General features: G+C 66.7%; 36 protein-coding genes. 23 read left to right on the top strand and 13 right to left on the bottom strand.

Going from position 1 to position 42069, the window contains the following annotated elements; translation table 11 throughout:
- The first annotated feature begins 118 nt into the window (after positions 1–118).
- Entirely contained in the window at positions 119–415 is a 297-nt protein-coding gene (locus VHB27_RS15295) for a hypothetical protein (protein WP_325601938.1), read from the top strand.
- 2 nt (positions 416–417) lie between these two features.
- Here VHB27_RS15295 and ureG read toward each other — a convergent pair whose 3' ends face one another.
- The 5 genes from ureG to VHB27_RS15270 are packed head-to-tail and all read right to left on the bottom strand — an operon-like array spanning position 418 to position 4168.
- On the bottom strand, positions 418–1041 hold the full coding sequence (ureG, locus tag VHB27_RS15290; protein WP_325601936.1) for an urease accessory protein UreG: 624 nt from the start codon (positions 1039–1041) through the stop codon (positions 418–420).
- Complete coding sequence (locus tag VHB27_RS15285; protein ID WP_325601934.1) at positions 1038–1703, bottom strand: urease accessory protein UreF; 666 nt, start codon at positions 1701–1703, stop codon at positions 1038–1040. The genes ureG and VHB27_RS15285 overlap by 4 nt, the downstream gene beginning before the upstream one ends.
- Positions 1684–2154 carry an urease accessory protein UreE gene (locus VHB27_RS15280; RefSeq protein ID WP_325601932.1) on the bottom strand — a complete coding sequence of 157 codons (471 nt, stop codon included), beginning with the start codon at positions 2152–2154 and terminating at the stop codon, positions 1684–1686. The genes VHB27_RS15285 and VHB27_RS15280 overlap by 20 nt, the downstream gene beginning before the upstream one ends.
- Positions 2154–3863, bottom strand: coding sequence for an urease subunit alpha (gene ureC / locus VHB27_RS15275; protein WP_325601931.1), 1710 nt, complete (start codon positions 3861–3863; stop codon positions 2154–2156). Before ureC ends, VHB27_RS15280 begins: the two co-directional genes overlap by 1 nt.
- Positions 3863–4168: an urease subunit beta gene (locus tag VHB27_RS15270; protein WP_325601929.1), complete on the bottom strand. Its 306-nt coding sequence runs from the start codon at positions 4166–4168 to the stop codon at positions 3863–3865. The genes ureC and VHB27_RS15270 overlap by 1 nt, the downstream gene beginning before the upstream one ends.
- A 150-nt stretch (positions 4169–4318) precedes the next feature.
- On the opposite strand from VHB27_RS15270, the gene VHB27_RS15265 reads away from it, so the two are divergent.
- Complete coding sequence (locus VHB27_RS15265) at positions 4319–4669, top strand: hypothetical protein (protein ID WP_325601927.1); 351 nt, start codon at positions 4319–4321, stop codon at positions 4667–4669.
- Between the two features lie 3 nt (positions 4670–4672).
- Here the strand turns inward: VHB27_RS15265 and VHB27_RS15260 are convergent, their stop codons facing one another.
- The gene (locus tag VHB27_RS15260) at positions 4673–5614 is read right to left on the bottom strand and encodes a LysR family transcriptional regulator (RefSeq protein WP_325601925.1); all 942 of its coding nucleotides are present in this window, start codon (positions 5612–5614) and stop codon (positions 4673–4675) included.
- Between the two features lie 62 nt (positions 5615–5676).
- Entirely contained in the window at positions 5677–6783 is a 1107-nt protein-coding gene (locus VHB27_RS15255; RefSeq protein WP_325601923.1) for a M20 family metallopeptidase, read from the bottom strand.
- Between the two features lie 94 nt (positions 6784–6877).
- Between VHB27_RS15255 and VHB27_RS15250 the strand changes: the two genes are divergently transcribed.
- From VHB27_RS15250 to VHB27_RS15200, 11 genes are all read left to right on the top strand, one after another.
- On the top strand, positions 6878–8011 hold the full coding sequence (locus VHB27_RS15250) for a threonine synthase (RefSeq protein ID WP_325601922.1): 1134 nt from the start codon (positions 6878–6880) through the stop codon (positions 8009–8011).
- A complete protein-coding gene (locus VHB27_RS15245) occupies positions 8008–9534 on the top strand; it encodes a M81 family metallopeptidase (protein ID WP_325601921.1) in 1527 nt (508 codons plus the stop codon). The genes VHB27_RS15250 and VHB27_RS15245 overlap by 4 nt, the downstream gene beginning before the upstream one ends.
- The gene (locus VHB27_RS15240) at positions 9531–10628 is read left to right on the top strand and encodes an alanine racemase (RefSeq protein WP_325601919.1); all 1098 of its coding nucleotides are present in this window, start codon (positions 9531–9533) and stop codon (positions 10626–10628) included. The genes VHB27_RS15245 and VHB27_RS15240 overlap by 4 nt, the downstream gene beginning before the upstream one ends.
- Positions 10629–10756: 128 nt before the next feature.
- The gene (locus VHB27_RS15235) at positions 10757–11200 is read left to right on the top strand and encodes a TspO/MBR family protein (RefSeq protein WP_325601917.1); all 444 of its coding nucleotides are present in this window, start codon (positions 10757–10759) and stop codon (positions 11198–11200) included.
- Between the two features lie 78 nt (positions 11201–11278).
- On the top strand, positions 11279–13654 hold the full coding sequence (locus tag VHB27_RS15230) for a phosphoketolase family protein (protein WP_325601914.1): 2376 nt from the start codon (positions 11279–11281) through the stop codon (positions 13652–13654).
- A gap of 324 nt (positions 13655–13978) precedes the next feature.
- Positions 13979–15766 (top strand): FAD-dependent oxidoreductase, encoded by a 1788-nt coding sequence (locus VHB27_RS15225; RefSeq protein WP_325601912.1) that lies wholly within the window; start codon positions 13979–13981, stop codon positions 15764–15766.
- Positions 15751–17607: a 2-oxoacid:acceptor oxidoreductase subunit alpha gene (locus VHB27_RS15220; protein ID WP_325601910.1), complete on the top strand. Its 1857-nt coding sequence runs from the start codon at positions 15751–15753 to the stop codon at positions 17605–17607. The genes VHB27_RS15225 and VHB27_RS15220 overlap by 16 nt, the downstream gene beginning before the upstream one ends.
- 3 nt (positions 17608–17610) lie before the next feature.
- Positions 17611–18666: a 2-oxoacid:ferredoxin oxidoreductase subunit beta gene (locus tag VHB27_RS15215; RefSeq protein ID WP_325601908.1), complete on the top strand. Its 1056-nt coding sequence runs from the start codon at positions 17611–17613 to the stop codon at positions 18664–18666.
- A gap of 95 nt (positions 18667–18761) precedes the next feature.
- Positions 18762–19433 carry a hypothetical protein gene (locus VHB27_RS15210; RefSeq protein ID WP_325601906.1) on the top strand — a complete coding sequence of 224 codons (672 nt, stop codon included), beginning with the start codon at positions 18762–18764 and terminating at the stop codon, positions 19431–19433.
- A 153-nt stretch (positions 19434–19586) separates the two neighbouring features.
- The gene (locus tag VHB27_RS15205; protein ID WP_325601904.1) at positions 19587–20900 is read left to right on the top strand and encodes an NtaA/DmoA family FMN-dependent monooxygenase; all 1314 of its coding nucleotides are present in this window, start codon (positions 19587–19589) and stop codon (positions 20898–20900) included.
- A 117-nt stretch (positions 20901–21017) separates the two neighbouring features.
- Positions 21018–22166, top strand: a complete 1149-nt coding sequence (locus VHB27_RS15200) for a mandelate racemase/muconate lactonizing enzyme family protein (RefSeq protein WP_325601902.1) — start codon at positions 21018–21020, stop codon at positions 22164–22166.
- 12 nt (positions 22167–22178) lie between these two features.
- Here VHB27_RS15200 and VHB27_RS15195 read toward each other — a convergent pair whose 3' ends face one another.
- Positions 22179–24554 (bottom strand): 1-deoxy-D-xylulose-5-phosphate synthase N-terminal domain-containing protein, encoded by a 2376-nt coding sequence (locus tag VHB27_RS15195; protein WP_325601900.1) that lies wholly within the window; start codon positions 24552–24554, stop codon positions 22179–22181.
- Between the two features lie 222 nt (positions 24555–24776).
- Here VHB27_RS15195 and VHB27_RS15190 point away from each other — a divergent pair, with 222 nt between their 5' ends.
- The 10 genes from VHB27_RS15190 to VHB27_RS15145 all read left to right on the top strand — a co-directional run bounded on the left by VHB27_RS15190 (position 24777) and on the right by VHB27_RS15145 (position 35544).
- Complete coding sequence (locus VHB27_RS15190; RefSeq protein ID WP_325601898.1) at positions 24777–25988, top strand: amino acid ABC transporter permease; 1212 nt, start codon at positions 24777–24779, stop codon at positions 25986–25988.
- Positions 25989–25991: 3 nt separating this feature from the next.
- Entirely contained in the window at positions 25992–27134 is a 1143-nt protein-coding gene (locus VHB27_RS15185) for an amino acid ABC transporter permease (RefSeq protein ID WP_325601896.1), read from the top strand.
- Between the two features lie 10 nt (positions 27135–27144).
- Complete coding sequence (locus tag VHB27_RS15180; RefSeq protein ID WP_325601893.1) at positions 27145–27888, top strand: amino acid ABC transporter ATP-binding protein; 744 nt, start codon at positions 27145–27147, stop codon at positions 27886–27888.
- Positions 27889–28161: 273 nt separating this feature from the next.
- Positions 28162–29163 (top strand): ABC transporter ATP-binding protein, encoded by a 1002-nt coding sequence (locus tag VHB27_RS15175; RefSeq protein WP_325601891.1) that lies wholly within the window; start codon positions 28162–28164, stop codon positions 29161–29163.
- Complete coding sequence (locus VHB27_RS15170) at positions 29160–30161, top strand: ABC transporter ATP-binding protein (protein ID WP_325601889.1); 1002 nt, start codon at positions 29160–29162, stop codon at positions 30159–30161. Before VHB27_RS15175 ends, VHB27_RS15170 begins: the two co-directional genes overlap by 4 nt.
- Before the next feature lie 41 nt (positions 30162–30202).
- Entirely contained in the window at positions 30203–31810 is a 1608-nt protein-coding gene (locus tag VHB27_RS15165; RefSeq protein ID WP_325601886.1) for an ABC transporter substrate-binding protein, read from the top strand.
- Positions 31811–32782 carry an ABC transporter permease gene (locus VHB27_RS15160; RefSeq protein WP_325601884.1) on the top strand — a complete coding sequence of 324 codons (972 nt, stop codon included), beginning with the start codon at positions 31811–31813 and terminating at the stop codon, positions 32780–32782.
- Between the two features lie 13 nt (positions 32783–32795).
- Positions 32796–33680, top strand: coding sequence for an ABC transporter permease (locus VHB27_RS15155; RefSeq protein ID WP_325601882.1), 885 nt, complete (start codon positions 32796–32798; stop codon positions 33678–33680).
- Between the two features lie 53 nt (positions 33681–33733).
- On the top strand, positions 33734–34678 hold the full coding sequence (locus VHB27_RS15150) for an LLM class F420-dependent oxidoreductase (protein ID WP_325601880.1): 945 nt from the start codon (positions 33734–33736) through the stop codon (positions 34676–34678).
- 101 nt (positions 34679–34779) lie between these two features.
- Entirely contained in the window at positions 34780–35544 is a 765-nt protein-coding gene (locus VHB27_RS15145; RefSeq protein ID WP_325601878.1) for an SDR family NAD(P)-dependent oxidoreductase, read from the top strand.
- Between the two features lie 20 nt (positions 35545–35564).
- On the opposite strand, the gene VHB27_RS15140 is transcribed toward VHB27_RS15145, so the two are convergent.
- From VHB27_RS15140 to VHB27_RS15120, 5 genes are all read right to left on the bottom strand, one after another.
- A complete protein-coding gene (locus tag VHB27_RS15140; protein WP_325601876.1) occupies positions 35565–36767 on the bottom strand; it encodes an alpha-hydroxy acid oxidase in 1203 nt (400 codons plus the stop codon).
- A gap of 82 nt (positions 36768–36849) precedes the next feature.
- Positions 36850–38493 (bottom strand): NAD(P)/FAD-dependent oxidoreductase, encoded by a 1644-nt coding sequence (locus VHB27_RS15135; RefSeq protein WP_325601874.1) that lies wholly within the window; start codon positions 38491–38493, stop codon positions 36850–36852.
- A gap of 81 nt (positions 38494–38574) precedes the next feature.
- A complete protein-coding gene (locus tag VHB27_RS15130) occupies positions 38575–39645 on the bottom strand; it encodes a branched-chain amino acid aminotransferase (RefSeq protein ID WP_325601872.1) in 1071 nt (356 codons plus the stop codon).
- 129 nt (positions 39646–39774) lie between these two features.
- Entirely contained in the window at positions 39775–40476 is a 702-nt protein-coding gene (locus tag VHB27_RS15125) for a metallophosphoesterase family protein (RefSeq protein WP_325601870.1), read from the bottom strand.
- Positions 40469–41737 carry an amidase gene (locus tag VHB27_RS15120; RefSeq protein ID WP_325601868.1) on the bottom strand — a complete coding sequence of 423 codons (1269 nt, stop codon included), beginning with the start codon at positions 41735–41737 and terminating at the stop codon, positions 40469–40471. Before VHB27_RS15120 ends, VHB27_RS15125 begins: the two co-directional genes overlap by 8 nt.
- Positions 41738–42069 lie beyond the last annotated feature (332 nt).

Here is a 42069-nt window from a genome sequence, read left to right as displayed (position 1 = left end):
CGCAGGTCTGCATCGCGCGATCAGACAGCTACCCGAAGCATGCCGCGTGAGCGAAAGCGTCGTCGTCATGCGGTTAGAGGCACGGCAACCAGGGGCGCCCGCGCGGCGTTGAGAGGCGATGCAGGGCAATTTACCGATCCTTGCCGCCGCGTTGACCGTCATCGCCTGTGCGGCACCGGCGGCGGCTCAATCCCCAAGCGGGACGCCACCGGGGGGAACGGCCACCGGCAGCCCCGCCGCTGGCCAGCGATCGGGAACGCCGGCGGGGGGCTTCATCGACCGGCCCGGTCCGACCCGGCAGAGCACCAGCGGCGATCCGACCGGCCAGCGCAAGACCGCGCCTTCGGGCAGTCCGGCAGCCGGTCGCCATATCCCCGGCGGCGGTTCGGGTCCCGTCGACAAGACCTCGATGTAGCCTCAACCTGCCCGTAGGCCGCCCTGTTTCTCGATGAACACCGCAACCTCCGCGACGCCCTGTCCCGCCCTGACGTTCGCAAAGACGAACGGCCGGTCCCCGCGCATCTTCCTGGCGTCGCGGTCCATGACCTCCAGGCTTGCGCCGACATGGGGGGCGAGATCGATCTTGTTGATCACCAGCAGGTCGCTGCGCATGATTCCCGGACCGCCCTTGCGGGGGATCTTGTCGCCCGCCGACACGTCGATGACATAGATCGTCAGATCCGCCAGTTCCGGGCTGAACGTCGCAGCCAGGTTGTCGCCGCCGGATTCGATCAGGATCAGGTCCAGGTTCGGGAACCGCCGACGCAAGTCGGCGACGCCGGCGAGGTTGATCGACGCGTCCTCCCGGATCGCCGTATGCGGACAGCCGCCGGTTTCGATCCCCATGATCCGTTCCACCGGCAACGATCCGGCGCGCGTCAGGAACTCCGCGTCTTCCTTGGTGTAGATGTCGTTGGTGATCGCGGCGATATCGTATTTTTCCCGGAACGTCTTGCACAGGGCATCCATCAGCGCCGTCTTGCCGGTGCCGACGGGTCCGCCGACGCCGACGCGCAGCGGGCCATGGAGGGATGTCGTCATGATCGAAACAACCTCGTGTATTGCGTTTCATGCCGCATGGCGGCGAGATCGGACCGGAAGGCGCAGCCGCCCAGGTCGTCCAGGGTAGCGCTCCGCGTCTCCGCCGCGAGCCGCACAATGACCGGCTCTAGCGCCGCCAGCACCAGCAGCCCGACGGACTGGCCCAGCGGCACCAGTCGCACGGCGGCGGAAATCAGGTTGGCGGCGAAGGCCTGCAGCCAGGCCAGGACGGCATCGTCCTCGGGGACGCCGCGGCGGCCGCAGGCGATGCCGACCGCGACCGGGTACGGCATCTCCTCCGGCCCGTCCAACCCACCCCAAGCCGCCATTCCCAGCGCGAAGGCTCGTCCCTGGTTCAGCGTCTCCTCCCGCCGCTCCCGCGCCGCGACGCTGGCAAGGCCCGTCTCGGCGACCACCACGAGGGCATCAAGGTCGTTGCAGGACCGGTATGCGGCGCGCAGCAGGATCGCATCCGTCCGACCCGATCCGTGCAGCAGCACATCCAACAGCCATTCCCGCAGCGTTGCGCCGTCCCGGATATCGCCGGCCTCGATGGCCCACTCCAGCCCATGCGAATAGGCGAAGCCGCCAACGGGGAACGCAGGGGACAGCCAGGCCAGCAGGCTCAGCAGCGACCGGGACTCAGTGGCGATGGTCGTCATCGTCGTCGTGATGATGCTGGTGGCCGCCGGCGTAGGCGCCGGCCTCGGGATCGAACGGGGCATCGACAAGGTCCACGTGCCCCCCCAACCCCTCCACCATGTCCCCGATGACGTGGTCCGCGCGGATGCGGATCCGCTCGCCCAGCAACTGCACCGGCAGATGCCGGTTGCCCAGGTGCCAGGCAATGCGCACCAGTTCCCCTTCGTCATGCGCATGGATCTCCATGCAGGGTTCGGGCTTCGCGCGGACACGGATGAAACCATCCCCTACCGCAAGGCCGTCCCCCTCGCGCAGCCGCACGGCCTGGGGCTGGTCGATCAGTATCTCCCGGCCCGACACCGTGGTCAGAAGGATACGGCGCCGGAACCGGCGGTCATAGTCGATCAGGACCTGGTCGATTTCCTTCGCAACATCCCACGCGCCGGCGGGGAAAACCTGGGCGGGGCGCATCAGAACAGGAAATAGCGCTGCGCCATCGGCAGCACCGTCGCCGGTTCGCAGGTCAGCAGGACGCCGTCGGCCCGCACCTCATAGGTCTCGGGATCGACTTCGATCACCGGCGTCGCATCGTTGTGGATCATCGATTTCTTGCCGATGCCGCCTCGGGTGTTGGATACGGCCGCAAGCGTACGTTGCAGGCCCAGCGCCTTGCCGATGTCCGCCTCCAACGCCGCCGCCGAGACGAAGGTCAGGCACGACGCCGCCAGCGCCCTGCCGAACGCGCCGAACATCGGCCGGTAATGCACCGGCTGCGGCGTCGGGATGGACGCGTTCGGGTCGCCCATCGGCGCGCAGGCGATCGAGCCACCCTTGATGACAAGGTCCGGCTTCACGCCGAAGAACGCCGGCGACCACAACACCAGGTCGGCCAGCTTGCCGACGGCGATCGACCCGATCTCGGCCGCGAAGCCATGCGCGACGGCGGGATTGATCGTGTATTTCGAAATGTACCGCTTGACCCGCGCATTGTCGTTGCGTTCGGAATCACCCGGCAGCGCGCCGCGCTGGGTCTTCATCTTGTGCGCCGTCTGCCAGGTGCGGATGATGACCTCGCCCACCCGTCCCATCGCCTGGCTGTCGGACGACATCATCGACAGCGCGCCCAGGTCGTGCAGGATGTCCTCGGCCGCGATCGTTTCCTTGCGGATGCGGCTTTCCGCGAAGGCCACGTCCTCGGGGATCGAGCTGTCCAAGTGATGGCACACCATCAGCATGTCCAGATGCTCGTCCAGCGTGTTTGCGGTATAGGGCCGCGTCGGGTTGGTGGAACTGGGCAGCACGTTGGCCAAGCCTGCGACCTTGATGATGTCCGGCGCATGGCCGCCGCCCGCGCCCTCGGTGTGGAAGGCGTGGATGGTGCGGCCCTTGAACGCCGCGATCGTGTCTTCGACGAAACCGGATTCGTTCAGCGTGTCGGTGTGGATCATCACCTGGACATCGAAACGGTCCGCCACCGACAGGCAGGTGTCGATCGCCGCCGGCGTGGTCCCCCAGTCCTCGTGCAGCTTCAGGCAGGACGCGCCGGCGCGCACCATCTCCTCGAGCGCGGCAGGACGGGACGCATTGCCCTTGCCGGCGAAGGCGAGGTTGACCGGCAGCGCCTCCGCCGCTTGCAGCATGCGCGCCATGTGCCACGGCCCCGGCGTGCAGGTGGTCGCCGCCGTCCCCGTGGCGGGGCCGGTGCCGCCACCGACCAGCGTGGTGATGCCCGCCGCGATCGCATCGTCCACCTGTTGCGGACAGATGAAATGGATATGCGAGTCGATGCCGCCTGCCGTCAGGATCTTGCCCTCACCGGCGATGACCTCGGTGCCCGGCCCGACGATGATGTCGACGCCGGGCTGGACATCGGGATTGCCCGCCTTGCCGATCCTGGCGATGCGGCCGTTGGTGATCGCGACATCCGCCTTCACGATGCCCCAATGGTCCACGATCAGCGCGTTGGTGATGACGGTGTCGACCGCGCCTTCGGCCTGGGAGGCTTGGGACTGCCCCATCCCGTCGCGAATGACCTTGCCGCCGCCGAACTTCACTTCTTCGCCGTAAAGGGTGAAGTCCTTCTCGACCTCGATGACAAGGTCGGTGTCGGCCAGGCGCACCCGGTCGCCCGTGGTAGGACCGAACATGTCCGCATAGGCGGACCGCGTGATGCGCGCCATCAGAGCGCCCCCATCACGTCACCGCGGAACCCGAAGACCCGCCGGGCGCCGCGATAGGGCACCAGCGTGACCTCTCGCGTCTGCCCCGGCTCGAACCGCACCGCGGTGCCGGCGGCGATGTCCAGCCGCTGGCCGTGCGCCGCCTTGCGGTCGAACGACAGGGCCGGGTTGGTTTCGGCGAAATGATAATGGCTGCCGACCTGGATCGGGCGGTCGCCGGTATTGGCCACCGTCAGCACCGTGCGCGCCAGCCCGGCGTTCAGTTCGATTTCGCCAGGTTCGGCAAGGATTTCACCGGGTATCATGCAGGCTTCCTGTCGGTCACGGGAGGTGGCGATGCTATTCAAACCCTATGCCAGCCGTCCCAAGAACACCACCAGGATAGAATACCCCCGGCCCTGGACGCGCCGCCCAAACCGGTCCTCAATACCGGCCAACAGGGAAGGGACCCAACCATGAAAATCCACAACATCTACGTCGACGACGCCGGCGAGACCCATTGGCGCGACATCGAGGTCGAATGGGTCGAGGAGCGCCGCGGTAGCAAGCTCTCCGCCCGCCTGCCCGCCAACGGCATCATCTTCCGGGAAACCAGCGGCGACTACGACCTGGACTGGCACCCGGCCCCGCGCCGCCAATACATCATCAACCTCGACGCCGGCGTAAAGATCACCGCCAGCGACGGGGAGGCACGGGACATCGGCGCCGGCGAGGTCATCCTGGTCGAGGATGTCCGCGGCAAGGGTCATCTTTCGAAGTCGATCGGCGGGAAGATGCGCCACTCGATCTTCGTGCCCGTCGAGTGACGGTCACACCAGCCAGGTCGCTTCGTTCTCCCCCCATTGCCGCCCGTCGCGCAGCCGGTCCTCCATCGCCTTGTAGCGCTGCACCAGGAAGTCGATGACCACGCGCGTCCGCTGCGGCAGGAATCGGCGGGAGGGATAGACCACGAACGCGGGACGCCGCCGCGCGGTGTATTCGGGCAGCAGCCGGTACAGCCGGCCGGAACGGATGTCGTTCATGATCAGCGCCTCGCTGAGCAGCCCGATCCCGTAACCGGCCAGCACGGCATGGCGCACCACCAGGCTGTTGTCCGACCGGAACGGCCCGGTCACCGAGACATCGATCTTGCCGTCCGGTCCCTCGAACACCCAATGCCCGCTATCCGGCCCCTGGTCCCACAGGACGCAGGCATGACCGGCAAGGTCCTCGGGATGCCGCGGCGCGCCATGCTCCTCCAGATATGGCCCGGCGGCTACGGGCGCCCACCCCACCATGGCCAGACCGCGTGACACCAGGGTCGTGTCCGACGGCGCACCAAGCCGGACCGCGAGGTCCAGACGGTCGGCGATCAGGTCCTCGACGTGTTCGCTGACCAGGATGTCGATCGACAGGCCGGGATGCTCGCGCAGCAACGGGCCGAAATCCGGGGTCAGCAGTATCGCGCTGCCGATCGACAGCCCGATGCGTACCAGGCCCGTCGCCGCCTTGGCGTCACGCCCGAACGTGTCCTCCAGGTCCTCCGCTTCTTCGATCAAATGCCGCGCTCGGGTCAGCAGCCCCTGCCCGTCTTCGGTCAGCGACAATTTACGCGTGGTCCGGTGCAGCAGCCTGACGCCGAAATGCGATTCCAGTTGGGCGATCTGGCGGGTTACCGCTGACTGGCTGGTGCCGGTTTCCCGAGCGACGGCGGAAAACGAGCCGGTTTCGGCGACGCGGACGAAGACGTTCAGTCCAGCAATCAGGTCCATGACGGATTGAGTGCCGAATTCCGGCGTTCAGGGCAACAGTCGGCCGTTACCAGGCGCCCCGATCATGCGAAGCGTCCGGCCAATGCCTGGAACAGCGGCACGGCACTGGCCAGTTCGCCGATCGAGACCGCCTCGTCCGGCTTGTGCGCCACCCCGATATCGCCCGGTCCCATGATCACGCAGGGGGCGATGGATTGCAGGATCGACGCGTCTGTGCCGAACGGCGCCGTGACCGGTGCCTGCCCCGCCACCTCCGTGCAGGCTGCGACGAACGGGTGGTCCGCCGGCAGTTCGGGTGGCGACCCTTCCTCGGCTTCCCGGACCGCGACGCCATGGGTCCGGCCGGCGGCGTGCACCGCCTCGCGGACATAGGTCGGGTCGATGCTGGCCGAATAACGGAACTTGATCACCGCCGTCGCCAGCGGCACCGTCACGTTCACCGCTGTCCCGTGATTGTCGATGATGACGTTGAAATCGCTGAACGGGGGGTCATAAGCGTCGTCCTGCAGCGTCCGGTCGGTCCGCAACCGGTCATAGATCGTCTTCATCTCCGCCAGGAACGGGATCAGCGTCCAGTTCGCGTTGCGACCCTTGCCGGTGGAGCTGTGCGCCTGCACGCCCTCGGCCGTGCAGGTGAACTGGATGTGGCTGCGATGGCCGCGTACCGGACGCAGGGAGGTCGGTTCGACCACCAGGATCCCCTTGGGCCTGATCCGCTTCACCAACTCCGATTTCTCCGCGATCGCGCGGGCGCCTCGCTTGGTGGTCTCCTCGTCGGTGGTGATCAGCAGCGTGACCGGTACGCGGTCGGGAAGCGACCGGGCGGCGACGATCGCAGCAGCGACGGGGCCTTTCATGTCGGTGCTGCCCAGCCCGTGCAGCACGCCGCCGTCGTCGACGCGCCCGGACCAGGGATCGGCCTGCCACCCTGTCTCCGGCACCGTGTCCATGTGGCCCGAAAAGGCGATCCCGCCTGGCCCGCCCCGGTTGGCCACCAACACCCGCTTCGCCACGCCGGCGGCGTCGGCGTAATCGACGCGCTCCACGTCGAAGCCCCTCAGTTCCGGTTCGATCCGGTCGGCCACGGGGATGTTGGAAACGGAACTCCGGCTGTCCAGCTTGACGAGGTCGCGGGTCAGGTCGGCGATAGTCGAAGCGATGGTATCCATCCGCCTTCGATAGACGCTCGAACGGCCCTTCCGCAACTGGAACGGCACCACGCACCCGCTTGAGCCGGCGCCGAAGCCCGCGCACAATCGCGTCATGTCAGCGACCTACATCGATCCTCGCAGCGGCGAGACATTCCCGTTGGCGGAGCCACGCTGGTGCGGTCCAGGCCAGGCGCCGCTGCTGATCACGCCGCTGCCCGGCCTGGACCGCGATGGAATAGACGCCACGACCCGCAGCCTATGGCGCTACCGCGCCGCCTTTCCCATGCAGGTCGACGACCCGATCACGCTGGGCGAGGGCATGACGCCCCTGATCCCCCGCGACGTCGCCGGCACGCGGGTCCTGGTCAAATGCGAGTGGTTCAACCCGACCTGCAGCTTCAAGGACCGCGGAGCGAGCGTGATGCTGTCGCTGCTGCGCGCCCAGGGCGTGGATGCGGTGCTGGAAGACAGTTCCGGCAACGGCGGCGCGGCGGTGTCCTGCTATGCCGCAGCCGGCGGCATGCGGGCGACGATCATGGCCCCTGCCTCCACCAGCCCCGCCAAGACGGTGCAGATGCGCGCTCATGGTGCCACGGTGGAGTTGATACCCGGTCCGCGGCAAGCTACCTCCGACGCCGCCGTGGCGCGGTCGTCGTCGATATTCTACGCCAGCCACAACTGGCACCCGTTCTTCCTGCACGGCACCAAGACCCTGGCCTATGAGCTGTGGGAGGATCTGGGCTTCCGCGCCCCCGACAATGTCATCATCCCCTGCGGCGCCGGCTCCAACGTGCTGGGATGCGAAATCGGGTTCTCCGAGCTGCTTCGCGCCGGGCAGATCGATGCCATGCCGCGTCTGTTCGCCGCGCAGCCGGCCAATTGCGCGCCCATCGCGGCGGCATTCCAGGCGGGGTCCGATACGCTGGCGCCGACCGAGATCAGCCCGACGATCGCCGAAGGCACCGCCATCGCGCAGCCGGTGCGGCTGCGGGAAGTCCTGGGCGCCCTGCGCTCTTCCCGTGGCGGTGCCGTGACCTCCACCGAGGACCAGATCGCTCGGGCCACGCTCGACCTCGCGAAGACCGGCATCTACGTGGAGCCGACCAGCGCGCAGGCCGCCTCCGCCTTCGCCAAGCTGCTCGCGGCCGGCACCATCACGGCCGATCAGACGACGGTGCTGGTGCTGACCGGATCGGGACAGAAAGCGACGCCGCGCATCGCAGAACTACTGGGGATTTCGATTTGACGCCGCGTATCGCCCTGCTGGGCTTCTCGATCGAGTGCAACCGCTTCGCCCCGATCGCAACCGAGACGGACTTCGTCACCCGCACCCTGATCGCCGGCGCCGAGATGGTGCGGGAGGCCCGGTCGCCCGCCCCGCGCATGCTGGGAGAGATGCCGGGCTTCATCGCCGCCATGGACGCGGCCGGCCCGTGGGAGCCGCTGCCCAGCGTGCTGGCGATGGCGGAGCCGAACGGCCCGGTCGAGCAAGGCTTCTTCGACCGCCTGATGGCACAATGGGAGGCGGACCTCACCGCCGCCGGCCGGATCGATGCGGTTTACGCCGTGCTGCACGGTGCCGGGCTGACGACCGACGATCATGACCCGGAAGGCACGCTGCTGCGGATGGTCCGGCGCGTCGTCGGTCCGTCCGTGCCGATCGTCGCGACCTATGACCTGCATGCCAACGTCGCCGACGCGGACGTGACGACGCTGAACGCCTTCATCGGCTACCGCACCAACCCGCATCTGGACATGCGCGAACGCGGTGCCGAGGCGGCGGCCATGGTCCGCCGCCTGCTGGACGGACAGAAGACCTATCTGGCGCATATCCGCCTGCCGATCGTGCCGCCGACCGTGACGCAACTGACCGGCAAGGACGCCACCAACCGGCCGTATGGGGAGTTGATCGACCTCGGGCAGCAGCGCATGCGCCAGCCGCCCTATGCGGGACGCGTGCTGAACGTCTCGGTCATGGGCGGCTTCGCTTTCGCCGACACGCCGTTCAATGGCCTGACGGTCGTGGTGACCGCCACCGACCAGGACGCGGCCGATGGTCTGGCGCGGGAGATCGCCGAGGCCGGATGGGCCCGCCGCGCGAAGTTCCGGCCGATGCTCACCAGCCTGGAGGACGCGGTGCGGCTGGCGCGCGATACGGCGTCGCCGCTGATCTTCGCCGACGTGGCCGATAATCCGGGCGGCGGCGGGCGCGGCAACACGATGGCGATCCTCCAGGCCTTCCACCAGGCGGGCGTGACCGGCGCACTGGTCGGCGTCATCCACGACCCGGCCCTGGCGCGGGAGGCCTTTGGGCTGGGCGTGGGCGCGGCGTTCACGGCGCGGTTCAACCGGGATGGCGGCGACGCGTTCTCCAAGCCCTTCTCCGCCCCGGCCGTGGTCAAATCCGTGCGCGACCAGCCGATCCGCGGCCGGCGCGGCATCTATGCCGACAACACGCTGGACACCGGCCCGTCGGCGGCCATCGCGCTGGACGGCATCACCGTCGTGGTCCTGTCCAACCGTTATCAATGCGCCGATCCGATGTTCTTCGAGGCCTTCGGGCTCGACATCGCCGCCGCCAGGGTCGTCGTCGTCAAGTCGCGCGGCCATTTCCGGGGCGGCTTCGACGAGTTCTTCCGCCATGAGCAGGTGATCGAGGTCGACGCGCCCGGCCTGACCAGCCCGATCCTCTCCCGCTTCGCGTGGCGGTACATGCCGCGTCCGGTCCTGCCGATCGACGATCACGCCGAATGGAATCCCGCCCGATGACCCTCGACGACCTTCCCACCCCCTGCCTCGTGCTGGACCGGACGATCCTGGAACGCAACCTGCGCGACATGGCCTCCGCCGTCGCCCGCCTGGGCGTGCCGCTGCGCCCGCATATGAAGACGGCCAAGTCGATCGACGTCGCCCGCATGGCGCTGGAAGGCCAGCCCGGCGGGATCACCGTCTCGACGCTGGCGGAAGCCGAGTATTTCCTCGGCCACGGCATCACCGACATGCTCTATGCCGTCGGCATCACGCCGCAGAAGCTGGACCGGGTGTTGGCGCTGAACCAGGCCGGGGCGCGGATCATCGTCATCACCGATGACCCGATGATGGCGGACACCATCGCCTGCCGCCCCATGCCGCCACGCACGCTGATCGAGATCGACAGCGGCGAGGAACGCGGGGGCGTCCGGCCCGACAGCGACAGGCTGCTGGAACTCGCCGCCCGCCTCGGCGGCGCGCTGGCCGGTGTCATGACGCATGCCGGACACTCCTATGCCGGACGCAGCGTGCCGGAGATGGAGCAGATCGCGGCGGGCGAACGCGATGCCATCGTCGGCGCCGCGACCCGGTTGCGAGAAGCCGGGCATCCGATTTCGATCGTGTCCGCAGGCAGTTCCCCCACGGCGCGCCATGCCGTGGATTTCGCCGGCGTCACCGAATTGCGGGCCGGCGTCTACATGTTCGGCGACCTGTTCCAGGCGGAGATCGAAACCCACGGCCTGGATTCCATCGCGCTGACGGTGCTGACCAGCGTGATCGGACATCGTCCCGGGAAAGTGCTGGTGGACGCAGGCGGGATCGCCTTGTCCAAGGACCGCAGCACCGAGGCGGTACCGCACGATTACGGGTTCGGCCTCGCCCTCGATGTCGCCGGCCGCGCGAGCTATGGCTACGCCGTGGTGCGCAAGGCGTACCAGGAGCACGGGGTGATCGAGTATGAACCCGAAACGCCGATCGACCTGCCGGTCGGCGCCAGGCTGCGCATCGCCCCCAATCACGTCTGCATGACCGCAGCGGCGCATGATCGTTATTTCGTGGTGGATGGAGACCAGGAAGTGAGTGCAATCTGGTATAGGGTGAACGGGTGGTAACCCGAACGGGTTAACCCAGATTGACGGTTTCCTCAGTTGCAAGGAGGCGTGTCTTCCAGCAGCCTGGACCCAATGACTGGGGGTCTTTCCCCAATTCTTCGGCGCCGATCTCCCCGGTTCTGGCGCTGGTGGGGTTTATCGGGCTGTGCCTTCTGGTCGGGTTGAGCGGAGCGACCATCACCACGTCCGCACTGCATGCTTGGTATCCGCATCTGAAGGCTCCGCCCCTGACGCCGCCGATCTGGGTGTTCCCGCTGGTCTGGACAGGATTTTACATCGCGATCGGCGTCGCCGGCTGGATGGTATGGCAACGCAACGGGGCGTCGCATCCCCTCCGCCTGTGGGGCTGGCAACTGGCGGCCAACGCGTTATGGGTGCCCTGCTTCTTCGGCCTCCGCAGCCCGCCGCTCGCCCTTGTCGACCTGCTGCTGATGCTCGGCCTGGTTGTGATGACGATCCGAGCGTTCAGGCGCGTTCGGCGGGTCGCGGCGTGGCTGATGGTGCCGTATTTGTTATGGGGCGTGTTCGCCTTTTACCTGAATGCCGGGTTTACGGTGCTGAACCCCGTTTGATCCCCATCATGGACCGGCAGCGCCGTGGCCCGTTCCCTCCGCCGCGCGTTCCGGTTGAACAGCGAGAGAAAGGCCGACATGTCCGAACACCGCGCCCTGAGCCAGCAGGAGATCGATCGCATGAACGCCTGGTGGCGAGCGGCGAACTACCTGTCTGTCGGCCAGATCTATCTGCTTGCGAACCCGTTGCTGCGCAAGCCGTTCAAACCCGAGGACGTCAAGCCGCGGCTGCTGGGCCATTGGGGCACCACGCCGGGGCTGAATTTCCTCTATCTGCACCTCAACCGGATCATCAACGACCGCGACCTGAGCATCCTGTTCATCGCCGGCCCCGGCCACGGCGCGCCCGGCGTCGTCGCCAGCACCTGGCTGGAAGGCACCTATAGCGAGACCTACCCGGATGTCAGCCAGGACGCCGACGGGATGGCGCGGCTGTTCCGCCAGTTCTCCTTCCCCGGCGGCATCCCCAGCCACGCGGCCCCGGACACGCCGGGCTCGATCCATGAAGGTGGGGAGTTGGGCTATTCGCTGTCGCATGCGTTCGGCGCGGTACTCGACAACCCCGACCTGATCGCCGCCTGCGTGGTGGGCGACGGGGAAGCCGAGACGGGACCACTGGCGACGTCATGGCACGGCAACAAGTTCCTCAACCCGGCCTCCGACGGGGCGGTACTGCCGATCCTGCACCTGAATGGCTACAAGATCGCCAACCCCACCGTGCTGGCGCGCATCCCGCGCGACGAACTGCACGCGTTGATGACCGGCTATGGGTATGAGCCGATCGAGGTCGCGGGCAGCGAGCCGGACGCCATGCACCAGGCGATGGCCGCCGCCATGGACTATGCCTTCGACCGCATCCGCGCCATCCAGCAAGCCGCTCGACAGGGCGGCGAGCGGGAGCGGCCGCGCTGGCCGATGATCATCCTGCGCAGTCCGAAGGGTTGGACCGGTCCCAAGACCGTCGACGGCGCGCCGGCCGAGGGCAACTGGCGCGCCCATCAGGTGCCGTTCACGATGAACCGGCCGGAGCATTTCGGGCTGCTGGAAGAATGGCTCAGAAGCTATCGTCCGGATGAACTGTTCGACGGGAACGGCACGCCCATCCCGGCGATCACCGGCCTGGCCCCGAAGGGGGATCGGCGCATGAGCGCCAATCCGCACGCCAATGGCGGCTTGCTGAAGCGCCCCTTGAAGCTGCCGGATTTCCGGGACTACGCCGTCGATGTTCCAAGCCCGGGGGCGACGGAGCATGAGTCGACGCGGGTGATGGGGGAATTCCTGCGCGACGTGATGAAGCGGAACATGGCGTCGGCGAACTTCCGGGTGTTCTCGCCCGACGAGAACAACTCCAACCGCCTGAACGCCGTCCTGGAGGCGACCGACCGGGCCTGGGACGCGGAACGGCGGGACGACGACGACCACCTGGCGCCGAACGGGCGGGTGATGGAGATCCTGAGCGAGCACACCTGCCAGGGCTGGCTGGAGGGCTACCTGCTGACCGGACGGCATGGTCTTTTCAGTTGTTACGAGGCGTTCATCCACATCGTCGATTCGATGGTGAACCAGCATGCGAAATGGCTGAAAAGCAGCCGAGACATCGCTTGGCGGCGACCGATCGCGTCGCTGAACTACCTGCTGACCAGCCACGTCTGGCGGCAAGACCATAACGGGTTCAGCCACCAGGACCCCGGCTTCATCGACCATGTGGTGAACAAGAAGGCCGATATCGCGCGGGTCTACCTGCCGCCGGACGCGAACACGCTGCTCTGGGTCACCGATCACTGCCTGCGAAGCTGGGACCGCATCAACGTGATCGTCGCCGGCAAGCAGCCCCAGCCGCAATGGCTGACGATGGACCAGGCGGTCGCGCATTGCACCCAAGGCGTCGGCATCTGGGAATGGGCTAGTTCGGACCACGACTCGGACCCGGATGTCGTACTGGCCTGTGCGGGCGATGTGCCGACGCTGGAGACGCTGGCGGCGGCCGACCTGCTGCGGACGATGCTGCCGGAGCTGAAGGTGCGGGTCGTCAACGTCGTCGACCTGATGACGCTGGAGCCGAAATCGCAGCACCCGCACGGCCTGACCGATCCCGATTTCGACGCCCTGTTCACCACGGACCGGCCGGTCGTTTTCGCCTATCACGGCTACCCGTCGCTGATCCATCGGCTGGTCTACCGCCGCAGGAACCACGCGAATTTCCACGTCCGGGGCTTCATGGAGGAAGGCACGACGACCACGCCCTTCGACATGGTCGTCCGCAACCAGCTCGACCGTTTCCATCTGGTGGCGGAGGTCGCCGCGCGGGTGCCGGCGGTAAGCGGGAAGGCGGCGTATGTGAAGCAGGCGATGCGCGACAAGCTGGTCGCGCACGAGCAGTACATCGTCCGGTACGGCAAGGACATGCCGGAGGTCGCGGATTGGAAATGGTCTGCGCCGCTTCACGGACGGTAAGGTGGGCGAGGCGCCGGCGGCGCCGCCCGCGGTCTTGAAGGGCCGATCATCCGCGACTTTTTCTCCACCTGCACCGCAGGTCGCGGATGGTCGGGCCGACCCCGGCCAAGACGGAACAGGCGCCGGTGCGGCACGGTCGCGCGGCCGAATGTGACCTATACCCTCACGTAACGGCTTCCATGCTTGATCGTTGCCCGTCGGCGTGCGATGGGTTGCGCTGTCATCAGAGGCGTCACGCTGCCCCTCCCGGCCGAGGCGCAACCGACTCGACCAAGGGTCCACCAAGCGACCCGGCCAGTGAGGTGGAGGAAACAGGAGCCATCGTTGCAGCCGACTGACATCAAGGATCCCGACTACTTCCACAAAGTGGTCGATTGCCAGTGGGCGTGCCCAGCCCATACGCCCGTTCCCGAATACATCCGTATGATCGCCAATGGCCGATACGCCGATGCGTATATGGTCAACTGGAAATCCAACGTTTTCCCCGGAATCCTGGGCCGCACCTGCGACCGCCCCTGCGAGCCGGCCTGCCGCCGCGGCCGGGTGGAGGAAGAGCCGGTCGCCATCTGCCGGCTCAAGCGGGTCGCGGCGGATTTCAAGGGCGACGTCTCGGCCCGGATGCCTCCCAGGCCGACATCGCGGAACGGCAAGCGCATCGCCCTGGTCGGCGCCGGCCCCGCCTCGCTGACCGTTGCCCGGGACCTCGCGCCGTTGGGCTACGACCTGGTGATCTTCGACCGCGACGACAGGGCGGGCGGGATGATCCGGAGCCAGATCCCCAAGTTCCGGCTGCCCGAGGAAGTGATCGACGAAGAGGTCGGCTATGTCGCCGACCTCGGGCCTGAGCTGCGCCTGGGTCAGGAGGTCGGCAGCCTGAAGGCGCTGCTGGACGAAGGCTACGACGCAGTGTTCGTCGGATCCGGCGCGCCGCGCGGCCGCGACCTGCCGATCCCGGGCCGGCAGGAAGCCGCGGCGAACATCCATATCGGCATCGACTGGCTGTCCTCGGTCTCCTTCGGCCATATCAGCAAGATCGGCAAGCGCGTGATCGTCCTGGGCGGCGGCAACACGGCGATGGATTGCTGCCGTTCCTCCCGCCGGCTGGGCGGCGAGGACGTCAAGGTCATCGTCCGCTCCGGTTTCGAGGAGATGAAGGCGTCGCCCTGGGAAAAAGAAGACGCGATGCATGAGGACATCCCGATCCTCAATTACCTCGTGCCCAAGGAGTTCAAGCACGACAACGGACGGCTGTACGGCATGACCTTCGAGAAGGTGAAGGCCGAATACGACGCCCGCGGCCGGCGCAAGCTGGTGCCGACCGGGGAGCCCGAACAGTTCTTCGAATGCGACGACGTGCTGGTCGCCGTCGGCCAGGAAAACGCCTTCCCCTGGATCGAGCGCGACATCGGCCTCGACTTCGACCAATGGGACATGCCCGTCGTCGACCAGGTCACGTTCCGGTCGACGCACCCGAAGGTCTTCTTCGGCGGCGACGCGGCGTTCGGGCCGAAGAACATCATCTGGGCCGTCGCCCACGGCCACCAGGCGGCGATCTCGATCCACCAGTTCTGCCAGGACCAGGACGTGAAGGACCGGCCGCCGCCGATGGTCACGCTGGTCAGCCAGAAGATGGGCATCCATGAGTGGAGCTACGACAACGCGATCTCGCTGGACCTGCGCTTCAAGGTGCCGCACCGCGACAAGCTGCAGGCATTGAAGGACATCAAATCCGAAGTCGAGCTCGGCTTCACGGCAGAACTCGGCTACGCCGAAGCGGAACGGTGCCTGAACTGCGACGTGCAGACCGTGTTCTCCGACAAGCTCTGCATCGAGTGCGACGCCTGTCTGGACATCTGTCCGGTCGACTGCATCAGTTTCACCGGCAACGACGATGAAGCCAAGCTGCGCACGCACCTGACGGCGCCGGCGCACAACGTGGAACAGGCGCTGTATGTCTCCGCACCGTTGAAGACCGGACGCATCATGGCGAAGGACGAGGATGTCTGCCTGCATTGCGGGCTTTGCGCCGAACGCTGCCCCACCGGCGCGTGGGACATGCAACGCTTCCTGATCGATGTCGCACAAGCGGAGAACGCATGCTGCAGTCACTAGACCGGGTCCAAGGACTCGTGCGGGTCAACGACTTCGTCGTGAAATTCGCCAACGTCAACGGATCGGGCTCCGCCAGCGCCAACGCGCTGTTCGCCAAGTCGATCCTGCGGATGGGCATCGCCGCCACGCCGCGCAACATCTTCCCGTCCAACATCCAGGGCCTGCCCACCTGGTATGAAGTCCGGATCTCGGAAGCCGGGCACCTCGCGGCGCGCGGCGGCGGGCCGGACCTGATGGTGGCGATGAACCCGCAGACCTGGGACCAGGACGTCAAGTCCATCACGCCGGGCGGCTACCTGTTCTACGACAACACGCGCCCCATCCCGCCCAGCAAGCTGCGCGACGATATCGTCATCCTAGGCGTCCCGCTGACGGAAATGACCAACAAGGCCTATTCCGAGGCGCGGCAGCGGCAGTTGTTCAAGAACATCGTCGGCCTCGGCGCACTATCGGCGCTGATGGACATCGATCCGGCGGTGATCGAGCAATTGCTGTCCGAACAGTTCAACGGGCGCGAAAAGCTGATCCAGGCGAACGTCCAGGCGCTGCATATGGGACGCGACTGGGTGCGCAACAACATGGACTGTCCGATCGGCCTGACGGTGCGCCACGCCGACAGCATCGGCGACCGTATCTTCATCGACGGCAACAGCGCCGCCGCGCTGGGCGCCGTCTATGGCGGGGCGACCGTCTGCGCCTGGTATCCGATCACGCCGTCGTCATCGCTGGCCGAAGCGTTCATCCGCTATTGCAGCCGGTTCCGGGTCGACAAGGAAACCGGGAAGCACAACTTCGCCATCGTGCAAGCCGAAGACGAATTGGCCTCGATCGGCATGGTCATCGGCGCCGCCTGGAACGGCGCGCGCGCCTTCACCGCGACGTCAGGCCCCGGCATCTCGCTGATGCAGGAATTCATCGGCCTGGCCTATTTCGCCGAGATCCCGGCCGTGATCTTCGACGTGCAGCGCGCCGGCCCCTCCACCGGCATGCCCACGCGCACGCAGCAGACCGATATCCTGGCCTGCGCCTACGCCTCCCATGGCGACACCAAGCACGTCCTGCTGTTTCCCGAAGACCCGCATGAGTGCTTCGAGTTCGGAGCGCTGGCCTTCGACCTCGCGGACCGGCTGCAGACGCCGATCTTCGTCATGCTCGACCTCGAGATCGGCATGAACGAGCGGCTGACCCGCCCGTTCACCTGGGACGACAGCCGCAAGCTGGACCACGGCAAGGTCATGACCGCCGAGGACCTGCAGGCCGGCAAGACGTTCGGCCGCTACCTGGACGTGGACGGCGACGGCATCCCCTATCGCACCCTGCCGGGCACGCATCCGACCAAGGGCGCGTTCTTCACCCGCGGCACCTCCAAGGACCGCATGGCGCGCTATTCCGAGGAAGGGCCGGACTACCAGGACAACATGGAGCGGCTGCTGAAAAAGCACCGCACCGCCCGCACGATGGTCCCCCCGGCGATCGAGCGGAAAGCCGCCCGGCCGACGAAGCGCGGCGCGATCTATTTCGGCTCCACCAGCCCCGCGATCAACGAAGCGGAGTTGCTGCTGGCCGACCAAGGCATCCACCTGGACCTGCTGCGTGTCCGCGGCTTCCCCTTCGGCGACGAGGTCGAAGCGTTCGTCGAGGCGCATGACGAGGTCTTCGTCGTCGAGCAGAACCGCGACGGCCAGCTCCGCTCGCTGCTCATCAACGAGTTGGAGATCAACCCGAAAAAGCTGGTCAAGATCGTGCACTACGACGGCACGCCGATCAGCGCCCGTTTCATCACCGACGCAATCGCCGCCGCCATCGCCAGCCGGCCCACGGCTCGCAAGCAAGGGGCCTGAACCATGACCTTCCTGACCAAGCCGAAGCTGCACCACCCCGAGCTGCACAAGAACAGCCTGGGCTATACGCGGCGGGATTATGAGGGTGCGATCTCGACCCTCTGCGCCGGCTGCGGCCACGATTCGATCAGCGCCGCGATCATCAAGGCCTGTTTCGAACTGGAACTGCCGCCGCACCGGATCGCCAAGCTGTCCGGCATCGGCTGCTCGTCCAAGACGCCGACCTATTTCCTGGGCGCGTCCCACGGCTTCAACTCGGTGCACGGCCGGATGCCGTCGGTGCTGACCGGCGCAAACCTGGCGAACCGCGACCTGATCTACCTGGGCGTCTCCGGCGACGGCGACTCGGCGTCGATCGGGCTGGGCCAGTTCGCCCATGCCATGCGGCGCGGCGTGAACATGGTCTATATCGTCGAGAACAACGGGGTTTACGGACTGACCAAGGGCCAGTTCTCGGCCACCTCCGACAAGGGGGCGAAATCGAAGCGCGGCGTGGTCAACACCGACGAACCGATCGACCTCGTGGGCCTGGCGCTGCAACTCGGCGCCACCTATGTCGGCCGCAGCTTCTCCGGCGACAAGGCGCAGCTCGTGCCGCTGATCGAGGGCGCGCTGCGGCATAAGGGCGCCGCGTTCATCGACTGCATCTCCCCCTGCGTCGCGTTCAACAACCATGAAGGCTCGACCAAAAGTTTCGACTATGTCCGCGAGCACAATGCGGCGGTGAACTACCTCGACGTCATCACAGGTCGGAAGGAAATCACGGTCGATTACGCGCCGGGGACGGTGGAGACAGTGACGCAGCACGACGGGTCGACCCTCCGCTTGCGGAAGCTGCACCCCGAATACGACATGTACGATCGCGCCTCGGCAATGAACTACATGCAGCAGAGGCACGCGATGGGCGAGATCGTCACCGGCCTGCTGTTCGTCGATCCCGACCCGGTCGACCTGCACGCGCACCTGAACACGGCGGAAACGCCGCTGAATGCGGTCGCGCAGGAACGCCTGGTTCCAGGTAATGCGGAACTGGCGAAGCTCAACGCACGGTTGCGCTGACGGGTGAAGACCCGATGCAACCGGACGCCGCGAGTCTGGTTGGGAGACAAGACAGTGATTGAGTCGGGGCCGCCCGACCGGTATGGGACACGCCTATGCACCCATTGATCCGCCGCCACGGCCTAGTTCTCGTGATCGCCGCCTTTGCCTCCACGGCCACGTGGAACGGCGCATGGGCGCAATTCGGTGTCGTCGGGGGAGCGGGTGGATTGCCTGGAGGCGTGCTGCAAAATGGTGACGGCGCCAAGCCGGCGCAGAAGCCCGCGCCCGCCGAACCATCGGGGATCCCCGGTGCGAAAGCGCGCCAGCCGGCGGCTCCGGCCACCCATGCGGCCAGCGATATGAGCCCCAACGACGCCCTTTTCGACGCCATCGACCGCGGCGACATCGCTGCCGCTCGGGACGCCCTGAACCGCGGCGCCGACCTGGATGCCCGCAATGTCCTGGGCATGACGCCGATGGAACTGTCGGTCGATCTCGGCCGCAACGATATCTCCTTCCTCCTGCTGTCGCTGCGGGGCGAAGACGGCGATCAGGCGCCGCGAAGCGCCGGGCGAAACGCCGGACAAGGCACCCCGGTGCTCGCGACCGGCAAGTCTTCGTCCGCCCCGACACCCGTCGCCCGCACCCGGCGTGCGCCCGCGAAGGCGTCGCAGATTATCGCGGAAAAGCCGATCGCGGCGCCGAAGCTCTGGGCCAATGACGGCGGTGCTCCGCAACCCAGCGCCGGCTTCCTGGGCTTCGGGTCCCGGCAAGCCTCCAACTGACGCGGCCAGAGGGTCGCCCGCCCGCACGTTGCGATGGTGATAAACGGGGCGGACGGGCCTACGCCCGCCACGGAGAAATCGACGCCGGTGCCCCACGTGGCCCAGCGGTTGCTTGGCCCGGGGCATTCGTCCAACCGGTCATGGGTCATCGCAATGAGCGTCAGTCCGTTCCACCTCGCCTGGTTCCTCCAGGGCTCCAGCATCCAGGCCTGGGGCGCCAACTGGACCGGCAATATCAGCGAGGAGTGGATGTCGGCCGGCATGTTCGTCGACCTGGCGCGCAATATCGAGCGCTCCGGCTTCGACTACCTGCTGCTGGAGGACTCCATCTATGTCGGCCAGAACTGGCAGAACAAACGCGATATCTTCCTGAAGAACGGCATGTCGGTGCCGCGGCAGGAACCAACGGTGGTCGCCACGCTGATGGCCGCCGCGACGTCCCGGCTGGGGATCGTGCCGACCCTGTCCACGTTTGCCTATCATCCATACCTGACTGCCCGCATCGTCGGCACTTTGGACCAGGTCTCCGACGGGCGAGCCGGCTGGAACATGGTGACCGGCAGCTCCGACTTCTCGGGACAGAATTTCGGCTTGGACCGGCTGCCGGAGCACGACACCCGCTACGAGATGGCAGCGGAATACATCGAGATCGTCACCAAGCTGTGGGATAGCTGGGACCCCGGCGCCATCGTCGCGGACCGGCAGAGCGGCGTGCTGATCGACCCGGAGAAGGTCCACACGATCGACTACAAGGGCCAATACTACGCCAGCCGCGGTCCGCTGAACTCCGGCCCGGCACCGCAAGGGCGGCCGGTGATCGCCCAGGCCGGCGGGTCGGCCAAGGGCCGAGCAATCGCGGCGCGCTATGCCGATACGATCGTGGCGCACCCCAAGGGGGTGGAGGCGATGAAGACGTATCGCGCCGAGATCACCACCCACATGAAGGCGTTCGGCCGCGATCCGTCTTCCTGCAAGGTCCTGTTCATGGCCTATCCGATCGTCGCCGATACGGAGCGGGAGGCCAGGGAAAGAGCGGATCAGCGGGCGGTCTGGGCAGCCAACAACCTGGAACGCTGCATGGCGCAGATCGGCTGGACGACGAATCTGGATTTCTCGACCCATGACTGGGACGCCCCGGTCGGAGAGCTGACGACGAACGGACACCAGTCGAGCCTGTACAACTTCATCCGCAAGGCCGGTGGCACGACCTTGCGCGAGGCGGTGATCGCCTTCAGCAGCATGGGCGGATCGGTGGACCTGGTGGGGACACCGGACTCCGTCGCCGCTCAGATGGGCGAGATCATGGAGGAAGTCGGCGGTGACGGCTTCCTGATCGCGCTGCCGAATGTCAGCCGCAAGAGCGTCGCGGAAATCACGGACGGCCTGGTGCCGGCACTGCAGCAGCGCGGACTGGTGCGGACGCAATACAGCCACGCGCAGTTCCGGGATAACCTGCTGGCGTTCTGACGCGTGGGCTATCGCTGTTTGAGATAAGCCCTATCGCGATGAATCGTTATCGGGCCCACCACGCCGATGGTAATCCCCCGTACGGGCGCGCCCAGCCCCGCAACAGGAGGAACCGCCATGCCCCTTCAGCTCGCTCGGATCGAAACCTTCCTGTTCCGCGCCGATGTGAAGGAGCCGGTGAAGACGTCCTTCGGCAGCATCCCCCGCCGCAGCGCCCTGCTTCTGCGGATCGAGGACACGGACGGCGCCCATGGCTGGGGCGAGGTCTGGTGCAATTTCCCGCCCTACAGCGCCGACAACAAGATGCGCCTGTTCGAGACGGTGATCGCCCCCGCCGCGTTGACCGGCACCTATGCGGACCCATCCGACGCCTGGCACGACCTGACCGCCCGGACTTCGCGCTGGGCCAGCCAAGGCGGAGAGCCAGGGCCGTTCGCTGCCTGCATCGCCGGCATGGACCTGGCGCTGTGGGACCTGACCGCACGCCGCGCCGGCAAGCCGTTGCGGGCGCTGTTGGCCGGGGACGATGTACGGAACACGGTGCCGGCCTATGCCAGCGGCCTGAACCCGGACACCGCGGCCGACACGGTCGCCCGCTGTCGCGACGCAGGCTTCCGCGCCTTCAAGGTCAAGGTCGCGTTCGGGACCGAGACCGATATACGTACGGTCTCCGGCCTGGCCCGCGACCTGCGGACCGGGGAGCGGCTGATGGTCGATGCCAACCAGGGCTGGGACCTGCCTGAGGCCCGCCGCGCGGTGCCTCGGTTGGGGGCGTATGGGCTGGGGTTCATCGAGGAACCGATCCCGGCCGACCGCCCCGCCGCCGAATGGGCGGAACTGGCGATGCTGTCCCCGGTCCCGCTGGCGGGCGGCGAGAACGTGATGGGCTATGAAAACTTCGCCGCGCTGATCAACAACGGCCATCACGGCGTGGTGCAGCCGGACATGCTGAAATGGGGTGGGCTGACCGGGGCTTACGCCGTGGGACGCCGGGCGGTCGCGGCGGGACGGTCCTATTGCCCGCACTGGCTGGGCAGCGGCCTCGGCCTGCTCGCCGCCGCCCAGGTGCTGGCCGCCGTCGGCGGTCCGGGGATGCTGGAGCACGACGTGATGGAGAACCCGCTGCGCGAGGCGCTGGCTCGGCCCTTTCCCCGGGTGCGGGACGGGGCGTTCCCGTTGCCGGACTCGCCTGGGCTGGGGGTGGAACCGGACCTGGATGCCGCGGCGGGCTGGCTGCTGACGCGCGCGGCGTATCGGCGGGACTGACGCGGCCGGACGCTACCCCAGCATCGCCTGCGCGCAGGCGTCCAGCACCGCGTCGGTATCCAGTCCGTACTCCCTGTACAGATCCGGGATGTCGCCCCCCTGCCCGAAGTGGTCGACCCCCAGCGGCACCACCCGGTGCCCCCGCACGCCGCCAAGCCAGGCATGGGTTGCCGGGTGTCCGTCCAGGATGGTCACCAGCGCGGCTCCCGGAGCCAGCGGCGCCAGGATCCGCTCGACATGGGCCGCTGCGCTCCGGTCCCCTGCTCGTCGCGCTTTCTGGGCGTCCAGCCAGTCGGCATGCAGCCGGTCGGCCGAAGTGATGGCCAGCAGGCCGGCGGCCGGGTCTTCCTCCCGCAGCACCGCGAACGCTTCCTCGGCCTCCGGTGCGATGGCCCCCTGGTAAGCGAGGGCAATCCGAGCGCCGGGCTGTGGCGGGACTGCCCAGTGGGCGCCGGCGATCACGGCATTGGCGTCCAACGTCCGCTGCGGCTGCTGCAGGGCCCGCGTGGACAGGCGCAGCCACACCGCCGATCCGTCGGGACGCTGCATCAGTTCGAACGCATGGCGCAGCAGGATGCCCAGTTCGTCGACATGCGCCGGCTCGAACGACGCCAGCCGGTCGGCGGCCATGCCGATCAGCGGGGTGTTGACGGACTGGTGCTGGCCGCCCTCGGGCGCCAGCGTCAGGCCGGACGGGGTCGAAACGAGCAGGAAGCGCGCGTCCTGGTAACAGGCGTAGATCAGCGCATCCAACCCGCGATTGACGAAGGGGTCGTACACGGTGCCGATCGGCAACAGCCTGGCGCCGGTCATCGAAGGCGCGAGGCCGGCGGCGCCCAACAGCAGGAACAGGTTCTGTTCGGCGATGCCAAGCTCCACGTGCTGGCCTTTCGGCGACATGCCCCAGCGCTGCGCCGAGGCCAGCTTGGCGTCGCGAAATACGTCGTTTCGTGTGTGACGATCGAAGATGCCGCGCCGGTTCACCCACGGTCCCAGGTTGGTCGACACCGTCACGTCCGGCGACGTCGTCATGATATGGGCGGCAAGGTCCTTGTACTCGCCCTGCCCGCGCCCGATCTCCGCCAGGATCTCGCCGAACCCCGATTGCGTGGACATTTTCCGTCCCGCCAGTTTCGGCAGCGGCAGTGTCGGCGGGATGGCGACGATCGGCGCGGAAAGCTTCCGGCCCTCCGGCGTCAGAGGCGTGCCGAACGGGGCCTGTGCCAGGAAGGCGCTCAGTTCGTCTTCCGGAACGTCCAGACCCTCGAACGGATCCCATTCGTGGCCCGGACGGATGCCCAGCTCATGACGGAACTGCTCCATCTGCTCCTTCGACATCAGCCCGGCATGGTTGTCCTTGTGGCCGGCGAAGGGCAGGCCCATGCCCTTGATCGTGTACGCAATGAAACAGGTCGGCTGGTCGCCGTCGGCATCAGCGGCCTTGAAGGTCTCGATCAGGGTTTCGATGTCGTGACCGCCGAGGTTGGTCATCAGGGCGCCGAGTTCCTCATCGTTCAGCTCATCGATGATCGCGCGCGCCTTGGACCGCCCCAGGTCCGACAACAACGCCGCGCGCCACGCGGCGCCGCCTTGGAAGGTCAGCGCGGAATACAGGCTGTTGGGACAGTCGTCGATCCAGGCGCGCAACGCTTCGCCCCCTTCCCGCGCGAAGGCGGCCTGCAGCTTGCGGCCGTATTTGATGGTGACGCAGTTCCAGCCCATATCGCGGAACAGGCCCTCGATCCGGCCGAACAGCCGGTCGGGCACGACGCTGTCGAGGCTCTGGCGGTTGTAGTCGACGATCCACCAGACGTTGCGGACGTCGTGCTTCCAGCCCTCCAGCAACGCCTCGTAGATGTTGCCCTCATCCAACTCGGCGTCGCCGGCGACGGCGATGTGCCGGCCTGCCGGCAGATCGGTGCGGCCAAGCCCGTGCAGTCGGGTGTAATCGGCGATCAGCGCCGAGAAGCTGGTCATCGCCACGCCCAAGCCGACGGAACCGGTGGAGAAATCGACCTCCGCCCCATCCTTGACACGGGACGGATAGGGCTGGATGCCGCCGAACTGGCGCAGGGAGGCCAGCTTCTCTCGCGTCTGGCGGCCGAACAGGTAGTTCATGGTGTGAAACACCGGGCCGGCATGCGGCTTGATCGCGATCCGGTCCTGCGGCCGCGCCACATCCAGATACAGTGCGGCCAGGATCGAGATGCAGGACGCGCACGACGCCTGATGCCCGCCGACCTTCAGCCCGTCCCGGTTGGGCCGGATATGGTTGGCATTGTGGATCATCCAGGCTGACAGCCACAGCAGCTTGCGCTCAAGCTGCTTCAGGATATGGACGCGCCGCGTCTCGGGCGGCATCAGCGGCGCGTAAGAGGGCGCATCCATGGCGACGTTCCTCCAAGTTTTCGAGACGAACCCATAGCGCCCCGGTACCTGATTGGCGATGGTCATCCGCGGTTTGGCCGCGCCCTGCTGGCGATCAGCTTTCCATTGATCCGCGGGACGATCCGAAGCACAGTCACGCTGCAACAGCATTGCGAACGACGCATCGCCAATGGCCCCGTTATTGCAGAAACAGCGAGCCAACCCAGGGGAGCTCACCGCCTGATGTCCCAAACAGTCGCCGACCCGCGCCTCGTCGGCGCCCGCGCGGCGCCGAAAAGGCGCATGCGCCTGTCCTGGAGCGACCCGCGTTTCCGCGCCACCGTTTGGCAGGTGGTGATCGTTGGCGCCGTCGCGCTGATTGCCTGGTATCTGATCAGCAACACCATCGCCAACCTCGACGCCCGTCATATCGCTACCGGTTTCGCGTTCCTGGGTCGTATCGCCGGCATTCCGATCGGCGAGTCCCTGTTGCCCTACAACCCTGCGGTGAACACCTACGGCCGAGCGCTGCTGATCGGGGTGTTGAATACGATCAAAGTGGCGGCGGTGGGGGTGGTGCTGGCGACCATCCTCGGTACGTTGATCGGCATCGGCCGGCTGTCGACCAACTGGTTGCTGGCGAAGCTGGCCGCCTTCTATGTCGAGACGCTGCGCGACATCCCGCTGCTGCTGCAGCTTCTATTCTGGTACACGATCCTGCAGGGACTGCCCGCGCCTCGACAGGCGCTGCACCTGGGCAACGCCTTGTATCTCACCAATCGCGGCATGCGCCTGGCGGAGCTGGATTGGCAACCGGCGCATACGGCGGCGGCGGTTGCGTTCCTGATTGGCCTCTGCGGGACAATCCTGTGGGGCCGCTACGCCGATCGCAAGCAGGACGCGACCGGCGTTCGCCCCGCAACCTGGCCCATCGCGCTGCTTCTGCTGGCAGGCCTGCCGCTCCTGGTCTGGGCCGTCATGGGTGAACCGTTTACGGTCGATTATCCCGTCCTGCGCGGCTTCAATTTCCAGGGCGGCATCACGCTCAGTCCGGAATATTTCGCGCTCCTGCTGGGCCTTGTCACCTACACCGCCTCCTACATCGCCGAGATCGTCCGGTCCGGCATCCTCGCGGTGCCGAAAGGCCAGTGGGAGGCGGCGAACGCACTGGGGCTGCGCAACGGTGAGGTCATGCGCAAGGTCATCCTGCCGCAATCGTTGCGGGTGATCATCCCGCCGCTGACCAGCCAATACCTCAACCTGACCAAGAATAGCTCCCTGGCGGTCGCGATCGGCTACCAGGACATCGTTTCGGTCGCCAACACGACGCTGAACCAGACCGGCCAGGCGATCGAGGGCATCGCCGTCATCATGGCCGTTTACCTCGTCATCAGCCTGTCGATCAGCCTGTTCATGAACTGGTACAACGCGCATATCGCGCTGGTGGAGCGCTAGGCCATGAGCACGAGCGTCGCGGCCTCCGGCCCGTCCCTCGCTCCGCGCGAGCGTCCGCCCATCGGGTCCGTCGGCATCCTTGGCTGGGCGCGGACCAGTCTGTTCGGATCGGTCTGGTCGACCGCCGTCACGCTGGCGCTGGGCTATGTCATCGTCCGCGTCGTCTTCGCCCTGGTCGAATGGGGCGTGGTCCACGCGATCTGGTCGGTGCCCTATTCGGCCAACGGGATAGCGGATACGTCGGTCTGCCAGAACGCGAAAGGCATCGGTGCCTGCTGGGCGGTCTGGAGCGACAAGTACCGGCTGATCCTGTTCGGCCGCTATCCCTACGACCAGCAATGGCGGCCGGCGATCGTCGTGCTGCTGTTCGTCGGCCTTTACGTCGTTTCGGCCATGCGCCGTTTCTGGCGCAAGGAACTGGCGCTGATCTGGGTCATCACCCTGACCGTCGTCGGCATCCTGATGTGGGGCGGCGTGTTCGGCCTGGCGGCTGTATCGGAAGACTACTGGGGTGGGCTGCCGATCACCCTGATCCTGGCGACCTTCGGCCTTGCCTTCGCCTTCCCGCTCTCGGTGCTGGTCGCGCTGGGCCGACGGTCGACCAAGCTGCCGGCGGTCAAGGTGCTGTGCGTCATCTACGTGGAGTTGATCCGCGGCGTGCCGCTGATCTCGGTCCTGTTCATGGCCTCGGTGATGTTCCCCCTGTTCATGCCGGCGGGGATCAACGTCGACAAGCTGCTGCGCGCGCAGATCGCCTTCATCCTGTTCGCCGGCGCCTATCTGGCCGAGGTGGTGCGCGGCGGCCTGCAGGCCCTTCCCAAAGGCCAGACCGAGGCCGCCGACGCGCTGGGTCTGTCTTATTGGCAGAAGACCGGTTTCATCATCCTGCCGCAGGCGCTGCGGCTGGTCATCCCGCCCCTCGTCAACACCTTCATCGGATTCTTCAAGGACACGTCCCTGGTGCTGATCATCGGCCTGTTCGACCTGCTGACCATGGGCAAGGTCGCCTTGAGCGACCCGCCCTGGCAAAGCTTCTCCACCGAGGTCTATATCGGCCTCGCCATCATCTACATCGTCTTCTGCTTCGCCATGTCGAGATACAGCCGCAACCTGGAGCGCGACCTCAGCCGCGCCCGTACCCGCTGAGGAGAGCGTAATGGTCGCACCCGCAATCATCCTGGACAAAGTGAACAAATGGTACGGCGCGATGCACGTCCTGCGTGACGTGTCGCTGACCGTGATGGAGAAGGAGCGCGTCGTCGTCTGTGGGCCGTCCGGCTCCGGCAAGTCGACGATGATCCGCTGCATCAACCGACTGGAGACGCACCAGGAAGGCCAGATCATCGTCGACGGCACGGAGCTGACCGATGACCTGCGATCCCTGGACACGATCCGGCGGGAGGTCGGGATGGTGTTCCAGTCCTTCAACCTGTTCCCGCACCTGACGATCCTGGAGAACTGTACCCTGGCGCCGATCTGGGTCCGCAAGATGCCCAAGGCCGAGGCCGAGACGCTGGCAATGGAATACCTGTCGCGGGTGAAGATCCCCGAACAGGCAAAGAAGTATCCCGGGCAACTATCCGGCGGCCAGCAGCAGCGCGTCGCCATCGCCCGGGCGCTCTGCATGAAGCCGAAGATCATGCTGTTCGACGAGCCGACCAGCGCCCTGGACCCCGAGATGATCAAGGAGGTGCTGGATACCATGATCGGCCTGGCGGAAACCGGCATGACCATGGTTTGCGTCACGCACGAAATGGGCTTCGCGCGGCAGGTCGCGGATCGGGTGGTGTTCATGGACCGCGGCGAGATCGTGGAAAGCGGTCCGCCGGCCGAAATGTTCGAAAACCCGCAGACGGATCGCCTGAAATTGTTCCTCAGCCAGATCCTGCGCGGGCACTGATCGGGGCCCCTCTTTCGTCCGGCGCGGGCGCCCTTCTCGTCCTGGTGGCCGAAGGCCCACCGTCCACACCCTCCTTCTCACCCGCACCGCGAGGCGCGGACGGCGAAGCTTCGGCTACCAGGACAAAAGGCGCCTGCCTGGCGCCTTCAGGTCGTGTTTCGGCCATCCACGAAGCGCGCAGAGCGTGATTGACAGCGCTCTCTCCGCTCCCGTATGTCATCATCAGAAAACGAATAAACTGAGGCTTCATCGAAACGTCTAGGGAGCGAGCCGTTGTCGCCACTCCTTGCCATCCGTGACTTGCACACCGAGTTCCGCTCCGGTGCCGGAATTGTACGCGCTGTCGATGGGATCAGCTATACCGTCGATGCGGGCGAAACCGTCGCCATCGTCGGCGAAAGCGGATCGGGCAAATCCGTTGGCGCGATGTCCATCCTGCGCCTGATCCCCGATCCGCCGGGACGGATCGTCTCGGGCGAGATCAGGTTCGATGGCCGCGACCTGCTGAAACTGCCGGAAGATGCCATGCGCCTGGTACGCGGCGGCGATATCGGAATGGTGTTCCAGGAACCGATGACGTCGTTGAACCCGGTATTGACAATTGGCAGGCAGATCACCGAAGTCCTTGAACAACACCGCAACGCTTCACCCTCCGCTGCGCGTGCCCGAGCGGAGGAACTGCTGGGGCTTGTGGGGATTTCCGATCCGCGACGGCGATTGAAGCAGTACCCGCACCAGCTTTCCGGCGGCATGCGGCAGCGCATCATGATCGCCATGGCCCTGGCCTGCGAACCGAAGCTGGTCATCGCCGATGAGCCGACCACCGCGCTCGACGTCACGATTCAGGCGCAGATCCTGGAATTGATGAAACAACTGACGCAGCGGCTGAACATCGCCTTGATCATCATCACGCATAACCTTGGCGTCGTCGCACGCTACGCGCAGCGGGTGAATGTGATGTATGCCGGCCGTATCGTCGAATCCGGCCCCGCCGCGGCCATCTACCATGATCCGCGCCACCCCTACACGATGGCCCTGCTGCGGTCCGTCCCGCGCCTCGATCGCCCGCGCCAGGCGCGGCTGGAGCCGGTAGAGGGCCAGCCGCCCGATCTGACCCGGCTCGACCACGGATGCGCGTTCCGCCAGCGCTGCCGCTTCGCCGTGCCGGCCTGCGCGGACGCACGACCCGCGCTGACCGGGGTCGGCGAAGCCGGCCACGTCGCCGCGTGCTTCCGGGCCGCGGAGATCGGCGTGGAAACCGGGGCCGCGGCATGAGCACGCCGGTGACCCCCATGCGCCCGCTGCTGGAAGTCAAAGCGCTGCACATGCATTTCCCGATTGCCGAAGGGGTGGTCGCCCGCCGTGCCGTCGGCGAGGTGAAGGCCGTCGACGGCGTCGACTTCACGGTGCGGAAGGGTGAGACGCTGGGACTCGTCGGCGAAAGCGGTTGCGGCAAGACAACGACCGGCCGGTGCATCCTGCGGCTGGAACGTCCGACGTCGGGCGAGGTCATCTTCGACGGCATCGATCTCGCTGCGCTGGATCGCAACGATCTGCTGGCGTTCCGCCGACGCATCCAGGTGATTTTCCAGGATCCGTACAGCTCGCTGAACCCCCGGATGACAGTCGGCGCCATCATCGCCGAACCGATGAAGGTCCACGGTATCGAGCCTGACAAAGCCAAGCGCACCGCTCGGGTCCGGGAGCTGTTGTCGATCTGCGGGCTGAACCCGAGGTTCGCCGACCATTATCCTCACGAAATGTCCGGCGGCCAGCGCCAGCGCGTCGGCATCGCTCGGGCTCTCGCCCTGAAACCGGAATTCATCGTTTGTGATGAGCCCGTTTCGGCCCTGGACGTTTCGATCCAGGCCCAGATCGTCAACCTGCTGGAAGACTTGCGCGCGGAATTCGGACTGACCTATCTGTTCATCGCGCACGACCTGTCGGTGGTCCGCCATCTGTGCCAGCGCGTTGCGGTGATGTATCTGGGCCGCATCGTCGAAATGGCGGACTGCGACACGCTGTTCGATACGCCCCTGCATCCCTACACGCAGGCGCTGCTGGCCGCGGTGCCGACACCTGATCCGACGGTGGAACGGGGTCGCGTCTTCCGCCCCGTGCAAGGGGAAGTCCCAAGCCCGATCAATCCGCCATCCGGCTGCGTCTTCCATCCGCGCTGTCCGATCGCGGTGCCAAGCTGTGCGCGCACGCGGCCCGAACCGAGGGAGGTACTGCCAGGCCACGTCGTCGCCTGCAGCGAAGTCAACGTCTAAAAAGAGTATCAAAACAAAAAACTGTTACAGGGAGTGGATGAATGCGGTTCAAGATGCCAATGGCGGCAGCGCTGGCCGTCATGTTCGCGATCACCTGCGGAACCTCGGCGCCCGCATCCGACGAGCCCAAGCGCGGCGGTATACTGACTTATATGATCCCTGCGGATGGGGGGCCGAGCCTGGATGGGCATCGGGAGACGACGTATGCGGTACTGCACGCGACGGCGCCGTTCTATAGCGTGCTGATACGGGTGAACCCCGACGACCCCGCCTCCACCACGGACTTCGTCTGCGACCTGTGCACGGAGATGCCCCAACCCACCGATAACGGCCTGACCTACACGTTCAAGATCCGGCAGGGCGTCAAATTCCATGACGGCACGCCGCTGACGGCGCACGACGTGGCGGCAAGCTGGCGCAAGATCGTCAGCCCGCCGCCCGGCGTTTCCAGCGCCCGCGCCAACAACTTCGTCATGGTCGACAAGATCGAGGACCCGGACGATACCACCGTGATCTTCCGGCTGAAGTTCGCCACGCTGTCGTTCCTGCCGGCCCTCGCCGACCCATATGGTTTCATCTATTCCAAGGCAATCCTCGACAAGGATATGCACTGGTACGAGAAGCACATCATGGGCTCCGGTCCGTTCAAGCTGGAAAGCTATGAGATTGGCCAGTCCATCAAGGGCGTCCGCAATCCCGACTACTATCATCCCGGCCAGCCCTACCTGGATGGTTTCGTTGCGATCTTCGCCCCGAAGCAGGCCGTGCGCGTCGACGCCATCAGGGCCGACCGGGCAGCTCTGGAGTTCCGGGGATTGCCGCCGTCGGCGCGCGATCAACTGGTGAAGGAACTCGGCGACAAGATCACGGTGCAGGAAAGCGACTGGAACTGCGGCAACGTCCTGACGCCCAACAACAGCCGTCCGCCGTTCGACGATGTGCGGGTGCGCAGGGCGCTGTTCCTGGCGATCGACCAGTGGCATGGCGCGCCTGCGTTGTCGAAGATCGCCACCGTGCGCACCGTCGGCGGCATCGTCTTTCCCGATTCCCCTCTCGCCGCGACGAAGGAAGAACTGGAGAAACTCCCCGGCTACTGGCCCGACATCGAGAAATCGAGAGCAGAGGCACGGCGTCTGCTGAAGGAGGCGGGACAGGAGAACCTGTCGTTCGAGATGCTGAACCGCAATGTCGACCAGCCCTATCTGATCGTCGGCACCTGGCTGGTGGACCAGTTCAGCAAGATCGGCGTCAAGGTGACGCAGAAGGTCGTCCCGACCGGCCCATGGCTGGACACGATGCGGCGAGGCGACTTCAGCGTCGCGCTGGAAGCCAACTGCCAGAACATCGTCAATCCGATCGCCGATGTCGGCCGCTACCTGCCGCATGATCGCTACAGCGAGAACTTCGCGTATCACAAGGATCCGGTGCAGGTGCAGCTCTATGACCAGATGCTGCGCGAGACCGACATGACCAAGGCACGCGTGCTGATGCGGGAATATGAGCGTCAGACGATCGATGTGGGCGCGCATCAGCTCATGGTGACCTGGTGGTATCGCATCGTGCCGATGCGGTCCTATGTCAAAGGCTGGAAGATCAGTCCCAGCCATTACCTGAACCAGGATCTGGCGAACATATGGCTGGATAAATAGATGCGGTCATATATCCTGAAACGAATCCTCCTGGTCATCCCCACCCTGCTTGGGGCCGCCGCCCTGGTGTTCCTGCTGATGCGGCTGATCCCCGGCGACATCTGTGCTGTACGCCTTGGCTCCGGCGGCGGAAGCTACGATCCGCGCGCCCTCGCCGCCTGCCATGCGGAGCTGGGGCTGGACCGCCCGGTCTGGCTGCAGTTCCTCGATTTCCTCTGGGGATTTTGCCGCCTGGATTTTGGTACGTCGATGTGGTCCGGCAAGCCCGTCACGGTGGAAATCGCCGCCCGCCTGCCGCTGTCGCTGGAGATCGCGATCCTGGCGACGGTCGTCGCGATCTCTATCGCCATCCCGCTGGGAGCGATATCGGCGCTGAAGCAGAATACCTGGCTGGACTACGCCGTCCGGGTCTTCGCCATCGGCGGGATCGCCACGCCGTCGTTCTGGATCGGCATCCTGGCGATCCTGCTGATGCTCGACATCACCAATGCCATCACGGGCACGCCCTGGATGCCGCCGATCGACTACGTGCCGATCTGGAAGGACCCGATCCGCAATCTGTCGATGGCGGTCCTGCCCGCCGTCACCGTCGGTTATCGTTACGCGGCCGTCAGCATGCGCATGACCCGCTCCGCGATGCTGGAGGTGATGCGGGAGGATTACATCCGCACCGCGCGGGCCAAGGGGATGATCAACAAGATCATCGTCAACCGGCACGCACTGAAGAACGCGCTGCTGCCGGTGGTGACGCTGATCGGGATCGAGTTCGCGTTCCTGATCGGCGGGCTCGTCGTCACCGAACAGGTCTTCAACCTCAACGGCGTCGGCCGATTGTTCGTCCAGGCCGTGCAGAACCAGGATTACACGCTGACCCAGGCGCTGGTGATGCTGACGGTCGCCATTTTCGTGCTGACCAATCTTTTGGTCGACCTGCTGTATGGCTGGCTCGACCCACGCATCCGCTTCGCCTGACCGGAGGCCGCCGATGTCAGCCACAGCCCTGGAGACCCCCGACGCAACCGGCCGGTTCTGGCCGAAAATGCTGGGATTTTGCCGTCGCGAACGTCTGGGGACATTCGGCCTGGTGATCGTGTTCGTCATGGCGTTCTGCGGCCTGGCCGCGGACCTGATCGCGCCCTATAGTCCCACCAGCAACGATTTCTCCGCGATGACCGAGGCGCCGAGCTGGGCGCATTGGCTGGGGACGGACCAGTTCGGGCGGGATCTGCTGTCGCGGATCATCTTCGGCGCCCGCACCGCGATGATCGTCGGCCTGTCCTCCGCCTTGGTCGGCGGCGCGCTGGGTCTGGTGCTGGGTGTGGCCAGCGCCTATTTCGGCGGCCTTGTCGATCTGGTGTTGCAACGGATCTTCGACATCATGATGGCTTTCCCGCTGATCATCATGGCGCTGGCCGTCGTTTCGATCTTCGGCACCGGCGTGCACAACGTCATCGTCGCCATCACCATCCCCCTGATCCCGCGCTGCGCCCGCGTCGTCCGCGCCTCCGCCCTGGCAATCCGGGAGGTACCGTATATCGACGCCGCCCGAACCGCCGGCTACGGCCATGCTCGGATCATCCTGCGCCATATGGTGCCCAACGTCGTGGCGCCGTTCCTGATCATGATCACCGCCTTCGTCGGACAGGCGATCCTGGCGGAAGCGTCGCTGTCCTATCTGGGCCTCGGCGTGCAGGAGCCCGTGCCGGCCTGGGGCCTGATGCTGCAAGGCGGCGCCGAGGAATACGCGACCAGCGCCCCATGGATCGCCATCTGCCCTGGCGTGGCCATCATGCTCTCGGTACTGGGCATCAACCTGTTCGGCGACGCGCTGCGCGACGAACTCGACCCGAAGCTCCGCAATCGCGGCTGAACTGTCGCGGCGAGGCAAATCCGGATACGCTCCCGGCCCGGGAGGAACCATCCATGCGCTACGGCTTCTATCTGCCCACCCGCGGCCCCACCGCCACCCGTGACGGAATCCTCACGCTCGCGCGCGAAGGCGAGCGGCTTGGCCTGCACTCCGCCATGATCGCCGACCACATCGTTTTTCCGGCGCAGAGCGATTCCGTCTACCCCTACACGCTCGACCGCAAGCATCCGGGCGGCGGCGATGCGCTGGAAACGTTCTCGATCCTGGGCGTGGTCGCCGGCGCGACCGAACGGCTGCGGCTGGTGACGTCGGTCCTGGTGCTGCCGTACCGGAACCCGGTGCTGACGGCGAAGATGGTCGCCTCTCTGGACGTCCTGTCCGGAGGGCGCGTGACGTTGGGCGTCGGCGTGGGCTGGCTGAAGGAGGAGTTCGAGGCACTGGAAAGTCCGCCCTTCGATCGGCGCGGCGCCGTGACGGACGAGTGGATCGCGATCTTCAAGCAGCTCTGGAGTCGGTCGCCGGCCAGTTTCTCGGGCGAATTCTACAGTTTTGCCGATGTCAAGGCGGAACCGTTTCCACTGCAAAAACCGCATCCGCCAATCTGGGTCGGCGGTCATTCGCGGGCGGCCCTGCGTCGCACCGCCAGGTTCGGCGACGGCTGGCACCCGGTGGGCGCCATCGCCGCCTCACCGCTGCCACCCGAGGAGATGCGCGCGCACCTCGACACGCTGAAGCGCTTGACCGAAGCCGAGGGTCGGGATTTCTCCGCGCTGACCATCTCCTACAAGGCGCCGCTGTATGACACCGCGGTCTCCGACCGTGACGGCACGCGCCGCAGCTTCTCCGGCAGATCGGAGGAGATCGCCGGCGACATCCGCGGATTTGCCGCCATCGGGGTGCATGAGCTGATCTTCGACTTCCGCGGTCAGTCCATCAGCGAAACCGTCGAGCTTTTGCAGCGCTTCGCCACGGAGGTCATGCCCCAAGTCGGCTCATGACGAACGGCTCATGACGAACGGCGCGTGAGGAGCGGCGCTTGCACCGCGGCGTCCTTGCCCGCAGATTGCCGGCCAAGCGCATCGGGAAGGAAGGCCGTGTCATGAATCTCTTTGACCTCAAGGGCAAAGTCGCTGTTGTCACCGGCGGGAATGGCGGCATCGGGCTGGGGATGGCGCGCGGCATCGCCTCCCTGGGCGCCACCATCGTCATCGCCGGCCGGAACGAGGCGAAGGCCGAGGAAGCCCTGGCGACGCTGCGGGGCATGGGTGCGCAGGCCGGGTTCGTCGCCGGCGACGTCACGCACAAGGCCACCTGCGAGGCGCTGATCGCATCGGCCGAGAAACAATTTGGCCGCGTGGACATCCTGGTGAACAACGCCGGGACGTCGATCCGCAAGCCGCCTCAGGATTTTTCCGAGGCCGAATGGCACCACGTGCTGGACACCAACCTCACCAGCGCGTTCTTCTGCTCGCAAGCCGCTTATCCGGCGATGCTGCGCCAGGGTGGCGGCAAGATGATCAACATCGGCTCGATGATGTCGCTGTTCGGCGCACCGTTCGCCACGGCCTATGCGGCATCCAAGGGCGGCATCGTGCAGATGACGCGCGCGATGGCGACGGCCTGGGCGAAGGACAACATCCAGGTCAACGCCGTGCTGCCCGGCTGGATCGACACCGACCTGACCAAGCGCGCTCGGGAGCAGGTGGACGGGCTGCATGCCAGCGTCGAGACGCGCACGCCCCAAGGCCGCTGGGGCACCCCGGACGACATGGCGGGGATCGGTGCGTTCCTGGCCAGCAAGGCGTCAGACTTCGTGACCGGGACGGCAATCCCGGTGGACGGCGGATTCTCGATCTCGATGTGAAAGGGAGGGTCGTTCCTTCCCTACCGCCGCGCCATCGCGCCGGAGTTCCGGCGTTCCTCCTCGGCCTTCACCGTCTCCAGCAGATAATGCGGCCCCAGCGCATCCAGGTTGGGGGCGCCGATCTGGCCAAGGACGAGGTCGATTTCCCGTTGCAAGATCGACACGGCCTTCTTCACGCCTGCCAGGCCGCCGGCCGTCGCGCCATACAGCGTGGCGCGGCCGGTCAGCACGAAATCCGCGCCCATGCACAGCGCCGCCACGATATCGGACCCGCGGCGCACGCCGCTGTCCAGCAGCAGCGCCGTATCCGGTCCCACCGCATTCCGTATCAGCGGCAGCATCTCCAGCGAGCTGGGCATGTTGTCCAACTGCCTGGCGCCATGGTTGGAAACGATAATACCGTCGACGCCCATGCCGGTGGCGATGCGGGCATCCTCGGGGTGCATGATCCCCTTCACCAGCAGCTTGCCGGGCCAGGCGTTGCGGATCGCCTCCAGGTCCTTCCAGGTCTGGCTGGCGTCCGGGGTCTGCTTGGCGAACATGTCCGCCACCTGGTCAGCCGTCGAGCCGGCCGCAGCGTATTTCTCCCAGTTGCCCAGCATCGGCAGGCCGCCGTCGCGGTAGTAGTTGATGACCCAGCCGGGGTGCAGCATCGCTTCCAGGATCGTGGGCAGCGTCATCCGGATCGGGCGCACGAAGCCGTTGCGACGGTTCCGCTCCCGGTTCGAGCTGACGGGCACGTCGCAGGTGACCGCAATCGTCGTCAGGCCGCAATCGACCGCCCGCTTCACGAGGTCGAGCTGAAAGCTGCGGTCGCGCGCGCCGTAGATCTGGTACCAAAGGTTCTTGGGGGCGAGCTTCACCCCCTTCTCCATCGACGCGTTGGAGGCACCGGACATCAGGTACGGGATGTTCGCCTCATGCGCCGCCTGGGCCAGGAACAGCTCTGCGTCCTTGCGGAAGGCGCCGGCCATGCCGGTGGGGGCGATCCCGAAAGGGGCGTTGAAGGTCAGCCCCAGGATCTTGGCCGTCTGCTCGCGCTTGGAGGTGTCGATGTAATAGCGCGGGACCAAGCGGGTGTTGCGAAAGGCCTGGGCATTGACGGACAGGCCGGTTTCGTCCTCCACGCCGCCTTCGATGAAGTCGAACATGATCTTCGGCAGGCGGCGCCTGGCGATGCGCTTGAGGTCGTCGATGTTGACGGCTGTGTCGATGGTCGGCATGGCTTGTCGTGACGTTCCCTTTGGATTTCAGGGAAAAGCGTAACAGGGGACGGGATGGAGGGGTAGAGGCGCGGCCTCGGTGCTACCCGTAGACCCCCACCCCATCGCCCCGCGTCATCCGCTCCGGCGCCGGCGTCCCGGTGATCGCACAGGCCACCGCCTCCGCCACCCGGATCCCGTCCACCCCGGCCGACAGAATGCCGCCCGCGTATCCCGCCCCCTCGCCGCCGGGGAACAAGCCGGGCGTGTTGACGCTCTCGCCCCCCACCCCGCGCAGGATGCGCAACGGAGACGAGGTCCGCGTCTCCACGCCCGTCAACACCGCGTCGTGCATGGCAAAGCCCGGGATGTCGCGGGCGAAATGGCCCAGCGCCTCGCGGATCGCCTCGATCGCGAAACCGGGCAGGCAGGCGGCGAGGTCGGCGGGCGTGACGCCGGGGCGATAGGAGGGCGTCACCTCGCCCATCGCGCTGGATGCCTGTCCCTCCAACAGGTCCCCCACGCGCTGCGCCGGCGCCGCGTAACTCGACCCGCCGGCCAGGAATGCCCGCCGCTCCCACTCTCTCTGGAACGCGATCCCGGCTAATGGCCCGCCGGGATAGTCCGCCTCCGGCGTGATGCCGACCACGACCCCGGCATTGGCGTTGAACTCGGCGCGCGAATACTGGCTCATGCCGTTGGTCGCGACATGCCCGGCCTCCGACGTCGCCGCGACCACCCGCCCGCCGGGGCACATGCAGAAGCTGTAGACCGACCGCCCGTTCGACGCGTGATGCACCAGCTTGTAATCCGCCGCCCCCAGCGTCGGATGCCCGGCGAACGCGCCAAACCGGGCGCGATCGATCAGCGACTGGGGATGCTCGATGCGCGCGCCGATGGAGAACGGCTTGGCCTGCATCGCCACCCCCTGCCCGTGCAGCATGGCGAAGGTGTCGCGGGCGGAATGGCCGATGGCCAGCACGACATGATCCGCCTCCAGCGTCGAACCGTCGGACAGCAGCAGCCCCCGGACATGGCGGTCGGGTCCGAGCACAAGGTCCTCGACGCGTGTGCCGAAGCGATAAGTCCCGCCCAACGCTTCGATCCGCGCGCGGATGCCCTCGACGACGGTGACCAGCCGGAAGGTGCCGATATGCGGCTTGGAGGACCACAGGATCTCCTCCGGCGCGCCGCATTCGACGAAGACCTGCAGCAGGCGGCGGCCGAGATGGCGCGGGTCCTTGATGCCGGAATAGAGCTTACCGTCCGAGAACGTCCCCGCCCCGCCTTCGCCGAACTGGACATTGGACTCCGGCGCCAGGACCGACCTGCGCCAGAGACCCCAGGTGTCGCGCGTGCGCTCCCGCACCAGCTTGCCGCGTTCCAGGATCAGCGGGCGGAACCCCATCTCCGCCAGCGTCAGCGCGGCCATCAGCCCGCACGGACCGGCGCCGATCACCACCGGCCGCCGGGGCGCGTCGGCGGCTCGGACCGGGAAGCGGTACGTCGTATCGGGCGCGACCCGCAGCGACGGATCCCGTGCCAGCACCGCCGCCTCGTCCCTTACCGCGGCATCGACGGCATAGACCAGGGAGATCGCGGACCGCCGCCGCGCGTCATACCCGCGGCGGACGACGGCGACGCCGAGAAGGTTGTCATCCGCGAGCCCAAGCCGCGCCAGCACCGCCGCCCGAAGGGCCTCGGGCGGATGGTCAAGCGGCAGCTTCAGTTCGCTGATCCGGATCATGGGCCGTCCCGTGCCTCCAGGAACGAAGACGGCCCGGACGAGCCGGGCCGTGACGGTTGCGACGACCGGCGAACCGGGACGTTACCCCCGGCGAACCGGCTTCGCCCAGCCATACGGATCGTTGCTGGTGCCGTACTGGATCCCGATGATGGTGTCATACAGCTTCTGCGTCAGCGCGCCGGTGACGCCGCCGTTGATCACGTAGCGCTCGCCCTTGTAGCCAAGCTCGCCCACCGGCGAGATCACCGCCGCGGTCCCGGTGCCCCACATTTCCAGCGTCCCGGCCTTCGCCGCCGCGGTGACTTCATCGATCGAGACCGGCCGTTCGGACACCCGATAGCCCCAGTCGCGCAGCAGGGTCAGGGTCGACCGGCGGGTGATGCCGTCCAGGATCGCCCCGTTCAGCGCCGGGGTCACGATTTCGTCGCCGATCCGCATCATGATGTTCATTGTGCCGACCTCGTCCAGGTACTTGTGCTCGACCGCGTCGAGCCACAGCACCTGGGTGTAGCCGGCCTTCTGCGCCTCCTCGGCGCCATAGAGGGACGCGGCGTAGTTGGCCATCGTCTTGGCCGCGCCCAGCCCGCCCTTCACCGCCCGCACGTGCTGGTCGGACGCCAGGATGCGAACCGGGTTCATGCCCTCTTTGTAGTAAGCGCCGACGGGGCAGAGGATCACGAAATACAGATACGAATGCGAGGGATGCACGCCCAGGAAGGTCTCGGTCGCGATGACCGTCGGGCGGATGTAAAGCGAAGTCCCGGCCAGCGACGGGACCCAGCGCTCATCGACTTCCACCAATGCACGGAAGGACTCCTCGACCAGCGCCGGATCGAGTTCCGGGATGCACAGATAGTGGGCCGAGCGGTTGAGGCGCTGCGCATGGTCGGGGCCGCGGAAGATGCGGACCTGGCCGTCACGGCCGCGGAAGGCTTTCAGCCCGTCGAAGATGCCCTGGCCGTAGTGCAGCACGCAGCAGGCGGGATCCAGCGTGAACGGCGCATAAGGCACGATCCGCGGGTCGTGCCAGCCTTTGCCCTCCTCATAGTTCATCAGGAACATATGGTCGGTGAAGACCTTGCCGAAGCTAAGAGACTCGTCCGGCGGCGTCTGCTTCGGCGAGGTCGTACGGGTGATGGCGATGTCTGTCACGGGGCACTCGGGCGTTACGGGTTGGACGCTTTGCAGTCCTATTACGCCAGACGCGGCCCCAAGCGAAAGCGGGGGTATGCAACGCTGCTCGGCGTCGGCGTGAAGGCTGGCTCTCCGCCGGGACCGCGGTCAGAGTCCGCCGACCTCCAGGCACCATGTTTCCGCCAATCCCAGGCCACGGACCCGGATGCCGTTGGGCAGCGTCGCGTCATAGGACTGGTGGTGATGGCCATGCACGATCAGCCTGGCCCCGCAGGCGGCGGCGAGGTCGTCGATCACCCCATGGCCGTGCGGGTGGCTCGACGGCGCCTCATGACTGACCAGCACGTCGCATCGCATGGCGGCCAGGCGGTCGAAATCCTCGGGAAAAAGCGTGTCCCGGTGCCACAGCGGCAACCCGCCGCGCCAGGTCTCGTTGGGACGCAGCGCCGCCTGGAACGCCGCGCGGGTGCGGAAAGCAGCCGGTCCGTCCCGAGGCTCCCACACCCGTGGCCGGAACACGCCCGGCAAGCCCGCGAACCGCAGGCCGCCGATCGTTTCCACCCGATGGCCGAGGTCGCCGTCATGGCCGGTCAGGTGGTCGAAGGCGGTCTCGGTCTCGGTGTCGTGGTTGCCCAGGATCCAGCGCACCGACCAGCCGGCTTCGATCGCCGGGGCGAAGACATGGGCCAGCGGCGCCGGACAGGCCAGGTCGCCGACGACGATCAGCGTGCCCGGCCGCAGGTCGGCGCAGGCCCGCAGGATGGGGGTGAAATTGCCGTGCGGATCGCCCGCGAACAGGATCGTCGGTGCGTCCGGCGGCCGTCCTTCCGATATCCGCCCTTCAGGCAATCGCCGCCTCGACCCATCGGGCCCAGGCCAGCACCGCCTTGTCATCCCCTGCTCGACCGACGACCTGGATGCCCAGCGGCAATCCGTTCGGTCCGGACCCGGCCGGGACCGTGACGCAGGGCACGTGCAGCGACGTCCAGATCGAGTTGAACGCCGGGTCACCCGTCCAGCCCAGGCCCTTCGGCGCTTCCCCCGGGGCAGCCGGGGTGACCAGGATGTCGAGCCCGTCCATGGCGTCCGGGAAAGCGCGCTGGGTGGTCTCGAACACGTCGTAGGCGTTGCGGAGCGCTGCCTCGGTCTGGCTCAGGCCGAAACCCATGCGCTCACGCAGGCCTTCGGTCAGCAGGTCGGCGTGGTGGGCGAGTTCCCAGCCCAGAGCGCGGGCGCTTTCGGCGTTCATGACGATGGGATGGGCGTCGACCAGGCCGTTGAACAGCGGCGGCAGCTCGCGGGTTGCGACCTGTGCGCCGGCCTTGCCGAGCGCGGTGGCGACGCGCTCCAGCAGGCTGCGGGTCTCGGGCTGGGCGATGGACCAGGCGGGCGACTGGCAGATGCCGATGCGCGGGCTGGACGACGGCCTGGCGTCCGGATCACCCAGGTCGCGGCCCGAGACGGCGGAGGCGAACAGCGCGCAATCGGCGACGGTCCGGGCCATGACGCCGATCGTGTCCAGGCTGTCGGCCATGATCTTCATGCCGATCCGGCTGATCGTGCCGAAGGTCGGCTTATAGCCGACGACGCCGCAGAACGCGGCAGGACGGATGACGCTGCCGGCGGTCTGCGTGCCATAGGCGAGCGGGAACAGCCCCGCCCCGACGCCCGCCGCGGAGCCGGAAGACGACCCGCCGGGCGTGTGTCCAGGGTTGACCGGGTTGCGCGTCGGCCCAGGGGCGCGGGTCGCGAATTCGGTGGTGACGGTCTTGCCGACGATGACACCCCCCGCCGCGCGTGCCCAGGCGACCGGGGCTGAGTCCGCCTTCGGCTGCCAGCCGGCCCAGATGGGGGACCCGTACTGGCTGGGCATGTCGGCGGTGTCGAGCACGTCCTTCGCGCCGATCGGAATCCCCCGCAACGGCCCCGCCTTTGCCGCACCCGCTGCCGCCGCAGCCTGGGCGGGGTCGAAATGGGCGAACGCCAGCACCGAGGGATCGCGGCGGGCGATGTGGTCGAGATAAGCGTCCATCAGCGCCTCGGGGCGAAGCCGACCATCCTGGATCAGCCGGGCGGCCTGGGTCGCAGTGAGGCTCAATACATCTGTCATGATAGACCCCCGTTGGCACTTCGGTATGCGGCCAGGCCGGCGTGCCCGCACGGTCCATGCTGCGTCACGGATCGTCTTAACGGGTTGGCCGCATGAAGGCGAGGTGCCCCGACCGGATAAGGCGGTGTCGTTGTCGAGGCCGAAAGCTTTCCCAGTCGGACCTTGCCCCTTCCTCTGTGTATGATAACTAGCGTCAAACATCATACACGCCGCAGGTCCCCATGGAGCGCGTCACCATCAGCATGTCCGACGAGTTCGCCGCCGAACTCGCCGTCTTCATGGCCACCCACCATTACGAGAACCGATCGGAGGCCGTCCGCGATCTCGCCCGC

The organism is Rhodopila sp., assembly GCF_035548235.1.
In the GTDB taxonomy this organism is placed as follows: domain Bacteria; phylum Pseudomonadota; class Alphaproteobacteria; order Acetobacterales; family Acetobacteraceae; genus Rhodopila.
The sequence above is the reverse complement of the archived record's forward strand: the minus strand, read 5'-3'. Positions and strand labels throughout refer to the sequence as shown.

Excerpts from the sequence above, each read along its gene's own strand:
- VHB27_RS15295 (WP_325601938.1), top strand. The coding sequence starts at position 119 with ATGCAGGGCAATTTACCGATCCTTGCCGCCGCGTTGACCGTCATCGCC.
- ureG (WP_325601936.1), bottom strand. The coding sequence starts at position 1,041 with ATGACGACATCCCTCCATGGCCCGCTGCGCGTCGGCGTCGGCGGACCC.
- VHB27_RS15285 (WP_325601934.1), bottom strand. The coding sequence starts at position 1,703 with ATGACGACCATCGCCACTGAGTCCCGGTCGCTGCTGAGCCTGCTGGCC.
- VHB27_RS15280 (WP_325601932.1), bottom strand. The coding sequence starts at position 2,154 with ATGCGCCCCGCCCAGGTTTTCCCCGCCGGCGCGTGGGATGTTGCGAAG.
- ureC (WP_325601931.1), bottom strand. The coding sequence starts at position 3,863 with ATGGCGCGCATCACGCGGTCCGCCTATGCGGACATGTTCGGTCCTACC.
- VHB27_RS15270 (WP_325601929.1), bottom strand. The coding sequence starts at position 4,168 with ATGATACCCGGTGAAATCCTTGCCGAACCTGGCGAAATCGAACTGAAC.
- VHB27_RS15265 (WP_325601927.1), top strand. The coding sequence starts at position 4,319 with ATGAAAATCCACAACATCTACGTCGACGACGCCGGCGAGACCCATTGG.
- VHB27_RS15260 (WP_325601925.1), bottom strand. The coding sequence starts at position 5,614 with ATGGACCTGATTGCTGGACTGAACGTCTTCGTCCGCGTCGCCGAAACC.
- VHB27_RS15255 (WP_325601923.1), bottom strand. The coding sequence starts at position 6,783 with ATGGATACCATCGCTTCGACTATCGCCGACCTGACCCGCGACCTCGTC.
- VHB27_RS15250 (WP_325601922.1), top strand. The coding sequence starts at position 6,878 with ATGTCAGCGACCTACATCGATCCTCGCAGCGGCGAGACATTCCCGTTG.
- VHB27_RS15240 (WP_325601919.1), top strand. The coding sequence starts at position 9,531 with ATGACCCTCGACGACCTTCCCACCCCCTGCCTCGTGCTGGACCGGACG.
- VHB27_RS15230 (WP_325601914.1), top strand. The coding sequence starts at position 11,279 with ATGTCCGAACACCGCGCCCTGAGCCAGCAGGAGATCGATCGCATGAAC.
- VHB27_RS15220 (WP_325601910.1), top strand. The coding sequence starts at position 15,751 with ATGCTGCAGTCACTAGACCGGGTCCAAGGACTCGTGCGGGTCAACGAC.
- VHB27_RS15215 (WP_325601908.1), top strand. The coding sequence starts at position 17,611 with ATGACCTTCCTGACCAAGCCGAAGCTGCACCACCCCGAGCTGCACAAG.
- VHB27_RS15210 (WP_325601906.1), top strand. The coding sequence starts at position 18,762 with ATGCACCCATTGATCCGCCGCCACGGCCTAGTTCTCGTGATCGCCGCC.
- VHB27_RS15205 (WP_325601904.1), top strand. The coding sequence starts at position 19,587 with ATGAGCGTCAGTCCGTTCCACCTCGCCTGGTTCCTCCAGGGCTCCAGC.
- VHB27_RS15200 (WP_325601902.1), top strand. The coding sequence starts at position 21,018 with ATGCCCCTTCAGCTCGCTCGGATCGAAACCTTCCTGTTCCGCGCCGAT.
- VHB27_RS15195 (WP_325601900.1), bottom strand. The coding sequence starts at position 24,554 with ATGGATGCGCCCTCTTACGCGCCGCTGATGCCGCCCGAGACGCGGCGC.
- VHB27_RS15190 (WP_325601898.1), top strand. The coding sequence starts at position 24,777 with ATGTCCCAAACAGTCGCCGACCCGCGCCTCGTCGGCGCCCGCGCGGCG.
- VHB27_RS15185 (WP_325601896.1), top strand. The coding sequence starts at position 25,992 with ATGAGCACGAGCGTCGCGGCCTCCGGCCCGTCCCTCGCTCCGCGCGAG.
- VHB27_RS15180 (WP_325601893.1), top strand. The coding sequence starts at position 27,145 with ATGGTCGCACCCGCAATCATCCTGGACAAAGTGAACAAATGGTACGGC.
- VHB27_RS15170 (WP_325601889.1), top strand. The coding sequence starts at position 29,160 with ATGAGCACGCCGGTGACCCCCATGCGCCCGCTGCTGGAAGTCAAAGCG.
- VHB27_RS15165 (WP_325601886.1), top strand. The coding sequence starts at position 30,203 with ATGCGGTTCAAGATGCCAATGGCGGCAGCGCTGGCCGTCATGTTCGCG.
- VHB27_RS15160 (WP_325601884.1), top strand. The coding sequence starts at position 31,811 with ATGCGGTCATATATCCTGAAACGAATCCTCCTGGTCATCCCCACCCTG.
- VHB27_RS15155 (WP_325601882.1), top strand. The coding sequence starts at position 32,796 with ATGTCAGCCACAGCCCTGGAGACCCCCGACGCAACCGGCCGGTTCTGG.
- VHB27_RS15150 (WP_325601880.1), top strand. The coding sequence starts at position 33,734 with ATGCGCTACGGCTTCTATCTGCCCACCCGCGGCCCCACCGCCACCCGT.
- VHB27_RS15145 (WP_325601878.1), top strand. The coding sequence starts at position 34,780 with ATGAATCTCTTTGACCTCAAGGGCAAAGTCGCTGTTGTCACCGGCGGG.
- VHB27_RS15140 (WP_325601876.1), bottom strand. The coding sequence starts at position 36,767 with ATGCCGACCATCGACACAGCCGTCAACATCGACGACCTCAAGCGCATC.
- VHB27_RS15135 (WP_325601874.1), bottom strand. The coding sequence starts at position 38,493 with ATGATCCGGATCAGCGAACTGAAGCTGCCGCTTGACCATCCGCCCGAG.
- VHB27_RS15120 (WP_325601868.1), bottom strand. The coding sequence starts at position 41,737 with ATGACAGATGTATTGAGCCTCACTGCGACCCAGGCCGCCCGGCTGATC.